This is a genomic window from Microcoleus sp. Pol10D4 (genome assembly GCF_036701555.1).
Lineage (GTDB): Bacteria > Cyanobacteriota > Cyanobacteriia > Cyanobacteriales > Microcoleaceae > Microcoleus.
Map to the genome: position 1 here is coordinate 1 of NZ_JAUBRA010000039.1, position 57,671 is coordinate 57,671.

The window sequence follows — 57,671 nt, forward strand, 5'->3', positions numbered from 1 at the left end:
TCCTGGCACATCTCTTGATGAAATTATTCGTGCTTATTGTGCAGTCTAGTGTCTCATACTTATTTGAAATGACTATAGTAGCTAGCGCCCCACTTTTTTCCGAACCGAGAACCGCTGCACTAACAGTCAAAGTTAGCAAAAACTTGAAATGATTCACCGTATTTATGCTCCTTTGTTTGTGAGATTATGCACTCATTCTAAATTAGCAATTAGCAATTACCAATGACCAAATGATGTCCGATATTTTTGTGATGATCCGCAATCAGAGTAACGTCGCCATGACTTCAGTTGACGGCATTGCGTTTGTCACTTTACTAACTCAAGAAGGACGAGTGCTGGCCGAGGAGAGAGTTGACCTGTTTGAGGCAGATGTGAATTTTGATAACCTGAACCAGGGAAAATATACTGTAGTTGTCAGGCACGAAGGTGTTGAACCTCGATCGGCAACCTGTAGTGTTACAATCACCGATGAAGATAAAGTAATCATGCTGACATTTGTTTACTTGGAGCTAGAACGGGTGCTGCTCCGCATTCAAACTTCTACCGAAGAAAGACTATGACCGTGAAAGTTACTCCGCCAAATTCAATTAAAATGTTTCGCTATCGAGTACATTTCTTGGCCAAAGACCTCTGGAGGGAAAAAAACCCGATTTGTCGGATGAATCTGGCTTTACAGTTAGCCGATGTGGCGACAACTCTGGCTAGGTTGGAAGTAGAAGAGGCGCGAAAATTTCAACAAGAGTCTGCTATTGTTGAGGCAAAAGACTCGACGGAACCTGAAAAGTTTTGAGTGTATGAGGTTGCTTTCTGTGATCCGCGCAACCCTTGCGTGATAGCAGTTTAAAAAACTAACGTAACTGTATAAAAGCTCCAAACCCTGATAGTCATCACTCATTTTTAATCTAAAATCTCAAATCTCAAATCTAAAATGGTATGACTCGCAACTCAAAACTATTGTCATTTGTTGAGCTAGTAAAAAAACTGTCTGTATAAAATTGAATCTCCGTGCTAAACAATAACTTTCTGCCTTGCGAGGTAATTGGTTGTCGAAAAAACTGCGTTACACTTATATAGGTATCTTTACAAAACAACATAAAAGCATGACTGTTGCCTATCCCCGCAAGCTTCGCAACGCAATGGGAGCGCGCGAAATTTTAGCTAATGTAGTGCGCGATCGCGAAATTCACCTGATCACCCTCAACCGCTACCGCTACAGCGAACAGCGCAGTTGCAAAGACCTCACCGAGGTGATCGAACAGCTAAACGGGGAACCAGCCGAACTCGTGCGCGACCTGTCTCGGCACATTTCCGACGAAGCGCGGCACGCCATGTGGCTCACCGACTTGCTGGTAGACCTCGGCCAAAATGTGGGAACGCCACCAGGAGTCTCCTACATTGACGAATTTGAAAGGTTGTATGACAGGGAACAACAAGACCCCACCACAAACCGCGAAGACTTCGTAATTTCTTCCCTCGCGGCGATTAACGTCACCGAGAAGCGGGGCTGCGAATACTTCTCAGCGCACATCCACGCCCTCAAACAGGCCCCCCAAACCGCAGAAAATGTTAAAATTCGCGAAACCATCGAAAAGATTTTTCCCGAAGAAGCTGGTCACGTCCGCTGGGGCAACCGCTGGCTCGGCTCCATAGCTGCCAAAAGCCCGGAACACCGCCAGAAGGTGGAACAGGCAAAGCGCAAGTATGTGGCGATCGAACAAGCAGCTTTTGAATCGGGAATGGATATCATGTTGGGGGCAGAACTCCGCCGCGTCACCCGCCTAGTGGATATTGCCAACACCATGCCGATGTGGGAACGCCCGCAATACCTGATGGAACGCTTGCCCGCAAGCCTGCTGGCCCCCGACCTGCAAATGACCAGAGTCGATGTAGCTCAGCGCGCCTGGAACCGCGACCCGCAGGCATTTATGGAGAAATTGGTGCCCATGTTCCTCAACGGCTTGAATAACATTGAGAAGAAGTCGGCGACTAAGCCCAAGGCTTAAATACGATCGCGAACCTGGTTGAAACCGCTCTGCAAGTCAAACTTGCGTCTGCCTCCGCCAACAAGCGAGATATACTGGTTCCCTGGCATAGCCTCGGAACCAGTTATTTAACCCTCTTTTGTCACTTTCGGCAGAAAATAATCTGGGATGGTTATAGCATAAGACTTTTACCAAAAACCTTGATTTGGGCCATTCTGTTAGAAAATAAATGCTCACATCCTTGATATATCTACAGTTGAAAATTTTGGTCTTATTTTTAATTTCCCAGAGTGACAAAAGAGGGATAAGGGCATGTCCTGAGCCAGAGATTAGAACCGCTAAGGTCATTAAATAGTGTCAAGCGTGTGACACACGGCTTTAGGTTTCCTAGACCGGATAGGCAGGTGGCTATTTTTCCGACGGTCTTCTAAATCTTTTTCACTTCGACAAAGACTTAAGAACCCGTCGGAAAAATCCCGCTAGAGGTTTAGCCGGGGATAAGCTCATTTCAATTGGTAGGCTTCATGAGTTAAGGCGTGTCCTTAGCAGGCGCCTCTTCAGCGGGCGCCTCTTCAGCGGGCGCCTCTTCAGCGGGAGCCTCTTCAGCATCTCCCGCAGGGACTTTAGCGAAACTGACATCAATCCCAAGTAACTTCCAAGCATCCGCTTCGGGTATGTATTTTAAGATGAAGCTTGTTCGGGCAGGTGTGGAGGGATAATAGCCTTGGAGGACAAGCACACCATCACTATTTATTGCTGGCGCTGGCGTAAAGATTGGTTCCCTCTCGTTGACAATGGATTCAATATTAAAATTTTCGTTTTCATCGGTAATCGACTTAAAACTGGCCGCCAATCGCTCCACCGTTATGTTCTTTTGGAAGAACTTAGAAGTGGTCGTGTGGAACTTTGTGAAGTCCTTGGCTTGAATGGCCTCGTTCCACGCTAACAGAGTCTCTTTCGTCAACTTTGTTAGTTCTGCCGTTGAAGGCACCTTGTCCGGTGCGAAGCCAGTCGAAGCAACGCCGGGCGAAGCGATAGTGTCGGTATTGCCGGTGGTCGCCGTAATTGTGCAGCCATGTAAAATCGGAACCAGGCAAAGCGCCAGTGGCGCCCATATCAACATCAATTTGTGGCGAATTATCATTTTCTGTCCCTTTGGGTACGTTGAAAAGTCTGATTTCTGATTCAATTAGTTTCCCCCGCGAGTGGGGAGTCTGATGCCGTTAGGCGTTGAGTAATTCCGAGAATTGATTGAGAAATATTAATTTAAAAAGCAATTTACAGTAGTTTTACTGTAGAGGGCTTTTTTATTATTATTTTTTAATTTTAGAAGGTTTTTTCGCTTATAACGATCTCACTATCCTCGGTTTTTACTTGAAAAGAACTTCCCACCGAGTACAGGAATGTTGTTCCCTTATCAGTGACCTCTTTTGCCCTATAAGTTCCGTCACCCATAACGACGCCTAAAAGAACATTGGAATCATCGGGACTTCCCTTATTTACATATACTAGATAGTTGACCTCGTATTCATCCTGACAAATGGATATTTCATAGCTGGCTGTTGAGAAGTGTTCATATATTTTGTCATTATCCACGCAAAGGCTGGTAGCTTGTGCGATCAACAAATTTCCCGAAGAGGTGGAACTCAAGTTCTCACCAATAGCAGAAGGCGCAGCTAACAAAGGTAATCCGGGTAACAATAACCCAAAAATGGTACCAACTATAGCAGAATACTTGCAGCCTTCAACCCAAATTTTTGAAGTCATTTTGTTTGTTTTTTTAAGTGGTAACTTTTTAATTGTATGTTTGTTTTTTTACTGTGTCAACCGTGGTTTTTCGTAAGTATTTATACCCCCTCTATACTGTTTTTGTGAACTTTTAAATATTTGGGAACTTAGCTATAACCAGCTTGAGGGTGAATAGTGCCTACGCAAAATGCAGGAGTGAAATATACAGTGATGCCAGTTGGTCGGAAACAACCTAAAACCCTATTAAGGATTGAAACAATTTCTTCACATTCCGATAGCCTAACCCGACATCAAATCCTAAAAAGCAATCTTTGAATTGGGATTTTAGGACAAAAAAGTCACTGTGTTCAGGGTGCAAGGTAGGGGAGCGCAGGTTGCAGGGTGAGGGTGAGTGAATATCACCCTTCTCACATCGACAGCACTCAAATGTATCAGAAGCTAGAGAGTAGAGATAAGGGTAAGACTAGACGTAAGACAAAAAGTAAGACATTAAAAAATAGGTGGTGGCTATTTTCCGACGGTCTTCTAAATCTTTTTCACTTCGACAAAGACTTAAGAACCCGTCGAAAAAATCCTGCTAGAGGTTAGGCGGGGATAAGCTCATTTAAACTGGTGAGGTTCATGAGTTAAGGTGTGTCCTTAGCAGGCGCCTCTTCAGCGGGCGCCTCTTCAGCGGGCGTCTCTTCAGCGGGCGCCTCTTCAGCGGGTACATCTTCAGCGGGCGCGTCCTTAGCATCTCCCGCAAGGGGTTCATCGTTTAACATGACATTAATTCCGAGCAACTTCCAGGCATCCGCTTCGCGTAAGTATTTTAAGGTGAAGCTTGTTCGGGTAGGTGGGGTGGGGTAATAGCCTTGGAGGACAAGCACACCATTACTATCTATTGCTGGTGCTGCCGTGAAGACTGGTTCCCTCGCGTTGACAAAGGGTTCGATATTCGTACCATTTTCGTTTTCATCGGTAATCGGCTTAGAGGCTGCCGTCAATTTCTCCGCCGTGGTTTGCTGTTGCCACACCTTAGAAATGGTCGAGTAAAATTGTGTGAAGTCCTTGGCTTGGATGGCTTCGTTCCACGATAACAGGCTCTCTTTTGTCAACTTTGTTAGCTCTGCGGTTGAAGGCACCTTGTTCGGTGCGAAGCCAGTCGAAGCAACGCCGGGCGAAGCGATAGTGGCGGTCTCGCCGGTGGTTCCCGTAATTGTGCAGCCATGTAAAATCGGAACCAGGCAAAGCGCCAGTGGCGCCCATATCAACATCAATTTGTGGCGAATTACCATTTTCTGTCCCTTTGGGTACGTTGAAAAGTCTGGTTTCTGATTCAATTAGTTTCCCCCGCGAGTGGGGAGGCGGTTCTACTGCCTGTAGAAACTTGGCTGCTGGAAGCTATTGTGTTTCCATCCAATTACTTTCCCCAGCGAGTGAGGAGTCTGATGCCGTTAGGCGTTGAGTAATTCCTTAACCTATGAGTTTCCCTTCAATTAGTTTCCCCAGCGATTAGGAAGCTAAAGAAGTAATGGGCAAAGGGTTAGCACTAGAATTCAAGTTTCCCTTCAATTGTTTCCCCACTCGCGGGGGAAACTTCTATGATACACCCCAGACAGTGCAAGATGTTTAGAGGCTCTTTGTGAGGCTCAGAGGTTTTCCCTCAAATTTAAACTTGTGGCTACTCATACAACATTCTCAAACCCTTACGCAGTAACCTTGCGAGGCTGACAACACAAAAACATTATTTGACAATACTCCGGACAGTTTTTGAGGCCGAGGCTGAAACCCTCATTCTACCGTTAGCATTTGACCTCACTGAGTAGGCTAAAACCCGCATTCTGCCGTTAGTGATTGAAAACTGTCCGGACTATTGATTTGAGGTATTTTGTCACTAGCCTCGCAAGGTTAGGGGAGTTACCTAAATCAATAGGGAACTTAACCGAGCTTAGGAATTATTCTCTGAGGAGATTAATGGTTTGCGGGCAGATAGCCTATTTGTCAGCATAACCCTCCTTTGTCACTTTCGGCATAAAATAATCTGGGATGGTTATAGCATAAGACTTTTACCAAAAACCTTGATTTGGGCCATTCTGTTAGAAAATAAATGCTCAAATCCTTGATCTATCTACAGTTGAAAATTTTGGTCTCATTTTTAATTTCCCAGAGTGACAAAAGAGGGTTAAAGTCATAATTTTAAGCTTTAGCAAGTAAACTGATTATTAGAATAGTTTTCCATCTAAATATAATCATGACTACCAGCGAGCCGAACATACAAACAGCTTCCGCAGAAAGCGAATCGAGGGAAAGCGCGATCGCCTCCGAGCAGGTCGAAAAAGCCACAGCCGTCACCTATGCAGAAGAAATTGAAACTGTCATCGCCAGCATGGCTGTAGACCAAAAAGTGATGGTCGGTCAAAATGAAGCTGGCGGACATCTTTGGAAGTTTAAGTACGGCAGTGTTGAAGTGTTCGTGCAACTCACTGGCGACACCGAAGATGATACTTTGACTGTTTGGGCTTTTGTTCTGCAGTTGCCGGCGAAGAATGAAGCTCAATTAATGCGGAAACTTCTAGAAATGAATTGGCTGTCTACTTTGGAATCTCATTTTGCGATTGTTGACAATCAAGTTGCGGTAATATCGACTCGGACGATCGCCGAAATCTCGGCCGGGGAAATTTCTCGGGTTATTACTATTGTCGCCACGATCGCCGATGATAATGATGACCTGCTGCAAGCAGAATTCGGTCAGTAGTGATTAGTTAACAGTTAACAGTCAACAGTCAACAGTCAACAGTTAACAGTTAACTAATATGCAGGCCCTGCGATCCAAGCAATAGTAATTCCCAGCCCCAAACCGACAAGCACTTGAAAAGGAGTGTGTCCCAGCAACTCTTTCAGGCGAGCCTCATTAAGGTTGTGATCTTCCTCAAAAAACTCATCAATAATTTGGTTGAGGATGCGAGCTTGCTTGCCTGCAGCTTGGCGGACGCCTGCTGCGTCGTACATCACAATAATTGCAAAGATCGCAGCGATCGCAAAGTCCGGACTTTCCCATCCCATCGTTTGTCCGACTTCAGCAGCCAAAGCGCCCACAAAAGACGAGTGAGCGCTGGGCATTCCCCCCGTTGTTACCAAATACTGAAGATTAAACTTGCGATTTTTAACCAACTCGACCGGCAGCTTCATGATCTGAGCCGCCAGACAAGCGAGCAAAGCAACCACCAGTACATGATTGTTTAAGACGCTGCTGCAAATTTCCTGCATAGTGTTTGATATTTCTAGTTACTGCGGCTGGTAATAAAATCGGCGATTGCCAGCAGCGGTAGAGCTTTGCTCCCAAACACTGCCAATTGATCCTTAGCATCAGCAACAAGCTGCGAAGCTTGGCGCCGAGACTCCTCAATTCCCCACAAACTGGGATAAGTGACTTTTCCTGCTTGAACATCTTTGCCAGCAGTTTTGCCCAGTTCTTCTTGGGTAGCAGTAATATCCAAAATGTCGTCAATGATCTGGAAAGCCAACCCAATATTTTGAGCGAAACGAGACAGCCGCTGCAAATCGGCAGCCGAGGCCCCAGCCAGAATAGCCCCACAAACTACGCAAGCCTCTAACAGCGCGCCTGTTTTGTGAGCGTGAATGTAATTCAAAGTTTCCAAAGAAACATCTGTCTTTCCTTCCGATTCCAAATCAACCACCTGACCTCCTACAAGTCCAGCAGCGCCCGATGCCCGCGCCAAATGGGCGATCGTCTGCAACACCTGTTGGGGGGGTACGTTCTCAGTTTTAGTGGCGATAAATTCAAAAGCATAGGTCAGCAAACCATCGCCAGCCAAAATGGCGATATCCTCGCCGTAGACTTTGTGGTTCGTCAGTTTGCCACGCCGGTAGTCGTCATTGTCCATTGCCGGCAAATCGTCGTGAATCAGCGACATCGTGTGGATCATTTCCAAAGCGCAAGCTGTCGGAATTGCCATAGATGTAGTGCCGCCTGCCAGTTCGCAGCTAGCGAGACACAGGATCGGACGCAGGCGCTTGCCCCCCGCTAGCAGCGAGTAGCGCATTGCTTCGTAAATTTTCTCTGGGTAGATGACCGGGAGTGCACTGTCTAGAGCTACCTCGATCGCCTCTTTTCGCTTGACTAGATAAGCAGATAAATCGAAAGAGGATTCCGGTTGGGACGAACCCATTTCTGTTGCCAATACCATCCCTTGCTCTCTTGTACTGAATAGTTATGTGGGATATTCTGAGCCGTTGGGGTCGCATCGTGCCGACTTTTACGGCGGTAGTTGCTCGAACTCCGAGCATCAATTAATCATTCTACGGGTGTTGTTGCACAGAAAATCTTTGAGTTTTGATAACTTTGTCAAATTACCAGTCAATCTAAAATTTACAATCTCTTTTCTCAAATCTCAAATCCGCTGCTGCTGTCTGGCGACTTCCAAAAACCGCTGCACCGCCGCCGTTGGATCGCTGCGCCAAATTAGGGCGATCGCCACAATGCAGGTTGATTCTGGCAAAGATTTGTAAACAACCCCGTGGCGCTGGAAATTTTGCATCGACTCAGGGACGATCGCCACTCCCATCTCGGCGGCTACCAGACTCACAATGGTTTGCATTTGAATTGCTTCTTGAGCTGCGATCGGGCTAAAACCTGCTTGCTGACAAAGACTGACGATCGCATCGTACAATCCCGGAGCCTGGGAACGGGGAAATAAAATGAACGGTTCCGTGGAAAGTTCGCGTAATTCAAGATGCGTGCGATCGGCCGCCGGATGCGTTTCTGGAAGTGCCACGATCAGCGGTTCTCGAAAAACGATTTCAGAATTTATCCCCTCTTCCTCAACCGGAGGACGCACGAAGCCGATATCAATTTGCCCGAACCGCAGGCGCTGCAACTGTTCATTTGTCGTCAGTTCGTGCAGTTCGAGTTTGACGGCGGGACACCGAGTGCGAAAAGCCTGCAAAATGGCTGGAACCACGTTGTGTGCTGCCGAACTCACAAAGCCGATCGTCAGTTGGCCGAGTTCGCCCCGACTGGTTTGTCGGCCGAGTTGAATTGCTCGATCGACTTGCTGCAGAATTTTCCCGGCCTCCTCGAAAAAAACCTGTCCCGCAGCCGTTAAATGCACCGTCCGCTTGGTGCGGCGAAACAGTTGAAACCCCAACTCTGCCTCTAAATGCTGGATTTGTTGACTCAGCGGAGGTTGGGCAATATGCAGTTTTTCGGCTGCGCGAGTGAAATTCAGTTCCTCTGCAACTGCAATGAAATAACGCAAATGCCGAAGTTCCATAAGTCCCAATGATTGATATTTTAAAAGTATAAGTGGTTAGTCAAACATATATTGGACATTGGTGATGATATTTCATACAGTGATTAATAGGCGAAGTTGAGAATTAAACAATGGCTAATTTGGATATCAAAATTAGAGAAGCAGAGCTGGCAGATTTGGAATTAATCGTGGATTTTATTTCCCAAAAAAGCGAGTTTGATGGCTCTAATAATTTGTTAGCAGCAACAGCAGAGAAATTGCAGCAAACGTTGTTTTGCCAGCCTCCGCTAGTGCGGGTTTTGTTGGCGGAAGTTGCCGAAAAAGCCGTAGGATTTGCTCTTTTTTATTCCTCCTATTCAAGTTTGTTGACGCAGCCGTGCCTTTGGCTTGATGATTTATTTGTGCAAGCTCCTATGCGCGGTATGGGAGTCGGTACAGCGCTGTTAAAGTATTTGGCACAAATTGCTGAGTCCACAAATTGCGGGCGGATTGAATGGACTGTTAATACTGGCAATGCGCCGGGAATTGCTTTTTACCAAAAGCAGGGAGCGCGGATTTTGGAAAAGATTAGAGTTTGCCGTATTGATGGGGATGGAATTAATCTGCTTGCTAGCAAATAATTTAATAACGAACCGCGAAGGCGCGTTAGCGAAGCGGCGCGTTAGCGCTAGAACGCGAAGAGAATAATAGAGAAAAGAGAAGAGGAAAGAAGAGAAGAGATGTCAGAAAATTCTTGGAATACAGCTCTTTATGAGCAAAATCATGCTTTTGTTTGGCAGTACGGCGAATCGCTTTTGGAGTTACTCGCTCCGAAGGCTGGTGAACAAATTCTGGATTTGGGCTGCGGTACGGGACAGTTAACTGAAAAGATTGCTCAAAGTGGTGCTTTTGTGCAAGGTATTGATTCATCTTTGTCGATGATTTCTACGGCAAAAGTTAACTATCCTCACATTAACTTCGCTGTCGCAGATGCGAGGAGTTTTCAAGTAGAAGAGCCGTTAGATGCTGTGTTTTCTAATGCGGTTTTGCACTGGATTAAACAGCCAGATGCTGTGATTAATTGTGTGGAAAAAGCGCTGAAGCCGGGAGGGCGTTTTGTGGCTGAGTTTGGCGGTAAGGGGAACGTGGGGGCGATCGTCCGGGCAGTTTTGAGTGTTTTGTCAGAAATTGGGTGCGAGGATCCTCAAGCGCTTAATCCTTGGTATTTTCCGAGTATTGGCGAGTATGCTGGGCTTTTGGAAAAGCAGGGATTTGATGTGGGTTATGCGGTTTTGTTCGATCGACCGACTCCCCTAGAAGGTGGCAGCGCGGGTATGGTAAATTGGATTGAAATGTTTGCTGGCGAGTTTTTCTCAGGGTTGTCTGATGATGTGCGATCGCAGGTAATTAACTCCGTTGAAGAGCGTTTGTGGCCGACGCTGTACCGCGATGGTAATTGGAGTGCAGATTATCGCCGAATTCGCGTTGTTGCTGTCAAAAATTCCTATTGACAAATATAAGGCTTCAAATCGGGGAGATTTGTAGCCTTCGTTCACTCAGTATCCCCATCGCGCCGCACGTTAGTCCCAGCAGTTATTTTCTTTTCCTATTGTAACTGCGCTTTTGTGTAGAGCCCCATCAATTCTCCCCTGCCAAAAACTTACGACTCAGGCTTTTCGGATGTTGAATTTTACAGTCATATTTGTAGGGGTAAGCCGGCCCTATAAAAAATATTGTTGGCATGATACTTAGCCTCAACCAAAATAGACTCCTCCTTAACAAATAATAATCTAAGTTGGCGCTTCCATAGGGAGCCGGAAGCAAAAACGAACTAACACTTAAGGAAATAGCAAATGCTACAAAAGTTACGCTCAAAGCGTTTAGCCCTTCTCGCCAGTGCGACCAATTTCCCGCAGAAAGGCGCGCCGCTAGCCATTTGTAAGTTGGCTGATAGCGAAAAACTCGATCGGGAAAATGTGCGATCGTAAATTCGTATCCGCAAACACCGCAACAACTCGGTTTCATGGATAAACCGGGTTGCTAAACACAGACCTTAGTTTAAATCTGTTCTTCCCCTTGATTAAAACGCTGACTTCCTTGATTTTTATCTAAGCGCTAAATAGCATTTTTGGAAATAGTGAGGATGCCTGTAAACGAATTTTGGCTTACTCTCAAAGCTTGTTACTTATTTTTAACTTCTGCCAGTTCGCGCTGTAAATTGTCAATTGTCTGTTGAAACCGAGCGGCTTGTCTGAGCATTTCTTGTTCGGAAAAATCCAGCAATTGAATTAAATTGGCAACTTGATTTTCCAGTAATTGGGTTTCGGCAAAATAGTTATTTGTAACAAAACTTGTAGGATTTTCTGAATAGTCAAAAACACTTTGTTCGTCGGGCATGGATAATGCGGTTTTTACACTAAGTGCCAAATCTTTAAACATTTCAGCCCTGCTTTGGGGAATTTTAACTTTCAGGAACATCACTACCGCAAACACACTTCCTGACGGCAGAAGTCCCCCAAATCCCAAGACAGACTTGACTTGGTAGGGGATAATTAAGGAATTTTGCTCAGGAATAAAGGGGCTGCCTTTTGCTTCTGATACGTGAAAAATATTTAATACTGCGGGTTCTAATTGCAAGAACCTCTCTCGCTCAATTCCGAGGAATGTAGGAATGTCTAAACCGAACTGCCTGATTATTTCCGAAATCGCCGGCATTTGAGCCACTAATTTTGTGCTAACTAATGGAATAGCTGTATTTTCTACTGCTGTGTGCCGAGAATTCCACTGCGGTTGTGTGCCTGCGGCTGCTAGCAGAGTCCAACATTTCATGTCGGCGGCGGGAGAATTGCCCTTCATCAAGCGGCGGGCGGATTGTTGCAATGAGTCTTCTAATTCCCCGTAGGGATGAGTTTTGAACAAACGCACTAAGGCACAGGTATTTTCTCCTGTTTGCGAGTCGCAAAAATGTTGGTAAATATAGTTAACAATTTTCTGGCTGCTGGCTTCCATACTAGCAGTATTTCTGCCTAAGTGGCGCAGGACTAAGCTGCATTTAGCCATGTCTTGCGGGGTAAATAAGGTAATATCGTACATTCAAAAACGCTCTCCCAGAACTCAAACAGTCTTTTCCATTTATCGTTAAGGTCGCTAACGCATCCGGAATCCTACTGAGAGTTTTGAACAAAGTGTTAGTGAAAATATGGAGAACATTTGCCCGCCAAATGCAGTGGTTGTATGGCAGGATACAGAAATTAAGATTAAAGAAAAAAAAGTCTATTCCCTAGGGTAGGTCACAGGGACAGAAAAGCCGATGTACAATTTATAAAATAATTTTTTACGAGAATTCCCCCAGAGGAATTAAAGAAACGGGGTTTTTCACCGGATATGCCTAGCGTTTTACAGGGCATTTTCGTAGATAAAAGTCGGTTTCTCGGTAAGCCATATTCACCGAAATCCTAGAAACTCAAGCTGCAATTTTTGTGTCGGGCGATCGCACGCCGATGAATCAAAAATTGGTACAATTTCTTCAGTGTTGGACGCAAAAACCGGGTTTGCTTACAGAGAAAAGACCCGGTTTTTGAGGTATTGGTAAGTAGATGCTGTGTTCAAAACTTTTAACCACCCCAAACAACTCTACTCAGCAGGTGGAGACTTTGCTTCCAGGGCATCTTTAGCAGACAATCCCTGATCTTGAACGCCAAAATACCACAAACTAGCAGCAGCTTCGGCGCGAGTCACTGGTTTCTTCGGCTGAAACAGAGTAGTAAAACCAAAAACGCGACGAATATTCGCCAAATCTCCATTGTTAAAATCAGCTAAAACTGCCCGCGATGCCTGGGAATCAATCTTAGAAGCATCTTGAAAGCCCCACTTTTCTTTCACTCCCTCAATGTTAGCTGTCGGCAAAACTTGACGACTATCTAAAGGCACTTTCCAGAGAATCATTGTTTCGCGAGTTAAAGGTGCATCCGGGCGGAATTTCACATCTTTAGTTTCTCCTGAAAGCGAACTCGGAATTATACCGGCTTCTGCTAAACCTTGAATTGCTGAAAAATCCGGGTCTGTTTTGGGTACGTCAGAAAAGGCTGGTTCGCTAGAGTCTACTGCTAATCTAATTTGTTTGGCTTGACGGCTAGCATAAATCTGGTTGTTAGCTGCGACTAACCAGCGGGCGTATTCGCGGCGAGTGATAACTTTGTTGGGTTTGGGCAAAGTGTTGCCAGTTTCTAAATTAGCACTTTCTGTCGTTAGCGAAGCCCTCGGAGAGGATCGCACTTTTAGCACTTCCAACTGACTTAAATCAGCCACATACTGCCGCAACTGTTGAGGAATTTGGGTGTCTAGTTGGCTAACTTTTGCTGATTTTGGAGAGGCGGATGGTGTGGAAGTAGTTTCCTCTGAATTAGATGGAGTTGGTGAAGCGGTTGGAGATGCGCTAGACTCGGAATTATTAGGTTGGGGACTGGCGGCAATTTCGGGGCTTTCTTTGCTGTAGTCGATCGCAAATTCTGTAGAACCCCCTACCTTTTGAGTAGGAGAAAGCGACACTGTTACCCGTAAATTATCTCGCGTTGCTACCAAAGAACCTTGTCCCTCGGCGGTGGGACGGCTGACTATTTCCCAGTTGCGACGCCCAAACTCTGTGGAGTAAAAGTTCTGAACCGAATTAACAGGATCTGTGCTTTCCCAGCGCAGCCGCACATTTTTTTGCGACGGATCGGTTTGCCCACCAACTTCGATTAACTCAGCATTAGGATAGAGTGGAATCTCTGTTGGGAAATCGGGAGGAAGTTTGGCGGTAGAGTTTGTCTCAATTGCTGTCGCTGGTGGCGGGGAAGAGAAAACCACTGGATTTTGTTTTAATTGCGGATCAGCGGCTAAAGATTCTTCGAGTGCCTTGCTGTTGGGGCTGTTTGCACAAGCTGTGACAGCAGCCAGCAGACACACCGCTAGCCAAGTATTTACAGCAGCGAGTATATTGGTTTTACTGGTTTTACTGGTTTTAGCTGGCGATCGCCCCTGAGAGTTGCCTCGCCGTTGAGTAAATATAATATTCAGCATAAATCCCCCCTTTGCGGATATATTTCTAGGCTAGCGCAGATCGATCAGGCAAATATATTTCTTACCCAAATGAAATTTTTGTATTTACTTCTAGTTACTGCTACATTACTTGTCTCGCCTGTCAAGTTTGCCCGTCCCGCTGCATCTCAACCAGCCCCGCTGCGGACAGCCATTCAGACGCCAGAGTGGCAGCCATTTTGCTCAGCGATGGGCCAGTTTGCGATCGATATGCCGGGAAATCCCAAAATTAATTCCGAAATTTTTTCAAATCAAATTATTGCTCATACATATCGATCGAACTTAAAAACTAAAGAAACTTATTTGCTTCAATATTTTGACCTAGATTTTCGGCTGAGTAACAATAATATCAATAATATCAGAATAACTTTAAATAGTGCAGTTGATTTATTCGTCGTGGGAGCGAATGCTAAATTGTTGCAAGTGCGGGATATTTCCCTCGGAGGCTATCCGGGAAAAGAGTTTGAGTTTCAGCCGCTTTCCCCCACTGAACCGATAGGTGTAGGTCAAGTTTTTTTGGTGGAAACCCGCGTTTATGGGCTGGTTGCCACTACCCCAGAACCAGAAAATGCTAAAAAATTTCTCGACTCTTTTCGTTTGTTTTGAAGCAGGAAGTTTGGCAATGAGTAGTGTACGAGATTTAACAGATTTAACGGAGAGATGTTGAGCGAATAAATCACAGATTCCCGGGAAGAGAGAAAAATAAGTTGGGAATGGCGCTCGAATTTATTAATAAAACTTAATGCTTGGCAACTGGGTGTTTAGGAAAATATTGGCTTGGGCAACAAAAAAGATGCCCATCAACCGCGTTTTTGAGGAAGAATCTAGTCAGAACTAAATTACGCTAAATTTGACTTAGTACCTTATTGTATTTCTTGTACTCTATCTAACGGCATAGATAAATTTTACACCCGTGGAGCGATGTAGATACTTCCTCAAGTTTATATATTTGAGATAAGGATTTTTAAATCGCAGAAAGCACAAGTAAAGATGCTGTCTTGCTCCATCTGGCTCCCATCTGGCTCAACCAAGTCAGCCTCATTGAAAGCTTACCCGGAGGGTATTAACCTATTATGAACAAATTAACACCAATTCTCCTCAGCAGCATCCTATTATTTGGAGCTGCTGCTTGCAGCGACGTGGCTAAAACTAGCGCTGATTCTCCTAGTTCTCCCACAGGAAATACCACTACCCCGCCCCCAGCCGATACTGTTCAAAAAACTCAGGGTGACGCCACTAGCCAGATTCGCCAAAACCAAGCAAATTCTGATATCAGGGCCAGAGAACAGCGCAACAATGTGACGGGAGGCGATGCAATTAGAGCTGATAGCGACCTGCAAAGTGAAGTGCGGTCCAAGTTAGAAGTAAACATCACTAAAGGTCAGCTAACTGTTGAGGCAAAAGACGGGCTTGTCACCGTAGGTGGCACAGTTCCCAATCAAACTGATTTAGCTAAAATTGAGCCACTAGCTAAAGAGATTAAGGGTGTTAAAAATGTCAATGTTACGGCTGTTGTCGCCCCCGCTGCACCCGCATCGCCTAGCAGTAATCAATAAATTAGCCGGAAGAATTCCGAGGGAAAGAAGGGAGAAAGATGTAGTTATCTAAGAGAGAAGTCTGAGGGAAGAGGGTAAAGTTTGGCATTGTAAAATTGCTTGCGGAGCAGATTGCAAGGCTTAGGTGACTATCAAGGAAGAGCGGGATTTTAAGTGAAAGAGTTTAAATTGAATTTTAAATTCAGCCATTCAAAACTCGCGCAATACCTGCAACTTCCCCTTCCCAATTTCCGATTTCCATCCCGGAGAATTAGTGGGAAACCAACCTGAAGATAGAGCGGGAATTTATTCCCAGCGACCGATGAAAATTGTTGGGAAAAAATGACTAAATGTGATTGATGGCAGAGCATAAATTCTGTGGTTGTGTAAAAGTAGTATATTTTCCAGGAGAAAAAAAATGGCTTTAGGTCAACACAAGCGAGCTGTAGGAGCATTTTCTAGTTATCGAGATACGGAACTAGCCCTGATGGAACTGCAAAGTACCGGGTTTCCGATGAATAAAGTTTCGGTAGTTGGCGAAAATCTCGATCGCAGCAAAATTGCGGGCGCTAGCACTGGTACTGGTACTGGTACTGGTAAGGATACCGACGACCAAGTGGCCGGCGGCGCCAAAGCAGGCGCGACAGCGGGAGTCGTGACGGGCGGTTTGATTGGGTTACTCGGAAGCATTGGGGCCCTGGCGATTCCGGGAGTTGGCCCGGTGATGGCGGGGGGCGCGATCGCAACTCTGCTGGCAGATACTGTAATCGGAGGCGCGATTGGGGCAGCAGCAGGCGGTTTGGTAGGCGGTTTGGTCGGCTTGGGAGTTCCCGAAGAAAAAGCTAAGGTTTATAACGATCGCGTCTCGCGCGGAGAATATTTGGTATTCGTAGAAGGAACAGATGCCGAACTTGCCACAGCCGAAGGAATTATGACTGTGCGGGGCATTCAGGATTGGGGCATTTACGATGTGCCGGCAGACACCGGCCGCAGAGCTTCGGGTCGCCAGAAGCGCGCCGTGGGAGTATTTTCAACCCGCCGCGAGACGGAACACGCGCTGGGAGAACTGAGAACTGCCGGTTTCGACATGAATCGGGTTTCGGTCATCGCTAAGGATGCTGACTCGAAAGGGGACATCGCAGGCATTGACGTGCACGACAGCACGGACAACAAGGCCGATGAAGGGGCCACAAAAGGCGCCCTCACGGGTGGCACTTTGGGCGGTTTGACAGGCTTGTTGGTAGGTCTGGGTCTAGTGGCAATTCCGGGCATCGGGCCGATTATGCTGGCAGGAGCCTCAGCTACGGCGATCGCCACTACACTCGCCGGTACAGCTTTGGGTGCGGCAGCAGGTGGCTTGATCGGAGCTTTAGTCGGTATGGGAATTCCCGAAGAGGAAGCTAGAGTATACAACGATCGCGTGGCGAGAGGAGATTACTTGGTACTGGTTGACGGCAGCGAAACAGAAGTCGCTCAAGCCGAAAGCATCCTGAGTCGCGGAGGTATTCAACATTGGAACACCTACGACTATCCCAGCGTCGATAGTGCTCGGGCTGATTACGGCGCTCCTGGCACTCCAGGGGTTGATACTACGCCTGGTATTTACGATCCCAATCAGGGCGTTACCGGCAACCGTCGGGTTTAATAATTCAGACTTTGTTTGGGCATTGTTTCTACTTTCACCAGGCTAGTCACACTGGCGCACTCGGATTGTGGAAAGTAATGCAACCAACAGCGGCGACCTAGCGGTTTTATGCTTCGTCGGTAAAATTATCTCAAAAGTCGGCTTTTTCCCTGAAAGCCGGCTTTTGTTTTGTTCTGGAAACCTAAAAACGCCACCTCTCAAAAGTTTAATTTTGATTAGGGGTTCAATCCGTGAGCTGGACTTTGCGCCGGAGGATCGATCGGCTCCCTGAAATTTTACAGCAGAAATCCGCAGCGTTTTTTTAGTCTGTAACACTCACTACTGCTCGATTTTAAACCCCGCAGTATTATCAAATTTAATGACCTAAATTACGACAGATATTGCCCAGTTAGTCAAAGAGCGACTATCTTTAATTATGGGTAGCTAATTTCAGCAACTTATACAGGTGAAGTAGCCAGTCCCGCGCGCCGAGTACGGCATGCAGTGGTCGGCAACTATTAGAATAATATTGTCGTCGCTTTCCCGCCAGACTTAGGCTGGTCATTGCTTGGCTGTAGCAGCCCAATTGCTGTTGGCAAGACCTGCGGCATGAATACAGTTTTTCTGGGAATGCCTCAGAGAAGCATTTGAGAAGCCCAGGAACAGCTTTTATGTCCGGGAGCGCGTCTGGTGTCGAGTGTTCTGTAAATTAGAACCGCAAGCGCTCATGGATCAAGAAAACATTAACAGCAAGCACAGCAGCGCGGGAATAGGGGAACGACTCGCGAGCCATTTTTTCGCGCAATCTCAGGCTCAGCACAGCGTATTGCTTGCTTCGCCGGCGACTCGCTCAGCACGCCGAGGGAAACAGCCTTCCTGTTGGTTTTCACTGGCACGGAGCACAGTGGGGGGAGGTGACACTAGCTGAGCTGGCCTGGCGCTGCCGTCCGGGTTCATCGAAGGTAGAAAGCACTTATTTAGAAGGCATTAGGGGTTGAAGCTCCGATATCTTCTTTCTTGATTGCACTCATAAATTCGATCGCCTGTACTGGCAAATTTTCGGGTCAGAATGCGGTGCGGATGCCACCCCCAATACCCCAAATATTCGATCGACCTTGACAAGATCGATCGACAACTTCTCGGTATTTTGGTAAAGAGTTAGCAGGTAATATTTAGTGGTTACAGTTAGTACAAATACAACTAATTATTAACAACTCATATCAACCGCCAACTAATTACTAGCAAAATAATACTTACAGGACTTACAGGCGGCTAGAAATGCGTTTTTTTTAATAACTTCCGCGCTAGCAAACCTCATCAGATTATACCAGAACCAGGTTTATTTTCGTACATTATAACTAGGTGAGCAGGGTGATGGTAGAAATCAAGCAGTTTTGACAATTGTCAAGGTGGCAGTTTAAGTTTTAAAAACTGACTGGCAAACACGATAGTAGAAACTTTCACACAACATAGAACATCGAGAAATTAAGGAAACTCACTCAATTTTTTTTATGAATTTCACTGAACTTTTAAGTGCCGATGAACTTTTAATTAGACATAGAAACGGGGAACGAGATTTTCGAGGAGCTAACCTCATTGCAGCTCATTTAAGTGAAGCTAATCTTAGTCGAACAAATTTGAGCAACGCTAATTTGAAAGGTGCCAAGTTAATTAGAAGCAAACTGATTGGAGCTAATTTAAACGCCGCCGACTTGAGCGGGGCCAATTTGTCTAAGGCGAAATTAATTGAAGCTAACCTGGGGAGTTCTAGTTTAACTGGAACTGTGGCGATCTCTGCAGATTTTAGCGGGGCAAATCTCAGCGGAGCAATATTGTCTCAGGCTGACTTGAGCAAAGCTGTGATGACGGGAGCGAGTTTAGTAGGAGCTTGTTTGCTAAGCGGCTCAAAACTAACGGAGGCTAATTTGAGCGGGGCGACGCTGAGCCGAGCAATTATGAGCGGGGTTGACTTAAGTAGAGCAAATCTGACGAGAGCGATTCTCAGCGAGGTAGATTTGACCGGGGCAAATCTGAGCGGAGCAACTTTAACCCGGGCTTATCTCAATCGCGGAAATCTCAGCGGCGTCAATTTGGTTGGGGCTTGTTTGAGCGAAGCAAGTCTGCGGGAGGCTTCTATTAGCGCTGCTAATTTGAGCGGTGCTGACTTGAGCGGCGCTGACTTGCAATCGGCCAATCTCAATGGTTCTAATTTGAGCGGTGCCGACTTGCAGGGAGCTAATTTGAGTAAAGCTAATTTAAATGGTTTGATTCTGCACAATGCTGATTTGAGGGCTGCGAATTTGAACAAAGCTTCTTTGCGGGGAGCTAACTTGAGCGGTGCAAATTTGGCAGGTGCTAGCTTGCTGGAAGCGGATTTGCGGGGGGCGAATTTGAGTCACGCCAATTTGTCGGGAGCGGGTTTACTGCTGAGCTCTCTGACAGGGGCGAATTTGACAGGAACTAATTTGTCGGAGGCTAATTTGATTGGGGCCAGCTTGAATGTTGATAATTTGAATGAAGCAGCTTTGGGCGGGGCGATTTTGCCGAATGGAGCTACTCACAGCCGGGATTGATAAGTTGATTAAGGGAAAAAAGTTTTGAGTTTTAAGTTAAAGAATCTTTAATTCAAAACTCAAAACTTTTAAGAATAAAAAATTCAGGATTCAAGAGTCATAATTCAGTTGTGGGGACGGGTTTTAATAGATTGTGGGCGATCGACAATCTATTAAAATTCGGACTCAGCGGTGCAGTCTCAGAGGCAATTTCAGCATTGCTTTGACTAACTCATTCGCTTCGACAGGTTTTGCAACATGATGTTGAAACCCCGCAGCAAGAGCTTGTTTCTGATTAAAGTCTCCAGCATAGGCAGTCAGGGCGATCGCCGGAATTTGCCCGCCCAGCTCTGGTGGTAGAGATCTCATTTGCCGCACTAGCATATAGCCATCCATATCTGGCATTCCGATATCGCACAGGAGGATATCGAAGGGTGTGGTTGAGAGCAGTTGCAGTGCCTCGATCGCAGACCCAACGGCAGTCACTTTGGCTCCGGCTTGTTCCGCTACAAATGCCACAAACTCGCGTGAATCCTGTTCATCATCCACAACCAACACGCGCACAGAGGCCAGGTGAAGATCGTCCCATCGAGCTTCTGTTGTATCGGCAACTTCTTCAAGCATATTCGCGGTATGCAAAAGGGGAAGTTCAACGGTGAAGCTGGCTCCCCGTCCTTCACCCCTACTCTCAACCCAAATTTTGCCGCCGTGCAATTCCACAATTTGACGTGCAATCGCCAGCCCCAGTCCCAAACCCCCAAATTTACGAGTTATGGCTCCATCCTCTTGCCGAAAATGCTCAAACACATAAGGCAGAAACTCAGGATTGATGCCTTTTCCTGTATCGGTGACAAGAATCTGGGCATAACTTGCAGTTTGGGTTAACCTAACGCTAATTTGCCCGCCTTGAGGGGTGAATTTCACGGCATTGGATAAAAGATTCCAGATTACTTGCTGCAAGCGCCCGGAATCGCCCATTACCATTCCGATGCCGGGTGAAAAGCTTGTTTGAATTTCCAGCGACTTGGCTTCGGCTGCTAGCCGAACGGTTTCCAACGCGGCCGAGATCACCCTATTCAAATCAACGGACATCCGATTCAAACTCAGTTTGCCGCTCAGAATGCGGGAGATGTCGAGCAGGTCATCAATCAGTTGTAACTGGAGTTGGGCGTTGCGTTCGATCGAGGCAAGGGCGCTAGCCGTTTTTGCAGCGCCCAGTTTGTTTTGCTGCAACAGCTTCGACCAGCCGAGAATCGGGTTGAGGGGCGATCGCAATTCATGGGATAGCACCGCCAAAAACTCATCTTTGATACGGTTGGCGGTTTCCGCGGCTTCCCGTGCGGTTTGTTCTCGTTGTAGGAGTTGTTCTCGTTCGGCTTCGATGCGCTTGCGATCGCTAATATCTTTGAACACGACGGCAACTTTTCGCGCTTCTAGCTGCCCGGTGCGGCAGGCATAAACGTCGAACCAACGGTTCATTGCTTCAGAGCCATTCTCCCACCGAACAGCTTCACCTGTCAGGGCGACTTGAGCGTAAATCTTAATCCAGTGGTCTTCAAGATCGGGGACTAACTGACGCGCCGTTTTACCAGCGGCTTGTCGAAGTCCCGTTTGTTGCTCGAACGCCGGATTGGTTTCTAAGAAGCGGTAATCGATCGGCGTGTCATTGGCATCAAACAGCATTTCAATGATGCAAAAGCCTTCATCGATCGACTCAAACAGCGTTCTATAGCGTTCCTCCGATTGGCGCAGGGCTGCTTCCGCTTGAATTTGATCGGTGACATTCCTGAAATAAACGGTGATTCCCTTTGCCGCAGGGTAGGTGCGGAGTTCGTACCAACGATCGTGGTCGGGATAAAACGCCGTAATTGATGCAGGCACGCGATCGCGCATTGCGCTCATATAGATCGGCTCCAACTCGTTGCCAATCAGTCCTGGGTATTCTTCCCATAAATTCTTGCCAATCAAATCACCCGGAATGCGATCGAGCAAGGTTTGGGCGAATTGATTGACGTAGGTGAACCGCCAGTTTTCATCCACGGCAAAGAATGCTTCACCAATACTCTCCAGAATATTCCGACTCTGCTCCTCGCTTTCACGCAAGGCTGCTTCCGCCCGTTGGCGCTCGTTTTCAACGCGCACGCGATCGGTGATATCAACGGCAGCGCCGTAAATCACTTGTTCTTCTGGGTACGGCTGGGCATTCCAGAGAAACCAGCGATAGGAACCGTCTTTGTGGCGGTAACGGTTTTCAAACGTAAAGGTTTCGTTACCCGAGAACAGACTATCGGTTTCTGCAATAGATGGGCCCAGGTCGTCCGGGTGGACAAACTCAGTCCAGGGGCGGGATGTCATTTCGTCCGGTGTCCAGCCGAGGGTTCGTTCAAAGGTTGGGCTGACCCAGTGGAAATACCCGTTTATTCCCGTAATCACTTGCAAATCCGAACCGACGGCAAGAAACCGTTCCCGTTCCTGCTCAATTTTTTTGCGCTCGTTGATATCCCGGAAGAAAAGAGACAGCCCCGTCGGTGAAGGATAAACGTGAACTTCAACCCACAAATCAAACGGAGCATAATATTCCTCAAAGTCCACCGCAACCTGCTCGCTCAATGCTCTGCGATACTGGAATTCAAACTGATTGCCGATCGTGCCTGGGAATGCTTCCCACATCGTTTTGCCCAGCATTGCTTCTAGGGGAGTTCGCGACACTCGTTGTGCGGCTTCATTAGCGTAGGTAAAGCGAAAGTCGAGATCCATTGCCATAAACGCATCGGTGACGCGCCCCAGAATGGTTCGCTCTCGCACAGTTGCTTCCTGCCGCAGCCGTGCCAGTTTCAAACTGGCTTCTACCCTTGCCAGTAGTTCACGCGCCGAGAACGGTTTAATTAGATAGTCATCGGCTCCAGCTTCAAGTCCTTCTATGCGAGCTTCTTCGCCTGCGCGGGCTGATAATAGAATGATCGGAATGTCTTGGGTTGCGGGATTAGAACGCAGCGATCGCAACAACTCAAACCCATTTATCCCCGGCATCATCACATCGGTTAATACCAAATCGGGTAGATTCTGCTCAATGGCAGTCAAAGCAGCAACGCCATCGGCGACGGTTTGAACAATATAAGAACCGCTCAGGAGTCGTCGAATATAATCGCGCATATCAGCGTTGTCATCTGCCAGGAGAATTTTAGATTTTAGATTTTGGATTTTAGATTGAGCGGGTTGATTGACGAGTTCATGAGTGGATGGAGCCATGCTCCATTTTTCTAATCTAAAATCGCCTTCTGGCAACCAGCGTTGAGCTTCTTCGACATAGGGCATCGCGCCTAACGCCGTTGATGCTAACGTGCGGCTGGCGCCAATGCGCTCCGGCGGCAGATGAGCTGTTCCGGTAGGAATCGTCACTGTAAAGCAACTGCCCTGCCCAAAAGTGCTGCTGACATCGATCGCTCCCCCATGTAGTTTGACGAGTTCTTGCACCAGCGACAGCCCAATGCCGGAGCCTTCAAAACTCCGTCCTTCCGAGTTTTTGATTCGATGAAATCGCTCAAATAAATGCGGTAGTTCTTCGGACGGAATCCCGACCCCTGTATCTGAAACCGTTAATTCAACACATTTTTCTACACACCGTAATCGAACCGTAATTGTTCCCGCTAGCGTAAACTTAAAGGCATTTGATAATAGATTGAGAACGATTTTTTCCCACATTTCGCGATCGATATAAATCGCTTCTGGCAAGGGTGGACAGTCAACAATTAGCGACATTCCCACCCGTTCAATCAGCGATCGAAACGTGCTAGCAAGTTCCGCCGTATAGGTTGCCAAATCTACAGGTTCATAAGATGCTTGGACTCGACCTGCTTCGATGCGTGAGAAATCGAGCAAGCTATTGACGAGTTTGAGCAGCCGCATTCCGTTACGCTGCACCAACTGTAATTGTTCCCGTTCTTGAGGTGGAATTGTTCCATCCAGGTTGGCGATCGTTTCTTCTAACGGCGACAGCATTAAGGTCAGCGGCGTGCGGAATTCGTGAGACACATTGTTAAAAAACGTGGTTTTAGCACGGTCTAACTCAGCTAATGCTTCGGCACGTTTACGCTCTTGTTGGTAAGCTTGGGCGTTGGCGATCGCTGTTGTCACCTGCCCTGCCATCAAGTCAAAAAAACCTTTGTAATCATCATCAAACGTTCTCAGCGGACTCACTCCAGCAATCAGGAACCCGAAGGTTTCTCCCGATCGAGCTAGTGGTAGAACTACCGCTTGATGGGGAGATTGGGACCACGCGCCGCCCGGTAAAAGTCCAAATTGCGCCTCCAAATTTTCAATGATTCTGCTTTCGCCCGTCTCCATGACAAGCTTCAATTGCCACTGGCACTTTTGGGCGGATGTAAGCTCGATCGCCTCACAAGAGGCAAGGGTTCCGGCTGCTAACCTTGTTGTACCCGCGAGTCGTGCGATCTCGCTTTCGCCATCGAGTAGATAAAACAGTGCAAACGGGATGTCATAGGCGTTATTGGTCAATACGGTGGCGGCAATCTCGCAAGCTGCTTCTTGCGTCTTGGCGGTGACTGTTTCTGCTGCTAATTCGCGCAGCGTTGCCAAGCGGCGATCGCTCAAAACGCGCTGAGTGTCCTCGCTACAGGCGCAGAAAATACCCCCCACAGGGCCATCATCATTCGCCACCGGACTGTAGGAAAAGGTAAAGTAGGTTTCCTCTGTATACCCGTTGCGCTCCATTAGCAGAAGCAATTCTTGATTCCACGTCGATTGTCCCTGGTTCAAAACCGCTTCTGCTTGCGGGCCTAGCGTGTCCCAGATTTCAGCCCATACCCGTGATGCAGGCTGACCTAGTGCTTGCGGATGTCGCTTGCCGAGCATAGGAATGTAAGCATCGTTATAAAACTTGGTCATCTGCTGTCCCCACCAGACGAACATGGGGTAGCGAGAGCCTAAGATGATCCGAATCGCGGTTTTTAAGCTTTGCGACCAGGTTTCGACAGCCCCCAGCGGCGTTTGCGACCAATCGTGCGATCGCATCAGCATCGCCATCTCGCTATTTCCTGCAAAAATCTGTTCAACGAGTTGATACTGCTGGATCATGCGCTTGTCTTTCCATTGATCCCACACAAACGGGCAACGATACTATCTCGGCTGACCGGGCGGGTTTAGCTAGGTGACGCCAGACACCCAGCGGAGATCGCCTGTTGCTGGTCAACTTTTACAGCATAGGCTGCCAGAGCGAGCGCTGGAATCTGCCCGCCGGGCGATCGTCTAGGATCTGCCAAATTTTACGCATGAGAGCATAGCCGTCCATCTTTGGCCTTTCGATCTGATATCAATTCCGCCACAGCCGGAACGATCGAGCTTTGGTTTTTAGCCACTGGAAACAAGAGATTGCTTTAATCAAACAAGGTTGTTTGAGAAGAACTTGGCAGCGCTGAAACAACACGAATTCCATTAGTGGCATCTACCTGTGAGACAGTTTGATCCCACCATACAGGCAGCGCTTGGTGGTAGGTATTTCTCCTAATCTTCATTTTTCTTTGTGAAACATACTTGCCAAATTTTTGACATCGTGCTAACGTTAAAAGGTTTGAGACTTAAAATCAATAGAGGTAAAACCCCGCAGAATGAAACAATTGGGAACCCATCTGGTCGCTGATGCTTGGCAGTCTCCTGGAGACCTGCTCAACGATCCTGAACGTATCCGCCGCGCTATTCTCGATGCGATCGAAGCCGGAGGAGCTACTCTCATCGATTTGTGCGTACACCAGTTTAGTCCTCACGGAGTGACAGCTACTGCTACTTTGGCTGAGTCTCATATAGCAATCCATACTTGGCCTGAACACGGTTATTTTGCCGCAGACTTATTTTTCTGCGGAGCCGGCGACCCTCACCGAGCCATGAAGGTGCTACAGACAGCTTTGGAAGCTAAACAGGTAAAACTCACTGAGTTCACGCGCGGTTTCGAGCCAGGGGTGGGAATCGTAGGTTCTGCTTGTGAAGAGCAGTATGCCCCTCGTTCAGTAGAAACCAGTGCCGCGAGAGGATGATGGCCAATTAGCGTAACTTTGAACAATTTATGCTAGGTTTTGTTTAAAATCCCACGGATCGAACCGTGGGATTCTTGTTGGAATTTACTTTTTCATTAATAAAGGGCGGACTACTAAATAACCTGCACCAAAAGCTGCAATCACAATCAGAAAAATCGCGATAGCCAACCACAATCCACTTAAATCTGAGGTTTTTTTGATTTGAGATCTCACACGGTAAGGAGTTTCCGGCACCTCTGTAAATAATTTTTCGGGAAGTGGCTGCGGCATCGAGGCGGCTGTTGGCTCCGGTTCCGGTAGTGGGAAGGGGAAAGCCACTGTCTGAGGTGGTTGAGGTATGGCAGAGTTGGTCTGCGAGATTGCAGGTGGTGGGGGGGGAGGTTGAACGCTGAAATTGAATTTGACTGACGGCATTTGAGGCATCCCTGTCTGGGTGATGCTCTGAGCTGAGTTGACTACTTGCTGTAACTGTTGGGATACTTGAACTACTGTTTCTACTTCTCGCCGCAGTTGTTCATTTTGTTGGACTAATTGCTGATTGTGGGTTTTGAGGGAGTCCACCATCGCTTGGGCAGCTTGGAGCTCTGCCGTGACTTCTCGATAGAGGGAAATTGGTACCGATGGAGAGTAACTATTTGAGTTTTCAGGGGAAGTATTGTCAGATAAGGTAGTATTTTGCATAATTGTAGATGGCGAGGGTGAGCTTGTTTTAGTTTAGCCTGAGAGTATTTGCAATTAGATCGATCGCAACACAATTCGTCAAGATATTTGTTACAGATATTGAACGTAAAATTAATTTAATGTTACAAGTTTTTAGTCGATCGCTATGAACAACCACGCACCGGAACAAACTATGTCGCAAAAGTCAAGCACCGAGGAAATGAAATACGGCGAACGCCAGATTTTGGAAGGGGAGTTAATTACTTTCCCGAATCCGCGAGTCGGGCGGCGCTACTCGATTAACATTACGTTGCCAGAGTTTACTTGCAAGTGTCCGTTTTCTGGCTATCCCGATTTTGCGACAATTCACGTTACTTACGTGCCAGACGAGCGGGTGGTAGAGTTAAAGGCGCTGAAACTGTACGTCAACAGTTATCGCGATCGCTACATTTCTCACGAAGAATCGATCAATCAAATTTTAGACGATTTTGTGGCAGCTTGCGCGCCGCTGGAAGCGACGATCAAGGGCGATTTTTCGCCACGGGGGAACGTCCACACAGTGATTGAGGTGTCGCACCAGAAGTAGAAGGCTCAGCCTTTAAATGTCTGTTATCAGGGCTTTTAGATACCCGACTTCTTAAAGAAGTCGGGTATCTGAGTATTCTGTTTTTTTAGCCCTTGCTCACTTAACGAGATAAATTGTTATCAAAGACTAAAGATTATCTGCTGCTGGTTGGAGGCGGTATTGTTCGCGGACGCTCAATAACTTAGTCTTGGAACCCTTTGGTTCTAAGGCTTCCGTCAGCCAAAGCTCTTGCTCATGCTTGATGTTTATCGCCCGCCGGATTTCTTTCACCTCCTCACGAGAAATACCTAGCTTATCTGCCATGCAGTTATGAAGATGTAATTCTGACAAATCAATTTTGCCATCAGCAACGGCAATCTCCCAAGCTGTACATAATATTAGGCGATGCTTTAGTCGCTCTTTATTGCTTTGACTACAACTTTTTTCCCGATGTTCTTCATCAAAAGGAATACTCGTTTTCATGATTTCATCAAATTTTTGCCGTTGTTCTATGGCTTTGCGAACTAAATCTCGCTCTTCCTTTCTCATACCGGAGGTAGTCATCAATCTATGTATAGTATCTTTCTCCTTGTCATCTAATTCACCATCAATCCAAGCCATTGGTAAAGCAGCCATAATTATCTCTGATAAAAACTTGCTCATCTTGGCAGCTTCTTCTTGATTTTTCCAGCCCGTCAGACCGCTGTAAATCCCGACAGTTGCTAATACTCCCAGTCCAACAGGAGCAGCAAATGTTAGTAATGAGTAGTACCCTGCACTGACAACAATACCCGTTGAACTGCCCACCAAGCCCCCAATCAAAGGAATGCTGTGGATAGTTGTCCAAATACTAGCCGGCGCAAATACTGAGGTCGCAACTGCTGAAGCGCCAACACCAGCCAAAGCCCCTACAGTTGCACCTGTCCCTAGTGCAAAAGCATCTTTTGTCCAATCTTGCCCCTTATTTTGCTTTAATAAGTCGGCACTTATACCTTCATACTCTGCAACTGAATTTTTACCAACATATACATTCAATCCTTCTAATTCACGATCGATATAGCTTTGATAAGATTTATCACTAAAGTTGATGCCACGCTTACAGCCCTCTTCATAAATTTTCTGGCTGGCCTCGTTAATAGTAGATTTAACTTTCTTCCAGGATTGGCCAAAAATATCTTTTAAATCTTTAATATCGGTTTCTATGTCATTTAATCCAGCAAAACCTTTTCCTCTTAGTCGCTCTAAGTAATAGCCTTTATTCATGTCAAAAATCATATCTAAAAGTGCCAGTGCCACCACAAGAGCAATAGCGCCAGCAATGGGACTGGTAATAGCACCGATCAGGGGTACACCCGTCCAAGGTATAACGGAATAAGCCATGAAAGTCACAATGCTACTAATTACCAGTAGTCCAACAGTAATAAATTTTCGCTCTTTGGCAGATGAGTCAATATCTGAATACAAAATTTTGAGGAGCCGAATATATGAGGGAATTTTGGGAAGGCGAGTCAGAGCGAACTTGATAACAGGAGCCAGTACAGGAATCAAAAGAGCGAAAAGCGCACTGAGTATAGGTAAAACTGTTTGAAGGACAAAAGGAACGATAATTGGCATAAAAAAATACCAGGATAAGTTGAGCCATAGTTATTGAGGTTTTAAATTTTAAATAACTATTGGTAGATGATATCTCTTGTTGTGAAGATTTACAATTGTATAGTCACTGACTTTTATTAAAAGTTCCCTGATTAGCAGTACCATAATTTACGTAAATTCACTTATTTTCCGATATAAAATCTATTGCATTCGTGTCACCAACCAGGCTCAAACCCATAATGAAGGTCGCTTGTAGTCGAGTCTCTATCTCCCTAAATCTCCTTAAAAAGGGAGTAGGGCGTGACTTTGAATGCTCTTCCCCCTTTTTAAGGGGGGCTAGGAGAGATCGAGGGGATTGTGACTCAGACAGAAGACTGATACTACCTTTTACCTGGTTGTTGACATCAATGGTGGGAATTGCCCACCATAAAATTAATTTTGATTCGCTAGAGAAGTCGGCGCTATTTCGCTCTTTTCTTCCTCTTGTTTCGATTCTGCCAACTTGTCCAAAATCTCCACAACTTCTCTTTCAAAAGTCACCTGAGCGCGATTAGTACGCCCGCCGACATATAGTTTGCCGTTTTTTTCCAAAGCCCAAATCTGTGAGTGAGACAGATAGCTCATCAGCACACTAAGCATCAGCAACCCGAAGCCAGTATAAACGATCGGAATACCCGGATCTGCTTTAATTTGCAATCCCGTACTGCCTACCACTTCGTCAATTGTCAGCATCACTCCGTTAACTTCAACCGCCGTGCCGGCGCGAACAGTAGTTAACAATTTGCCATCCGTACCGTACACTAACATCGTTCCTTGCAAGTCTTTTGCTAGCAGAGAAACCCCCGCACTCAAATCTGGTTTTGTCGGAATCCAAGCTCCCCAAATTCGGCCTTTACCTTGGGTGTCTAACTGAGCCATTGGCAATTGTAAAACCGGGCTTTTGTTGAGGCGAACTCGCACGGCGGCTATTGCCCAATCTGCTTGATAAAAAGTGACTCCCCGGTATCTGAGGGGCTCGTTAACGTGGATGGTTTTGCGATCGACCTCTTGGCCTGTTTTGTCCAAAACTGACAGGTCAGAGTAAAATTGGTCTATTCCGCCTTCGGGAGTATAATCAATCCAGAACCGATTAACTCGCATCGACCAATCCTTCGGTATTTGCGGCCCGGCCCAAGGCCCCGCATCCAGGATATTCTGCACTTGAAATGTTTCGCCGCTGGGAACAATTTCTTGACCGAGAAATCCCGTCATTGCGCCCCATATCGACCCAGCTAAAATAATTAGCATACTGGCGTGAACAATAATCGGGCCGATTTTGCCAATTATTCCCTTGCGGGCATAAACTTTTTCGCCTTCTCGAAATATGCGGTAGTTTTTTTGCAGCAAAAGTGGTTCTAAGGAACTTAAAGCAACTGTTTCTAATTCCGCACTGAGAGCTAATTTTTCAAACTGCTTTGGTTCTTCATAAAATTTCCAGCGGCGGGCGGCTTTTAATGCTGGAAATTGTCGGGTAAATGTACAAGCTGTTAAGCTGCTCCCGAACAGAATTAGGATTGACAAAAACCACCAAGTGCGGTATACGTGGTCAAGTCCTGCAATTAGCACAACTTTCCAAGTTAGGAAGCCGAACAAAGCGGGGTGTTCTGGATAGTTAGATTGGTAAAAAGGTACTGATTGACCTTGTTCGATGACGGTGCCGGAAATGCTGAAAAATGCGATCGTCAGCAGCAAGATAATTGCCAGCCGTAAATCTGCGAGTATCGGCAAGATTTCTCGTTTGAAAAACCTTTGAGGGGCAGTCGCCCAGTTTGAGAGTTTTGATAGAAATACTTCTTTTGATGTCATTGGTAATTATGAAGGGAGAGGGAAGAAGGAAGAAGGAAGAAGGAAGAAGGAAGAGGGAAGAAGGAAGAAGGAAGAAGGAAGAAAGAGCAGGGAAAAACAAAAAATGAATAAATATTATTATTCTTATTATCGAGTAAGTCTCAATTATTTTTTTAAGTCTTTGTCTTTTCTTTCTTCCTTCGTCTTCGCGGTTTGTTTAAAAAAAATTAATTCACGCATTCCGTAGTGATTGCTATATCTCTAAATAAGGGCTGAAGCCCTGACTACGAAACTTACGCGGGAAGGATGCGGGAAAGCAGAGAGAAAACACCAAATCCTACTAGCAAAACGCCGCTAACAGGCGTAATCCAACTCGACCACCGACGTAATTCTAACAACTTTTTAATGCTTGCAGTGAAAGTACCTGCTATAATCAGCGGAGCGACGTAGCCAGCAGCGTAAAACAGCAGCAACACACCACCTAAAACTGTATCTCCTGTTTTGGAAACCCAAGCTAAGAGTGTAGCTAAAACCGGAGTGCTGCAGGGAGACGCTACTAAACCAAAAGTTAAGCCCAATAAGTACGATCGCACGCCCGCCGGCAAATCTTTCGGCACCCACCCCACAGCGTCGAAAGACGGCATTTGTAAGGGTAAAGCTTCGAGTAAATTCAGCCCCATTAGAATAGCAATAATGCTGACAAGAATCGGTAAACCCAGGCCAATTTTCCCGTAAACTTGTCCGGCAAATGATGCTACAATACCCAAACCTGCAAGGGTGGTGGCTAATCCCAGGGAAAACCACGCAGACTGGGCGGCAGCTTGCAGGCGGCTTTTTGCTTCGTATCCACCGATGTAGCCGATCGTGATCGGCAACATTGAAAGCATACAGGGCGTTAAGCTCGTTAGCAACCCTGCCAGAAAGATGACTCCGACGCTGACTAAACTGAGGTTTGTCAGTTGAGTATTTACTAAATTATTAGCAAATTGTGCGAGTTCGTAAAGTTGGGTTTGCAGGGTTTCCATCTGTCGATTTTAGATTTTAGATTTTAGATTTTAAATTTTAGATTGACTCCACAGCCCATCGATTTTAGATTTTAGATTTTAGATTTTAGATGGACTCCACAATCGATTTTAGATTTTAGAGAGACTCTACAGATGAATCTGGGAGTTTAAACTAAATATCTAATATTTTTGCTCTCCACGACTCCTGTCGCGGGGTGGTATCCCTAGGCAGGTGACTTCAGGTTCGGGGCTGTTCTGGCTTTGTTGAAAATTGTAACAGATGCGCGCAGGTTCGGTTTGAGATTTAAGATTTTAGCGATATTTACTGGTTTGGAGTTAAAAGGTCGATCGCACCCTGGTTTAAATTGATATCTTGACAGCATCCTCAACAAGCTGTTGGCAAGGGGTGCAGCTTGGGAGTTAAAAGGTCGATCGCACCCTGGTTTAAATTGATATCTTGACAGCATCCTCAACAAGCTGTTGACAACGGGCGTCGCCTCTTGCACCAGATAATTCATTGACTGCGAAATCGGGGCAAAAGCCTGTTATTGACATTATTCAGACAGACTCTAATTTAACTTTACTTTAAATTAAAGCCAATTTCTTCATTAATAGAGCCGTCTGGCATTATTGCCCCTGCCAGCACCGCACCTCTGAGATTTGCGCCAGTTAAAATAGCGCCTTCTAAATTAGCATTGCTCAAATTGGTTATTTGTTTGGAACCTCGGAAAAAGAAGCTGTGCAAGTCAGCACCTGTCAAATTACTGTCTGCCAAATTAGCATATTGCAAGTCAGCACCGTGCAGCGTCGCATCAGCTAAATTAGCTTCGGTGAGATTGCTTCCCCAAAGTCGAGAATCTAAGACATTAGCATCTTGTAAATTGGCGCGGCTCAGATTTGCCAAAGTCAGATTAGCATCCCACAACTTCGTGCCGTTGAAATTAGCTTCGGTCAAATTGGCTCGACTGAGATCCGTACCTAAAATATCAGCATTTGCTAAATTAGCGCCACTGAGATCTGCGTCAGAAAGATCCGCATTTTTTAAGTTAGCACCGGACAAATTAGCATTGGACAAATTAGCGCCGGACAAATTGGCTTCTTGGAGATTAGCGCCCCGCAAATCGACAGCGCTCAAATCGCATTGCTTCCACAGAAAGCTGACGCACCAATTATCTTTTAATAGGTGACTCAAATCCTCCGCATTAGCGGCCATCACAGGAGGAGTTAAGTAGAGAGTGAACAGGACGATCGCCAACACAGCAGCGAATAAAGTTTTCAACCTCATAACTCTTTTCATTGACACTTATTTGCGCCATAAATTATTGATGTCTAATCAAAGCATAGCAAATAATCGCCAACTTTCCTCAGCAAGACTACTCAAAAATATTAGTGTAGTGAAAGGTTAATCAGGGTGGGTGCAGGCACAAACTTAACTCTGGTTATGTTAGACGCGCTTTGAGCTATCAAACCGATTGATTCACAAATACCTCGCCGCCAAACTAATTTTTTTCCTAAAAACCTGGTATAAGATAACCGCAAGTTCGATCGGGATTTGCCCGTGCAATATCGCTACAAAGTAATACTTGTGGTGGGCAGTTGCGATCGCTCTCCCAGGGGCATACCTGCAAACAATCCTGGTATAAACTGCTCAATATGGGAAGAAAGAAACCGCCCAGCTCGCCTGAAAACCATATCTTTAAAGGGTTGTAGACGCATTTTTTCTGAATTGCGATCGGCATCACTAACTAAGCCCAACTTTCATCACACAAGTCAATGCCCCAGCATCACCACATCTCATCAAACTTATCACGTTCCTGAGACTACGGATATCACTGTCAGTAGCTGAAGTATGGAGGAAAATAAGAGCATACAGTTGAACACCACTCCTCCCATGCCTACTATCCCCCTTCTCCCAAGCCAATTAGTTGTCACAACTATTTTCAATTCGATCGAATCTTTGGGATTCACTAATATTGCCGGCGTATTTTCGGGGGAGCAAGCTGAATCCCGACAAGAGGCAAATTTAAAAGTTAGTACCAAAAAGTTTTACACTCAGGGTTTAAAAAATCTCGAACAACAAGACTTGCACGGCGCTATTAAAAATTTTACTGCTACAATTAACATTAATCCACAATTTGCGTCAGCTTACAACGATCGCGGTGTGGCACGCTACAAATTAGGCTACAAGCAATCGGCGATCGAAGATTTAACTACAGCCATCGAACTCAATCCTTACCGAGCCAAGTATTACAGCAATCGGGGGTTTATGCTGACTCGTTTAAAAGATTATACTGCGGCGATCGCAGATTACAACTCGGCACTGCTGCTCAACCCCAATTTAGCTCAATCTTATTTTAACCGAGGTGCTATCCGCCTGCAAATGGAGAATTCCCTAGCAGCGCTAGCTGATTTTGAGTCAGCAATTCGCCTCGATCGCGATTTTGCTAAAGCTTACTTCAACCGAGGAGTAACTAGATATAAATTGAGAGAGGTTCAGGGAGCATTTGAGGATTTTCAGAAGGCAGCCGAGCTTTTTAAGAAGCAGGGGAGAATGGATTCTTATCAAGAGGCAGTTTCTCAAATTACAAAGCTATGGTGTTAGTTGAATTTGGTAATTATCAATTGGCAATTGCCAATTGATAATCAGGTAATGTGTACCGAAGATCACCCTACATCTATAATTATTGCCTCAGTCTTGTTAGAGTTAGCCAATTCTCAAGGCGGCGTCTCTGGAAGGCAAGTTATCAGCAACGACAGCAGTAGAAAAGTTAATTGTAAAAGCAGCATTTTGAACTGCTGCGGGGGTGGCATTTTGAACCACAGCCAAAGTAACTCCTCCAAATTGAATGAGTGTGTTGCTGCCTGATTGCGTGAATGAGGTGTTGGATAAACCGCTGGTTAAGCCAATACGATCGCCCTCTCCCGGCCTAAAATCAAGAATTATATCGCTAGACCCATTCAACTCCAGATTTTCACCCGTAACCAGAACAAAAGTATCTACACCTGCGCCACCAGTGAGAGTATCGCTGTCAACATCGCCGATTAAAACATCGTTACCATCGCCGCCGATTAAAACATCGTTTCCTCTGCCACCTCGCAAAAAGTCGTCACCAGCATCGCCATTGAGATTATCGTCGCCGAGATTTCCGTTGATAATATCGTCGTCAACACCGCCGCTAATTAAGTCGTTACCTTTGCCACCTCGCAAAAAGTCGTCGCCTTCTTCGCCAGTGATGGTATCGTTGCCTTGGCTGCCGTTAATTCCATCACCATACGTGGCTTCACCGAGGATGCGATCGTTTGCGCTACCTCCCACTACACCGCCAGGATTTTGGTCATAGTCTTGGGGAGTGACTTGATAGTTGTTCGGGGTGTTGGCCAATCTGAGGGCTCGCAAAGGTAGATTTGCCAAATTGGTAAGGTTAATGGAATCGTTGAGGAAATCAACATCGGTAATGATGCTAGAAACCCGACTGGGGACGATGCCGTCAACGACTTTTGCACTCGAAATGCGATCGCCCTGCTGCACCGCATTCACCGTTTCAAAACCTGCAATAACGTTGCCAAAAACAGCATAACTACCGTCCAAAAATGGCAACTCATCCAAAGCAAAATAAAACTGCGAAGAAGCCGAATCCAAAGCATTAGAACGAGCCATTGCCACAGCCCCGCGAGTGTGCTGCAACTGCGGCGTCTGGGTTACAATTTGGTTGTAAACAGGTTGCGCGGCCCCTTGCGGCGTAATTTCTAAAGGGATAAAACGCGGCTGATTGGTATCCGGGTCAATAAAACTACCCGTTCCCAATTGACTGGCTGGAATTGTAGTATCTCTGCTGCGCGGATCGCCTCCTTGCACTACAAAAGGCTCTGGCTGACGTACAACTCGGTGAAACATCACCCCGTCGTAAATGCCGCGTTCAACTAAGTCAACAAAATTTCCTGCAGTAATCGGGGCATTAGTGCCGTCTACTTCGATTATAACGGGTTGACCGTTAATTACCTGGACTACTATAGCTTTGCCTGTTAACGGGAGTGCAGCGCTCATGGGTAAATTGCTATTTGAGTGAGTGATCTTGGGGTTTTAGAAGCAATCCGGGAATTGCCTCTACCTATTTAATCAGAAAACTGTAAACTTGTCTTAAGTACAGTTCTAATTCTAAATTTATGATGTCGCGTCGCAAGTTTTTTAGCACTTTATTGGCAATTTGTCTAGTTTTTCTAAGTTTCAATTTTGCCACACCTGCATTTGCCCTCGGCGGTAAGCTTCCTCCGGTAAATCAACCAGCGCCGGAGTTTTCTTTGCCGACAAACAGCGGGGACGGACAAGTGTCCCTGTCGGATTATCGCGGTAAGTGGCTGGTAGTCTATTTTTATCCGAAAGACTTTACTTCAGGATGTACCATCGAAGCGCGGAGATTTCAGCAAGACTTGCCGAAATACTTGGCAAAGAATACTCAAATTATCGGTATTAGCGCTGATGATGTCGATTCCCATGCGGAATTTTGCGATTCGGAAGGTTTGAAGTTTCCGCTGTTAGCTGATACGGATGGTAAAGTGAGTAAAGCTTACGGTTCTTGGATGAGTTTTATCTCAGCGCGACACAGTTTTATTATTGATCCTGAAGGTATTTTGCGTGAAACCTTTGTGAAGATTAATCCGGCGATTCATTCTAAAGAAGTGTTGGCTCGCTTGGTGGAATTACAGGCTAACGGGTAATACTATTTTAGATTTTAGATTTTAGATTTGAATAATTGGGAATGATTGATGAAGCTTGTCTTTGTAGTTAAGACTACATTCCTCTGAATTTTCAGAGGATTTTAGGCTTCACTGCAACCGTTATCAGGTTGATTTGACCTCACATCTTGCACCATTCTCAATAATCCTTTTTTGGGTGGAATCTCCCAGGGCGGTTTCATTCTCTTGTAGGGGCAATCTCTCATGAAGATCCCCGATATTTGAAACATCGATTTCATCGTCCGTGGGGGGGCGGGCACTCTTGGCACCGCCCCTACAAAAGCCTGATTTTCGTGAGAATGAAACAGCCCTGTGGGATTTCCTGCCCAGCCTACAAGAAAATCTACTCTCTGTGGAACGGGCAAGATGCCCGTTCTTGACAATGGTTCAACATCTCAGTTTTACGGGAAATGATGGCTGGTAACGCGACAAGCAATATTAGAGTAAATTTAAAATCTTAAATCGCCTGTCATGCCATATTCAATGAGAATTAAACTTGCTATTGGCTACAACAGATGCGGAAGAAGATTCATTGTCTGATAGATTTCTATTTCTGCTAGCCATGCGACGTTCCGGGTCAATTCCCTCGAAGGTTGGGGGCAACCAAACTCGGACTACCAACAACACTCCCAAAACCAGCAAAAATGCGCCTGTTGATAATATTTGAACCCAGGGAGTTTCCAGCACTCCCCGCACGATGACTTCTCGCAAAACAGATACTATACAGACTTCCACAGCCACACCTATCGAAACTCTTTGTTCTTGCAAGTAAATAATTAGCAGCCGAAATAATTCCACTAAAACTAATAAAAATAGAATGTCTGCCGTCACTTGCTGAAAATTCAAAGGAGGCAGCAGCGAGAAAAACATTTCTCGCAGTTCTAGCACCATGAAACAAAACAAACCAATACATAGGGAAATGACAATTAAGTCTTGGACTGTTTCCAGAGCGGTGACGATTAATTGCAGATTCAACCATTGAGGGGGGTGACTAGACGAGTTGTTTAAACGCTTTTCCATTGACACATCCTGCAACTTGTTTGACTTTCTTACAGCTTAATTGAACTTAGGTTAATCTTTGACAATTTACAGGTTTAATCTATTTATCAGTCTCATAAAATTTCGAGCGGTTGACAATTTCACACACACTTTTATTTGTCTCCCAGGTAGCTTGACATTTAGTAATACTTTATGCTATTTGAAACCGACAATAGGTAGCTTTGATATCTAAAAAATAGAAGTCTGAATCCTAAAATGCTGCAACTGCTATAAAATATGAAAATTGTAAAGAATTATTTACCACAGCTTGATACACTCAAGCTAGTGACGGTCGGCTTTAATCATAAAAAAGCCACCAAGTCAACCGAAAAACCCAAAGTAATCCAGAGAGGATTGAACACCATGGCATTTGAACTAGCACCATTACCCTTCGCCGCTGACGCCCTAGAACCCGCTCATATGTCGGCCAACACGTTTTCATTCCACCACGACAAGCACCACGCTGCTTACGTCACCAATCTGAATAAACTGATTGAAGGAACGGAAATGGCGAGCAAATCCCTTGAAGAAATTGTCAAGGAATCTGCTAAAGACCCATCCAAAGCAGGCATTTTTAACAATGCAGGTCAAGTTTGGAACCACAACTTTTTCTGGAATTCCCTCAAACCGGGCGGCGGCGGCACTCCGACAGGAGCTTTAGCTGACAAAATTAACGCCGACTTCGGCAGCTTCGACAAATTCAAAGAAGAATTCAAGACTGCTGCGACAACTCAGTTCGGTAGTGGCTGGGCTTGGCTGGTTGTGGACAACGGCACTTTGAAAGTCACTAAAACTGCTAACGCTGACACCCCGCTTGCACACGGCCAAACTCCGTTGCTGACTTTGGATGTGTGGGAACACGCTTATTATTTGGATTTCCAAAACCGCCGTCCCGACTACATTACTAATTTCTTAGATAATTTGGCTAACTGGGAGTTTGCAGCAGCAAATTTGGCTGCGGCGGCTTAGTAGCATCTTAGTTTGAGGACTAAAGTCCTCACTACAAAACGATAAAGTTTGTAGTGAGGACTTTAGTTGTGATGAATGAGAATTATTTAACCCAACTTGCTATTAGCAAACAAAAACAGCTTTCAACATTCCTTCGCCTCGGTCTGGTTGGAGTTCAAATCCTAGTTTTTTACAGAGGCTCTGCATCTTGTAGTTGCTATTGAGAATGTAGCCAACGATCGCCTCTAATTTCTCTTCCTGACCAATTTGCAGCATCCGCCTCAATAATTCTGTTCCCAAACCGCGCTGCTGATAGCTATCGCTAACGATGAGGGCAAATTCGGCTTGGTTTGTGCCGTGGAGTTTGCTCAGACGCGCTACTCCCAAAATCCGGTGTTCTGAGGTTTCCGGGTCTTGACGATCGGCTACTAACAGCATTTCCCGATCGTAGTCAATAAAACAAATCCGGGTCAAACGTTCGTGAGCAATGCGGTGCTTTAACTTTACCATGTGAGCGTAGCGCAAATACACGCTCTCTTCGGAAAGTTCTTCGTGGAACAGCACCATCAGCGGCTCATCTTCTGGACGAATCGGACGGATCGTGATGGGACGATCGCCGTCCGTTGACCATGTTTGAACGTATTGCGTAGGATAGGGGCGAATCGCGGGTGAAATGGGGTTTTCTGTTGTTTGCAGAACAACACGGGCATCAAGAGCGATCGCACCTTCAGGAGAAACCAACAGCGGATTAATATCAATCTCGGCAATTTGAGGTTGCTCTACAATCAGTTGACTGAAACGAACTAATAACTGTTCGAGTTGTACCAGGTCAATTGCCGATCGACCGCGCACTCCTTGTAAAGCTTTATAGATGCGAGTTTGCTCCATCATCCGCCGCGCTAGGGTGGTATTTAAAGGCGGAAGTGCTAGCGATCGATCTTGAAATACTTCCACTAATTGTCCGCCGGAACCAAACAGCATCACCGGCCCAAATTGTGGGTCAATACTGCTACCCAAAATTAGTTCATAGCCTTCCAAATGCACCATCTGCTGCACGGTTACGCCAAGAAACGCTGCAGGATCTATCGCCCGTACCCGCTGGGAGATCGCCTCAAAGGCACTAATTACAGCGTTAGCATCGCCTAAATTTAGTTTTACGCCCCCCACATCGGTTTTGTGAGTAATCGTCTCAGAATGGAGTTTTAGCACCACTGGATAACCGAGGCGATCGGCAATTTCCACAGCTTCGGCAGCACTCGCTGCAATTTCTGTCGCTACGGTGGGAATGCCGTAAGCTGCCAGCAACTGTTTTGATTCGTACTCGGTTAATAAAGTGCGATTGTTTTGGCGGGCAGCAGTCAAAATCTTCGCCGCAGTCGCACACCCGGAAGTCTCGATTTCGCGATCAGCGGGGAGAGAAGGCGTTTCGTAGATAGCGCGCAGGTTGTATGTGTACCGCCACATATAGTTGAATAACCTGACGGCGGTATCGGGATAGGGGAAAGTCGGAATATTTGCCTGATTAAGAATTTGCGTTCCCGCTGACACTTCCACACCGCCCATCCAGCTTGCCAATAAGGGCTTTCCGAGTTTGCTGTAAGACTTGAGTTTTTCTGCGGTTTGCGTCGGATTCGTCATCGCTTGTGGCGTCAGGATGACCAGCAATCCGTCACTATTGGGATCGGGAGCGACAACTTCTAGAGTTTTGGCGTAAAGATCGCTACTAGCATCGCCCAAAATATCGATCGGGTTGTGATGACTCCACTGAGGTGGCAAAAACTCATCAAGCTGCTGCAGCGTCTCCGGTGCCAAATCTGCCAGCGCACCGCCGTCGCTAATTAAGGCATCAGTGGCGATCGCCCCCGGGCCTCCTGCATTGGTGACGATCGATAGGCGGTTGCCTTGCGGTCGCGGTTGCTTGGCCAGAATTTCTGCCATGTCGAACAAATCGGAAATCGTATGTACCCGCAACGCGCCACAGCGGCGGAAAGCAGCGTTAAGCACGTCATCGCTGCCGGTCAAAGCTCCCGTATGGGAAGCGGCGGCTTGGGCGGCGGCGGCGGTACGTCCTACCTTGAGAATGATGATCGGTTTGTCGATCGCCACTGGGCGGGCGGCGGACAGAAACGAACGAGCATCACCCATAGATTCCATGTACAAAACGATACTGTGAGTATGGGGATCGTCTCCGAAATACTCGATCAGATCGCCCCAACCGACATCGAGCATAGAGCCGATCGATACAAAGGCGCTAAAACCGACATTTTCCCCCAAACTCCAGTCGAGAATCGAAGTACAGAGGGCGCCGCTTTGACTGATGAAGGCGACATTACCCGGACGGGCGATCGTACCTGCAAAAGTAGCATTCAGCCCAACCACAGGATTCATCACACCGAGGCAATTTGGGCCGATAATCCGCATTCCGCCCCGACGCGCCTCGGCCATAACTTGCTGTTCTAAAGCCTCCCCAGCCGCGCCAATTTCTTTAAAGCCAGCAGAAACAATAATTGCCCCTTTCACCCCAGCAGCGATACATTCGCGGATCACTTGTGGCACCCCAGCAGCAGGCGTAGCAATCACCGCCAGATCCACTACTTCCGGGACGCTAGCAATGTCAGGATAAGACTTGAGCCCCAACACGCTGTGGCGCTGGGGATTCACCGGAAAAACTGTTCCGCCAAACGGATTCCGAATCAAGTTCCACAGGAGAGTACGTCCGACGCTTCCTTCTCTCTCTGTTGCGCCGATTACAGCCACGGAGCGAGGCCGAAAAATCCGATCGAGCGGATGACGCTGTTCTTTCCAAATATCGTGAGCCGGATCGCTCGCAGTGCTTTGATTTCTTGAATTTATCTGCATAATACCCTTGTTCAATTAATCAGCAATTAATATTGCTCTGCTTTCGATAACAATTCTCTAATCCAATCTGAACTATTTTTCTGCTATTCTTCTGCTATTTTTCTGCTTTTTCTTCCTCTTCTTCTGGTCTTCGCAGTTCGCGACCCAAACTCTCATTGCGCGTTCCCGACCGACCCGCACTTAAACAACATTTCCGTTGTCTAACTATTAGTTCGGAATCCAATTTTGTCAGAGCTTGCTCACAAATCCCAGAGGTTGTTCTGCCTACTATCTATCTTAATTCTTCCCACGGAATTAGCAAGTCAATTTTTGTAACAAATAGCGAACTGGGTATTTAAAATATTGAAATTAAATATATACTAGATGTAGTGGTCGAAGAAGAAAAGATCGATCGCTAACAAAAATTTGAGGTGAATGCAAGCTATGTTTGCAGAATGGCACGGCTTTACTGAAGGCAACTGGAAAAAGGAAGTCAACGTCAGAGACTTCATTCAAAAAAACTACACCCCCTATGAAGGGAATGCAGAATTTCTCACAGTAGCAACCGAAAAAACCCAGCAGCTTTGGCAAAAAGTTCTGGAATTAATGAAGCAAGAGCGCGAAAAAGGTGTATTGGATGTTGATACAAAAGTTCCCACATCTATCACGGCTCATGCAGCAGGATACATCGATCGCGACTTAGAACAAATAGTAGGTTTGCAAACAGATCGACCTTTGAAACGCGCGATTATGCCCTTTGGCGGAATTCGCGTGGTCAAGGCAGGTTTAGAAGCTTACGGCTATCAGCTCGATGGGCAAACGGAAGAAATATTTACGAAATATCGCAAAACTCATAACGATGGTGTATTCGATGTCTACACGCGCTCGATGCGTCTGGCGAGACGTTCTGGTATCATCACAGGTTTGCCAGATGCCTACGGACGAGGGCGGATTATCGGTGACTATCGGCGCGTTGCTTTGTACGGTGTCGATCGCCTAATTGATGATAAAAAAACACAGCAAGAATCACTCGAACTAGACGCGATGGACGAGGCGACAATTCGTTTGCGCGAAGAGTTATCCGAGCAAATTCGGGCATTGTTTGAGTTAAAAGAAATGGCGGCTAGCTACGGCTTTGATATTGGCCGTCCGGCAGCAAATGCACGAGAAGCTGTCCAGTGGGTGTATTTTGGCTACTTGGGAGCAGTGAAAGAACAAAACGGGGCAGCGATGTCTCTCGGTCGCGTATCGACGTTTTTAGACATTTATTTCGAGCGCGATTTGCAAAGTGGCGCGAGTTCCGAAGTGGAATTGCAAGAACTGATCGACCATTTTGTAATGAAACTCCGCATGGTGCGGTTTTTGCGAACTCCCGACTATAACGCTCTGTTTTCTGGCGATCCAACTTGGGTAACAGAGGCGATCGGCGGTATCAGCGATGACGGTAGAACATTGGTAACTCGTAACAGTTTCCGATTCTTACACACCCTGTCAAACCTCGGTACTGCACCCGAACCAAATCTCACAGTTTTGTGGTCGGAAAACTTGCCGGACAACTTCAAACAATTCTGTGCGAAGGTATCCAGCGAGACGAGTTCGATTCAGTACGAAAACGACGACTTGATGCGTCCTCAATACGGCGATGATTACGCGATCGCCTGTTGTGTTTCCGCGATGCGAATTGGCAAGCAAATGCAGTTTTTCGGCGCGCGAGTTAACTTAGCTAAGACTTTGCTCTATGCGATTAACGGCGGTAAAGATGAGAAGTCCGGCGACCAAATCGCGCCGCAGTTCCCACCGATTACTACCGAATATCTCGATTATGACGAGGTAAGAGCCAGGTTCCGCGACATGATGGCGTGGTTGGCAAAAACGTATATCAATACGTTGAATGTCATTCACTATATGCACGACAAATACTGCTACGAACGCCTGGAAATGGCACTGCACGATCGCGATGTTTACCGGACAATGGCCTGCGGAATTGCCGGATTGTCGGTGGTGGCGGACTCCCTGTCGGCGATTAAAAACGCTAAAGTTAAGGTGCTTCGCAACGAGCAAGGTTTGGCAGTGGATTACTCGATCGAAGGAGAATATCCCAAATATGGCAATAATGACGATCGCGTAGACAGTATAGCCATCGAACTTGTGCAAAGCTTCATGAACGAAATTCGCCAGCACAAAACCTACCGCGGCGCTGTAGCGACTCAATCGGTACTCACAATTACCTCTAACGTAGTTTACGGCAAAAAAACTGGTAGCACTCCCGACGGACGTAAAGCTGGCGAACCCTTTGCTCCCGGTGCTAACCCGATGCACGGCCGAGATTCCTGTGGGGCGATCGCATCCTTATCTTCTGTAGCCAAACTGCCTTACAGTGATTGTCAAGATGGCATATCGAATACTTTTTCGATTCTACCGCAAGCCTTGGGCAGAATGGAGAGCGATCGGACTAACAACCTAGTTAGTCTTATAGACGGTTACTTCCACGATGGCGGCCATCACATCAATGTTAACGCCCTCGATCGGCAAACATTACTAGATGCGATGGAACATCCAGAAAACTATCCCCAGCTAACAATTCGCGTCTCCGGTTATGCGGTTAATTTCATCAAACTTACCCGCGAACAGCAATTAGATGTGATTAAACGGACTTTCCACGAACGCGTCTAAATCCCAGCAGAAAAAACTCGGCGATTGAAACCGCTCAAGAGTCAAACGAAGTCCGAGCTGAGGGGGACTCAAGAAGCGCCTACATAATTGGTTCTCCATAAGTCTTTTTTCGTCTAGTTTCGCTGTTAAACCATGAGGCCAGATCCCCCCTAACCCCCCTTAAGAAGGGGGGAACAAGAGTATTCTTGAATTCCCCAGACTATCTGGGGATTCAAGGGGAACCGTCCACTTCTCAAAGTCAACCCCTACTCCCCTTTTTAAGGGGGATTTAGGGGGATCGAGCCTCAGCAACCAAACGAACAATCCGCAAGTTTCCCGGCTTAAGTTAACACCGAGATTCCCTCATCTCAAATCCGTTAGCATCGTCCTGTATTCATCTCTCTCTTCTCTTCCTCTGCGTTCTCTGCGTACTCTGCGGTTTAATCATTCCAATGCAACCGGAATTGATATCATCCCTACTCTCAAAATCCTTACCAACAAACAGCAAATTAAATGTCTGGAATTGGTCGCATTCACTCAATCGAAACATTTGGTACAGTAGACGGCCCCGGAATCCGGTTTATCGTCTTCACCCAAGGCTGTCCGTTACGCTGTCTGTACTGTCACAATCCCGACTGTCGCAATTCCCACGATGGTAAAGAAGTAACCGTCGATTATTTAATCGAGCAAATTATAAAATGTAAATCCTACCTACGGAAAGGAGGCGTTACCGTCAGCGGCGGCGAACCATTGATGCAGCCGGATTTTGTCAAAGAAATCTTTACCCGCTGTCATCAAATGGGTTTGCATACAGCGCTGGACACATCAGGCTTCTGTGTTTTAGACGTTGCTAAACCGGTTCTGGAAATGACCGATCTGGTTTTGTTGGACATCAAATCCTACATTCCCGAACTGTATTACAAAGTCACCAATGTTTCCATCGAGCCTACTTTAGCAATGGCCAAATATCTCAGCGAAATTGGCAAACCGACGTGGATTCGCTTCGTTCTAGTTCCTCACCTCACCGATCACATCGAAAACGTAGAAAAATTAGCGGAGTTTATTGCCAATCTGAACAATGTGGAAAAAGTCGAAGTATTACCATTTCATAAAATGGGAGAATACAAATGGGAGCAATTAAAATTGGATTACGAACTCAAGGATACACCTCCAGCTTCACCGGAACTCGTGCAACAAACAGTTGATATTTTTCGCAGTCGCGGGGTCAATGCGATCGGAGCTAGCGGTATATAATAATTAAAAGGCCACGTTCACAAGTCACCCACAATCTTGAAATTATCTGCGTCGATCTGCAGGTTCCCTACCAATCAAAGATTGAGGCAATAATTTTTCCGAAATCCACATCACGAAAAATCACATGAAAGTTACCAATTTAGAAGAATTAGAAGTCCTAATTCAAAAAGTAAAAGCAGCCCAAGCTGAATTTGCCACCTACACTCAAGAACAGGTCGATCGCATATTCAAGCAAGTAGCTTTAGCCGCTAATGCCGCCCGCATTCCCTTAGCCAAAGCAGCAGTCAAAGAATCGGGAATGGGAGTCATCGAAGATAAGGCAATCAAAAATCATTTTGCCTCGGAAATGATTTACAACAAATATAAAAACGACAAGACTTGTGGTATCATCGAGTCCGATCGGCATTTTGGCTACGAACGCATTGCCGAACCAGTGGGATTGCTAGCGGGAATCGTTCCTGTAACTAACCCGACTTCCACCACCATCTTTAAGTCATTAATCGTGCTCAAGACGAGAAATGGCATTATATTTTCGCCCCATCCCCGCGCCAAATCCTGCACGGCTGCGGCGGCAAAAATCCTCCTCGATGCTGCTGTAGCAGCCGGCGCACCACCGGATATTATTGGGTGGATTGATGAGCCAACTGTGCCACTTTCCCAAGCTTTGATGCAGCACCCCGATATCAAACTAATTTTGGCAACTGGCGGGCCGGGAATGGTAAAAGCTGCCTACTCTTCAGGACATCCCTCCCTCGGTGTCGGCGCTGGAAATACTCCCGCCATCATCGATGAAACCGCCCACATCCAAATGGCTGTCAGCTCAATTTTGCTCAGCAAAACTTTCGACAACGGCACGATTTGTGCTTCGGAACAATCGGTAGTTGTTGTGGATGAGGTGTACGATGCCGTGCAACTGGAATTTATCAAGCGCGGTGCTTATTTCCTGAATGCTGAAGAACGAGAAAAAGTGCGGCGGGTAATCTTAATTGATGGTCGATTGAATGCCGAAATAGTCGGACAATCGGTGCAAAAGGTGGCGCAGATTGCGGGTTTTGTAGTGCCGTCAAACATCAGGGTTTTGATTGGAGAAGTGGATACGATAGGTAAAGAAGAACCCTTTGCTTGTGAAAAACTTTCGCCGATTCTCGCCATGTACCGCGCCAAGGACTTTACTGAAGCAGTAGACAAAGCTGAAGCGCTGATAATTTTTGGCGGACACGGACATACTTCTGTACTCTACACCGCCCCCCACAATCAGGAACACATTCGTTATTTTGAAAGCAAATTAGAGACTTCGCGGGTGCTGATTAATACGCCTTCTTCTCAAGGTGCGATCGGCGATTTGTACAATTTCCGCCTCGATCCCTCCCTTACCCTCGGTTGCGGTAGCTGGGGCGATAATTCGATTTCTGTCAACGTGACACCCCATCACCTGCTCAATATCAAAACCGTAGCAGAGCGACGCGAGAATATGCTCTGGTTCCGCATTCCTCCCAAGATTTATTTTAAGTCGGGTTGTCTTCCTGTAGCTTTGAGGGATCTTGCAGGTAAGAAACGTGCTTTGATTGTGACGGATAAACCATTGTTTGAATTGGGATTGACTAAGGAAGTCACAGAGAGTTTGGAAGAAATCGGCATCGATCACTACACATTTTACGATGTGGAACCCGATCCTTCGCTGGCTACTGTTCGCAAAGGTTTAGAAATCTGCAATAGTTTCCATCCAGATGTGATTATTGCTTTTGGTGGTGGCTCGCCGATGGATGCTGCTAAAGTAATGTGGCTGATGTATGAGCATCCAGAAATTGAGTTTGAAGGATTGGCGATGCGGTTTATGGATATCCGCAAGCGGGTATACGAACTGCCGCCTTTGGGTTCAAAGGCAATTATGGTGGCAATTCCAACTACTTCGGGAACGGGTTCGGAAGTCACGCCTTTTGCGGTTGTTACGGATGAACGATCGGGGATTAAGTATCCGCTGGCAGATTATGCTCTGACTCCGAGTATGGCGATCGTCGATCCAGAACTTACGCTGAATATGCCCCGGAAACTGACTGCTTACGGCGGCATTGATGCGCTAACCCACGCTTTAGAAGCTTATGTTTCTGTGTTGGCTTCTGAGTATACAAATGGTTTGGCTTTAGAAGCGATTCGTTTGCTGTTTAAATACCTGCCCAGCGCTTACAAAAATGGTGCCAACGATCCGAAAGCGCGGGAGAAAGTACATTATGCTGCTACGATCGCCGGCATGGCATTTGCCAACTCTTTTCTGGGAGTTTGTCACTCAGTAGCTCACCAATTAGGTGCAACTTGCCACGTCCCTCACGGTTTAGCGAATGCGCTGATGATTTCCCATGTAATTCGCTACAATGCAACGGATGTTCCGTTCAAACAAGCGATTTTTTCTCAAAACAAGTATCCTAACAGCAAGTGGCGTTATGCTCGAATTGCAGACTATCTGAATTTGGGCGGCGATACCGAAGATGAAAAAGTTGAGAAGTTGATCGCAGCGGTGGAAGCTCTGAAGCGTGAGGTAGATATTCCTAGCACGATTCAGGAGGCGATCGCCAGTCAGGGAATGAGTGATGATTTCTTCTTTGCTCGCGTTGAGGAAATGGCCGATCGAGCTTTTGACGATCAGTGTACCGGAGCGAACCCCCGCTATCCGCTGATTGAAGATTTAAAGCAACTTCTGGTGCAAGCGTATTCTGACGGCGACACTTCCGATCTCAATCGAGTGTTAACTTTAGTGTAATCGGCGCGGTGCCATAGATTTCTCCTCAAAAGCCTGTCAATGGGGGGCAGGATACCTAACTCCTACTCCCCACAGTTTCTGGAGAAATCTAACGCAGGGCCCGGTGGTGAAAATAAACCCCGAAGCGGATCAAAATACCAAGTAGGGGTTGAAAAAATATGAAATTGTGTTATAATTTTAGAGGTAACTTTTTTACGAATTTTGTAGTTTTAGTGGCTGTTCGCGCGATGACCTCTTCACCAACCATAGCACCCGTTCGATCGAGTCAAGTTACCCGCAAACCTTATCCCAACTATCGGGTAATAGTCCTCAACGACGATTTCAACACATTTCAGCACGTTGTGGAATGTTTGACGAAATACATTCCAGGGATGACGAGCGATCGAGCTTGGAAACTCGCCAACCAAATCCACCACGAAGGCCAAGCCACCGTGTGGGTTGGCCCGCAAGAGCAAGCAGAACTTTATCATATGCAATTGAGCCGTGCTGGACTGACAATGGCTCCGCTAGAGTCTACTTGAAAAGTGTCTAGAGGGCCGAAAGTTCGATCGTTTTTCGCTAATTAATCTGAAATTGAACGCAGATTGGGATTTAAGAGGCGATCGTGATTTTGCCAATCATCCCCGCCTCTGTATGTCCGGCTACCGTACAGCGCAGGTTGTAGGTTCCCGATTTCATCGGCACAAACACCCATTCTGCCATAGCGCCCGGTTTAAGTTCTAGTTCGTGAATCGCTCCTTTAATTTCCACTTTCCCAGCTTCAACTTTTTGAGTCCAACTCGCATCAGCAAAGTTTTTAGCAGTAAAATAATGTTTCTGCGAACTGGGATTTTTTAGCACTAATTTATAGCGCTTGCCCGATTCAAATTCTAGCAGATTGGGAAAGAATTTGAGTTCCCCAGCTTCGTTACCTAAACTAACAGTAATTTCGGTGACAGGTTGGCGAGACAAATCACCGGCAGCACTAGCAATTGTCGCTGGCATCAAGATTGTGCTCAAACATAAAATTAGTCCCAAAATCACCTTGAAAGTTTTTTGTAACCCCTGGCTGCGGTAGAATTTGCCTAATTGCCAACCGAGTAAATTGATCATGGCTGTTCTGACTACTGTTAACTATTAACTGACTAATGACTAATGACAACTGACAACTGACAACTGACAACTGACAACTGACTACTGACTAATGACTTAATTCGATCGCCAAACTTCATCCCAAGGCCCGCCCCCAACTTCCAAACCCGATAAAGAGCTTTGAGCCTCTAAGATAATTCTAGAACGCTGCTTGCCATTTTTTTCCACATTTCCCCCCAACAACTCTCGCAGTTGCAAGCGCAATTCACCGTGCGTCGTATCCCGGCAGCAAAAAGCCATGCCTTTTTCGGTAGGAGTTCGCACATAACTACCAGGAATGTTTGTAGTGCCAATCAACTCAACTTCAAACTGACTGTTTCTAGCCTGCATTTTCCAGCTTCCCCAAGGTTCAATAGTCCAACTAACTTGCGAATTCCAAGGCACAAATTCGTAAAATTTGCCTCGGTAATGCAGACCAATCATTGCTACCGATTCCATCCACCACAGCACGCCCCGCTTGCCACCACCTGCGGTTAAAGCTAAATCATTTTCGCCTTGAAAACAATTGCAATTAATCCAAAACCACTTTTGCGGAAAAGCACCGCCCCAGTTTTTTTCGCTGTAAGCGGGAGCATCTTTAAATTCGTAGCGATCGCCATTCCAATCGATCCAGCCCGTGGCTAAACCGTGAGCCATTAAAATTTGCCATCCAGGCTCAAAAACGGGCAGTAAAGATAGCATTCCTGCGGTAGATTTCTGGATTTCTTCAGAGTTTCCCCAGCCATAGATAGGTTGAATTTCGTACTGCCAAAAACAGTGGCTGCCGCTTCCCGGATCGTGCAAATAACCTTGATTTAAAGTAGCAGTAGCTTGATAGCCTTCTTCGACGCTGCTGTCGAATACTGCCGGCTCTAAATATTGGGGTTTAATTTGTAAATCTGTTTTGCCCCAATGTCCGAAACCTAAGCTTTCTCTGTGCGCCCAAAACTTATTTACATCTGGAAAGGTGCGACACAAATAGCTATCTTTCGGACCGAGAATCTGAGCTGCACCGCCACTGTAAGGTTGACCGCCTCTGGGGTCTTCGATGGAATACATGAATGCAAAGGATTGTCCGTGAATCGGTAATGTTATTCGGTAGTACCAGCCTTCAAAAAAGCGGCGTGAACTACCGTCCCAGTGGTAGCCACTGTGGGGAGTTTCAAGAGTTTTGAGTTTTGAGAGTGAATTTGACATAGAATTACCAATAGCATGACAGGGAATTCACGGATAACTGTTTCTTCCTTCTTCCTTCTTCCTTCTTCCTTCCTTTATGTCTCTAGCACTTTGGCGATCGCCCTTAGCTCGTGCCCTCCACCGCAACCGCAGTCTTGCTTTTGCCCGTTACTTGCAACTAGCAACTGTTCGGGCTACCGGGCGTCCGGCTAACCGCACTGTGGTGTTTCGAGGCTTTTTAGCAGATACTAATCAGTTAAAGTTTATTACAGATATTCGCAGTGAAAAGGCTGAGGAGATTAATCTCTATCCTTGGGGGGAAATTTGCTGGTATTTCCCGAAAACTCGCGAACAATTTCGGATTGCTGGAAAGCTAGTTTTGGTAGGGGCAGATTATCCAGATGCCCAGTTGTGTTCATCGCGGTGCACAACTTGGCAGGAGCTTTCTGAGGCGGCTAGATCGCAGTTTGCTTGGCCTCATCCGGGGGATGACAAAGCCGAGGCTAGTGCTTTTGATTCTGCTTCCCCAGATGCGATCGAGCCACTGCCTAATTTTTGCTTGCTGTTGTTGGAACCGGAAACGGTGGACTTCTTGGAGTTGCGGGGGGAACCGCAGAACCGATCGCTTTATCGGCGCGACGATGAGGGAAATTGGTCTGTGCGATCGGTTAATCCTTGAAGTCAGTTGACTGTTGACTGTTGACTGTTGACTGTTGTCAGTAGGAAAGTATTAAGTTGAAAAATTCCCAATGAAAAACTCAACACTCAAAACTATTTTTAGATGCCGCTGCCGTCGAAAAATTCTTGAATTGCTTTATCTTTTAACTTGCAGCTAGGGGTTGTAACTAGCTGTGTTTTTTCGGCTAAAGCTACATTGCTGGCTTGGTTTAAAGCTTCTGATACTGAGTGGAAATTGTGGGAATTGGGAACAGAAGTTAAGGAGACAGATTCTTGAGGAAGCAAACTTTTTACTTGCTGTTCGAGGGATTCGATACGATCGAGCAAAGAGCGAATTACCGCAGCTTCCGAATCCGGCAAACTGCCGTGTTCTAGGGGATTGACGCGCACTCCGGATCTATAGACGATGCGGCCGGGAATCCCTACCACTGTACAGTCAGATGGTACATCGCGGAGCACGACGGAACCGGCGCCGATGCGGACGTTGTTGCCAATTTGCAGATTGCCGAGTACCTTGGCGCCGGCACCTACAACTACGTTTTCGCCGACGGTAGGGTGACGCTTGCCGCTTTGTTTGCCAGTACCGCCAAGGGTGACACCTTGATAAATTAGGGCAAAATCGCCGATAATCGCTGTTTCGCCGATCACAACCCCCATACCGTGGTCGATGAATACGCTTTTGCCGATGGTTGCCCCTGGGTGGATTTCTATTCCGGTCAAAAAGCGAGCAATGTGGGAAATCAAGCGGGGGATGAAGGGAAGTCCCAACACATAAAGCCAGTGTGCGAGGCGGTGCAGCACTAGGGCCTGAAGACCGGGGTAGCAAAACAAAACTTCCAGCCAGTTGCGAGCGGCAGGGTCGCGATCGAAAATTATACTGAAGTCAGCTCTAAGAGTCTTTAGCACTTTCGGAGTTACCTATTTTGGTTAAACACGCCACTTTCGATTTTACATTTTACTGGATGGGGGAAGTGAGCGGTCGATCGGGAGATTGGGGGATATTACGGAAGGGAACTGTGGGAGAGTGCGAGATGGGGGAGAATTTGATTATTTTATTTTCTCCATCCAACAACGCCGCTGTTTTCTATTCCTGTACTGAGATTGTATAGTTAGACTTGACTCCGGGTTCGACAGTACCTACCCAAATCCTGTAAGAGCCTGCTTGCCAGTCTGAATCAAGTATGGCAGCATCTTTATTCTGACCTATATCGTCTCCGCAGAGCACCGCATTACCGGGGCCTTGTACGAGTAAGGTCGTGTCCTTTCCTTCGCTGTTGACTTGGAGTGTGAGTTTTGAAAAGTTTTGTTGCAAGACTATGATGTGGTCGGGAGTTGGGGTGGCAAAACCCAAACATTTGTTTTTGTGGCGATCGGCGTTGGCTATGACAGATAGAGAGTACGATCCGCCTGTGGAACCTCTCAAAACTGCTGTTGGGGCTGCAAAACCTCGCGATAAAGTTAAAGTGCCGAAATTGGCTGTTTCTGCTAAAACTGGTAGGGCGGCGATCGCGGCGATCGCAGCCAAGAGCGCACCGTTTTTGAAATTGGCTCGCTGATTAAACAACATGGCAATACTCCTCGGTCACAACTTAAAACCACAACTCAGAATTTACCCATCGCAGCCCCTAGAATCCAAACTGTGGAGGAAGAATAATTTTTTTTAAATTAGTTCAAAACCTCCTGGCTTCTCTTTCTTATGTCTATCAGGACAATCCCTGTAAGATCGCGCTCGCTTGTGCCACTCGGATTTCTGCCACAGGCGATCGACTTATATCCGAAATTGTACGGTGTCAAGATGATAAATTTGATACTCCTAGTCTTGCTGTTGGCGCTCGGTTCCCTATTGACACAGACCTTGGTATTGTTACCTATAGGCCTATCCGGCTGGCTCCATCTCCCTAATTGGCTGAGCCTGACCGTGATTTTTCTGGCTATTTCTTGGTGCTTGGGGGATTAGTCAGCAGTCATGAGTTATTAGTGATTAGTCAAAAGTTAATGATCAATTATTCCACTTCCCCCAAGAGTCAAGGCCCGATTGTCCCCGGTTTGATGATGTATACTTCACAATTGACAATTCAAGAATCTAAAATCTAGGATTTGACATCTACCTATAGAATGATGCAACGACAAGTTTATTCGATCTCAGCATTTCACTCTCCTGACAAAAGCCTGGCGGAAACTCCTAAGAGACAGGAGCGTCCGATACACCGGGCGATCGTGTTAATGCTGGTGGCAACAGGTTTGCTAGGCCTGCACGCTAGTCGGCTGGTGGAATTGCAACTGATACAAGGGAAGCAAAACCGGGAACGAGCCGAAAATAATCGCGTTCGCCTAGTGCCGATGCCGGCGAATCGTGGACACATTGTCGATCGCAAAGGCAACTTACTAGCGGCAAACAATTTAGCTCGATCGGTATATTTGTGGCCGAAAGAACAAACGCCGGAAGAGTGGAAAGTGACAGCAGAAAAGTTGAGTCCGCTGGTTAAGATTCCGGCAAAAGAAATTTTAAAAAAATTAAAAGAGGTCGATCCTCAATCCTACAGACCGGTGCGGCTCAAGCAAGCAATGCCGCCAGAGGTGTTTGTGCCACTAGCAGAAGAGGTGGGACAAATGCGGGGAGTGGAAGTGCGGCCAGAAGCGAACCGCTACTATCCCGAAGGCAGTTTGGCGGCTCACGTTATCGGATATATTGGCGAAGCTACCGCAGCAGACTTGGAAGATCATCCTGAATATCCGATGGGGATGATTGTCGGTCAAATGGGCATAGAAGCGAGCTCTAACAAGAAGATTGCCGGAGTTTGGGGCGATCGGCTGATCGAGGTAAATGCCCAAAATCAAGAATTGCGACTGATGGGAGAGACACCGCCCAAACCCGGTGAGGCGGTGCAGCTAACCATAGACTTAGAAATGCAAAAAGCAGCCGAAAAAGCCTTGGGACACCGCCGGGGAGCCGTAGTGGCGGTGGATGTCAAAACCGGGGCGGTATTAGTTATGGCCAGCCACCCGACTTTTGACCCCAATCTGTTTACGCGAAAAATCACTAAGGATGAGTGGGAAACTCTTCAAGATCCGGAAAATCCTTTTTTGAATCGGGCAATGCAAGGCTATCCCCCCGGTAGCACTTTTAAAATTGTGACTTCCGTCGCGGGCCTGGAGTCGGGCAAATTTTCGCCGGACTCAATTCTCGGTACTTCGTCTTACATTACTGTGGGGGGAATTGATTTTAACGAACACAGCGGCGGTTACGGCGACATCGGCTTTCGGGAGGCTTTGGCTTTCAGCAGCAATACGTTTTTTTATCAAGTGGGGATTAGTACCGGGCCGGAGCAAATTTCTAAGTGGGGACACCGCTTAGGAATTGGCAAGGATACGGATTTGAATCTTTTGGGGCTAGGTGGCGGAGCTCACGGTCAAATCCCGACGCCGGAGGAGAAGGAGAAAATTTATAAAGAACCTTGGTATGCGGGTGATACGGTAACGATGTCGATCGGGCAGGGGTTGGTGTTGGTGACTCCTTTGGAGGCGGCGGTGATGGTGAGTTCGATCGCTAACGGCGGCTATCGGGTCAAGCCCCATCTTTTGACTTCTATGACCGGCACAGCGGAGACTAAACGGGTACATACGGGGATGAAACCTTCAACAATTCAGGTGGTTAAGGAAGGACTGATCGCGGTGGTTGCCGAGGGTACGGGACAGGGATTGAATGACGGTACGATTCCACTGACGGCTGGCAAAACAGGGACTTCGGAGGTCATCGGACAGGAGGATCACTCTTTGTATGTCGCCTTCGGGCCCGCTGACAAGCCGGAAATTGCGATCGCCGTAGTTGTGGAAAATGGCGGTTATGGTTCTGTTGCCGCAGCCCCGATCGCCAAAGAGGTATTTCAAGCTTATTTTGGGCAACCGAAAAAGGTGAAGCAGCCAGTAGTTATTAGTCCTTAGTTATTGGGAATGGGGCATTGGGAATTGGGCATTGGGAATTGGGCATAGTTTCTTGCTTCTTCCTTCTTCCTTCTTCCTTCCTTCTTCCTGACATCCGTTACATCCGTTACAGAATCCGTTGCCGAACTTCCTTCTGACTAATTCAGTCGCATAAATATAGTAGCTTTGCGAATTCCTGTTATTTCTCCCGTACTGGTGACAGTGAGCGATCGCAAGTGATCGAACAATGGTCTTGCCGAAAGTTCAATTAACCTCAACAGCGGGATTTGTTTTTCCCAAATTGGCCTGCTGGAGGGCCAGTCTAAATAAAAATAGCCGTCGTTAGATGGCGGTAGCGGTTCAATGCTGGTTTGAAAATCTTGATTGGCAACTAAAGAGCCTGTTTCTGCTGCTTCTAGTGCTGCGTCCATTGCTTCTACTGAAGTGGTGAAAATTTCGTATTTGCCGACGCTGGCTCGGACTCCTTTTGCCTCGGTTTCGATCGCACTTTTTCTATTATTTTCCATCCCATAATTGGGGCTCGTTGTCAACTGCGTCCAAGCGGTAATTTTCTGATTTCTGAGAGTGAAGCTGCCGATGCTGTATTCTTTGCTGCGGGCAATTTCATCTAGTTTGTCGATCGCCTTTTGCGAATCAGCAGATTTTTCGGTGGCAAAAATCCAGTCCGCACTGTTTGACGAATTCGGAAGCACTGCTAAAGCGTATTCTCCTTGTACCCAATCAAATATATCCTTCGGCAGGTTGACGCCCCAAACTTGCTGAATATCTGCCAGGGTGCGATCGACTAAATTTGAGACTTCAGCGTTAGCTGACACCGCAGATGACAAATCAGCCCAAAAATTCCTTAAATCGGTGCTGGCGATCGCGAAAGGACTGGCTGAGGGAATGTATTGCAAGGCTTGCACTGGTTCGGAGAGTGTTGGAGAAGCTGTGTTTTCTCGCGATGTCACTAAAGCAGTTTGAGCCAGCAATCCCCGTCGGTTGACTCCGACAGCAACTGCGAGGGAATTAAGAGAAACTTCGGGATTTTGCTCAGTTGCTGATTGCGGTAGATTGACAAATGCTAAAGCGATTCTGCCTTGAGTTAGCTGCTGCAAAGCTTTTTGATATTCCGGGGTGTTGTTGAGATTTAGGTTTGCTGATTCAACGTTATTAATTGCATCTCGAATCACAATCGGGCTATTGGCAAACAAAACAAAACTTTGGTTATTCCCAGAAGTTAAATTACCGCCGATGGCTGCTGTTGCGAAGCTGGCTGGCAACTTTGATTTCGGCAGATTAAACGGGTTAAAAGGTGAACTCGAAGCCGATTTTTTCTTGGTTATTTGTGCTTCTTTATAATTAATTTTTACGCCTTTATATAGTTCCGAATGAACTGTTTTATCCGCACGAGATTGTGTGCGCCAGTAGGAGTCTAGAAATTTTTGGCTGCGATCGACTTTTTGGGAGGAAACCGCCAGCAAAAACCCCGTTTGTTTGCCGTTGCTGCTGTCGCCATCGAAATCTGGCGTTGTCACGGCGAGGGTAATTTCGTCACCTATCCAAGGTTGGATATCTCTACTGTAATCGAGGCCTGTACTGGCGAGGAAACTTTTTTTGATTTGCTCAAATTCTACGTGCGATCGACTTCTTTCTTCGGGAGTGGCAAAAACTTGTCGCAATGCTTCGAGGCGATCGGGATTTACCAGCATTGAAGCTAACAAAGGTGCTTGTTTCGAGACAAACACAGCCGCAGCCGGAGTAGTTGTCGGCCCGCCAGCGAGCAAATTCAGAGGAGTTTGAGTTGTCAGCCAGTAAAAACCACCGGCACTCAAGGCTAAGAGTGCCAAGACGCCAGCAATGAGGAAAGAAAAGAACGATCGCAACTTCATCGGCAAATGACAAATTACCACAGTCTCTGATTATACACCCAGAACCCCGACTTGTTTCAAAAGCAGAGGTGATCGCCACATTGTTAGTTTTTAAGTCGATCGATCTGGCAATCTAGCTATCAGATTTTCTAGGGATAATTGAGGCAATTCTGACAACAGTAATGATAAGTTTTCTGGGGATAAACCGAGCAAATCGGGGATAAGACTAATCGGGCGTTCTTCCAATTGTCCTGATTCGCTGAAGCGGTTTTTCAAAACACTTTCGGCTAGCAAATTTTGGACTTGTTGGCGATCTGTCTGGGCGATCGGCAGCATAGATAATTGGACTAACAACATAGTAAACTCGGCAGTAGGTAGAGCTGATACCGGGCGCAAAAAGGTGACAGTTAGCGGGTCTAACTCCCCAAATCTGACCTGCAAGAAACTCTCTAAAATTAACCGCTGTCCTTGTTCTCTTCCTTGCTCAAGACCTTGTTCTCTTCCTTGCTCAAGACCTTTTACAATACCTTGTACAAGACCTTGTTCTCGTGCTTCTTGTAACTTTTGTTGAAAAAGGGGTACGATCGCCATAACTAACTCCTGATCTTCATCATCCATTGTGGGATTAGTTGGTGTATTCGCTTGCAAATTTTCCTGCAAGATGTAAAGTAATTGTAGCGCATTAGCTCGAATTGAAGCATCAATGGGAAATGCAGTTAATTCCGCGATCGCCCCTTGCTGCACCCGGCCCCTACCCAACATCCGCAACCACATAGTCTCTGGAGTCCTCGGTAGCTGGTGAATAGCGATTAAGCCAACTCTCCAAACCTCCGATAAAAAATAAACTCCTCTCCCCCAGCCCTCCGACTCTTCAGGAGTCCGAAAACCAAAACTGCTTAATAAAGCCTCCGAAGCAGTAGGAGTGAGAATCCACAACATCGGTAATTGTCTTTCCTCAAAACGTTGATCTTGTCGATTAGCGCGCCGCCCCAGTTCTGCCCTACTATTTAATAACTTAACGACACAGCTAAAAATTCCCTCAGCAGTCACAGGATTGCGAAACGGTTCAATTATCGCCGCAGTTGCAGCCATTTTACCTAACAAACCCAAACTTTGGACATATTCGCCATCAAAAGAATTTGGTTGAAACCACACATCAATTTCTCTAACTTCAGCAGTGACATTTTTGCTCGTTTCTACTTCTCCAAGAGGCGACAATAACTCTTGCAGGTATTCTTTTGCAAACTG

At 46.5% G+C, this 57,671-nt stretch carries 47 protein-coding genes (1 of these 47 running past the window's edge); 22 read left to right on the top strand and 25 right to left on the bottom strand.

From position 1 onward, the window contains the following. Positions 1-230 precede the first annotated feature (230 nt). The 3 genes from QUA36_RS18935 (at position 231) to QUA36_RS18945 (ending at position 2,003) form a co-directional block, all read left to right on the top strand. The gene (locus QUA36_RS18935) at positions 231-560 is read left to right on the top strand and encodes a hypothetical protein (protein WP_333458720.1); all 330 of its coding nucleotides are present in this window, start codon (positions 231-233) and stop codon (positions 558-560) included. Then, positions 557-790 (top strand): hypothetical protein, encoded by a 234-nt coding sequence (locus tag QUA36_RS18940; protein ID WP_333162062.1) that lies wholly within the window; start codon positions 557-559, stop codon positions 788-790. The genes QUA36_RS18935 and QUA36_RS18940 overlap by 4 nt, the downstream gene beginning before the upstream one ends. Before the next feature lie 310 nt (positions 791-1,100). Beyond that, on the top strand, positions 1,101-2,003 hold the full coding sequence (locus QUA36_RS18945) for a ferritin-like domain-containing protein (RefSeq protein ID WP_333458721.1): 903 nt from the start codon (positions 1,101-1,103) through the stop codon (positions 2,001-2,003). A gap of 508 nt (positions 2,004-2,511) precedes the next feature. Here the strand turns inward: QUA36_RS18945 and QUA36_RS18950 are convergent. From QUA36_RS18950 to QUA36_RS18960, 3 genes are all read right to left on the bottom strand, one after another. Beyond that, a complete protein-coding gene (locus QUA36_RS18950) occupies positions 2,512-3,126 on the bottom strand; it encodes a hypothetical protein (RefSeq protein WP_333458722.1) in 615 nt (204 codons plus the stop codon). 182 nt (positions 3,127-3,308) lie between these two features. Further along, positions 3,309-3,749, bottom strand: a complete 441-nt coding sequence (locus tag QUA36_RS18955; RefSeq protein ID WP_333458723.1) for a hypothetical protein — start codon at positions 3,747-3,749, stop codon at positions 3,309-3,311. Between the two features lie 608 nt (positions 3,750-4,357). After that, the gene (locus QUA36_RS18960; RefSeq protein ID WP_333458724.1) at positions 4,358-5,008 is read right to left on the bottom strand and encodes a hypothetical protein; all 651 of its coding nucleotides are present in this window, start codon (positions 5,006-5,008) and stop codon (positions 4,358-4,360) included. A gap of 956 nt (positions 5,009-5,964) precedes the next feature. Between QUA36_RS18960 and QUA36_RS18965 the strand changes: the two genes are divergently transcribed. After that, positions 5,965-6,468 (top strand): YbjN domain-containing protein, encoded by a 504-nt coding sequence (locus QUA36_RS18965; RefSeq protein ID WP_333458725.1) that lies wholly within the window; start codon positions 5,965-5,967, stop codon positions 6,466-6,468. Between the two features lie 53 nt (positions 6,469-6,521). Here QUA36_RS18965 and QUA36_RS18970 read toward each other — a convergent pair whose 3' ends face one another. The 3 genes from QUA36_RS18970 to QUA36_RS18980 all read right to left on the bottom strand — a co-directional run bounded on the left by QUA36_RS18970 (position 6,522) and on the right by QUA36_RS18980 (position 9,007). Next, entirely contained in the window at positions 6,522-6,980 is a 459-nt protein-coding gene (locus tag QUA36_RS18970; RefSeq protein WP_333162069.1) for a divergent PAP2 family protein, read from the bottom strand. Positions 6,981-6,994: 14 nt separating this feature from the next. Continuing rightward, positions 6,995-7,921, bottom strand: a complete 927-nt coding sequence (gene crtE / locus QUA36_RS18975) for a geranylgeranyl diphosphate synthase CrtE (protein ID WP_333458726.1) — start codon at positions 7,919-7,921, stop codon at positions 6,995-6,997. A gap of 204 nt (positions 7,922-8,125) precedes the next feature. Beyond that, on the bottom strand, positions 8,126-9,007 hold the full coding sequence (locus QUA36_RS18980) for a LysR family transcriptional regulator (RefSeq protein WP_333458727.1): 882 nt from the start codon (positions 9,005-9,007) through the stop codon (positions 8,126-8,128). Positions 9,008-9,117: 110 nt separating this feature from the next. On the opposite strand from QUA36_RS18980, the gene QUA36_RS18985 reads away from it, so the two are divergent. The 3 genes from QUA36_RS18985 (at position 9,118) to QUA36_RS18995 (ending at position 10,953) form a co-directional block, all read left to right on the top strand. Beyond that, positions 9,118-9,606, top strand: coding sequence for a GNAT family N-acetyltransferase (locus tag QUA36_RS18985; protein ID WP_333162074.1), 489 nt, complete (start codon positions 9,118-9,120; stop codon positions 9,604-9,606). 99 nt (positions 9,607-9,705) lie between these two features. Then, positions 9,706-10,476 (top strand): methyltransferase domain-containing protein, encoded by a 771-nt coding sequence (locus tag QUA36_RS18990; RefSeq protein ID WP_333458728.1) that lies wholly within the window; start codon positions 9,706-9,708, stop codon positions 10,474-10,476. A 342-nt stretch (positions 10,477-10,818) separates the two neighbouring features. Then, positions 10,819-10,953 (top strand): hypothetical protein, encoded by a 135-nt coding sequence (locus QUA36_RS18995; RefSeq protein WP_333162078.1) that lies wholly within the window; start codon positions 10,819-10,821, stop codon positions 10,951-10,953. Positions 10,954-11,146: 193 nt separating this feature from the next. On the opposite strand, the gene QUA36_RS19000 is transcribed toward QUA36_RS18995, so the two are convergent. Together QUA36_RS19000 and QUA36_RS19005 are read right to left on the bottom strand one after the other, a co-directional pair. Next, on the bottom strand, positions 11,147-12,058 hold the full coding sequence (locus QUA36_RS19000) for a histidine kinase (RefSeq protein ID WP_333458729.1): 912 nt from the start codon (positions 12,056-12,058) through the stop codon (positions 11,147-11,149). A gap of 540 nt (positions 12,059-12,598) precedes the next feature. After that, a complete protein-coding gene (locus QUA36_RS19005; RefSeq protein WP_333458730.1) occupies positions 12,599-14,026 on the bottom strand; it encodes an S-layer homology domain-containing protein in 1,428 nt (475 codons plus the stop codon). Between the two features lie 69 nt (positions 14,027-14,095). Here QUA36_RS19005 and QUA36_RS19010 point away from each other — a divergent pair, with 69 nt between their 5' ends. From QUA36_RS19010 to QUA36_RS19025, 4 genes are all read left to right on the top strand, one after another. Further along, on the top strand, positions 14,096-14,650 hold the full coding sequence (locus QUA36_RS19010; protein WP_333162083.1) for a hypothetical protein: 555 nt from the start codon (positions 14,096-14,098) through the stop codon (positions 14,648-14,650). A gap of 467 nt (positions 14,651-15,117) precedes the next feature. Beyond that, the gene (locus tag QUA36_RS19015; protein ID WP_333451449.1) at positions 15,118-15,600 is read left to right on the top strand and encodes a BON domain-containing protein; all 483 of its coding nucleotides are present in this window, start codon (positions 15,118-15,120) and stop codon (positions 15,598-15,600) included. 397 nt (positions 15,601-15,997) lie between these two features. Beyond that, positions 15,998-17,224 (top strand): histidine kinase, encoded by a 1,227-nt coding sequence (locus QUA36_RS19020; protein WP_333162087.1) that lies wholly within the window; start codon positions 15,998-16,000, stop codon positions 17,222-17,224. A 1,490-nt stretch (positions 17,225-18,714) separates the two neighbouring features. Next, positions 18,715-19,776: a pentapeptide repeat-containing protein gene (locus QUA36_RS19025; protein ID WP_333458731.1), complete on the top strand. Its 1,062-nt coding sequence runs from the start codon at positions 18,715-18,717 to the stop codon at positions 19,774-19,776. 165 nt (positions 19,777-19,941) lie between these two features. Here the strand turns inward: QUA36_RS19025 and QUA36_RS19030 are convergent, their stop codons facing one another. Then, positions 19,942-24,849 carry an ATP-binding protein gene (locus QUA36_RS19030; protein WP_445301444.1) on the bottom strand — a complete coding sequence of 1,636 codons (4,908 nt, stop codon included), beginning with the start codon at positions 24,847-24,849 and terminating at the stop codon, positions 19,942-19,944. A 530-nt stretch (positions 24,850-25,379) separates the two neighbouring features. On the opposite strand from QUA36_RS19030, the gene speD reads away from it, so the two are divergent. Then, positions 25,380-25,802: an adenosylmethionine decarboxylase gene (gene speD / locus QUA36_RS19035; RefSeq protein ID WP_006633984.1), complete on the top strand. Its 423-nt coding sequence runs from the start codon at positions 25,380-25,382 to the stop codon at positions 25,800-25,802. Between the two features lie 84 nt (positions 25,803-25,886). On the opposite strand, the gene QUA36_RS19040 is transcribed toward speD, so the two are convergent. Continuing rightward, positions 25,887-26,483 carry a hypothetical protein gene (locus tag QUA36_RS19040; protein ID WP_333458733.1) on the bottom strand — a complete coding sequence of 199 codons (597 nt, stop codon included), beginning with the start codon at positions 26,481-26,483 and terminating at the stop codon, positions 25,887-25,889. Positions 26,484-26,628: 145 nt separating this feature from the next. Between QUA36_RS19040 and queF the strand changes: the two genes are divergently transcribed. Further along, on the top strand, positions 26,629-27,048 hold the full coding sequence (gene queF, locus QUA36_RS19045) for a preQ(1) synthase (RefSeq protein WP_333154950.1): 420 nt from the start codon (positions 26,629-26,631) through the stop codon (positions 27,046-27,048). A gap of 126 nt (positions 27,049-27,174) precedes the next feature. On the opposite strand, the gene QUA36_RS19050 is transcribed toward queF, so the two are convergent. The 6 genes from QUA36_RS19050 to QUA36_RS19075 form a co-directional block, all read right to left on the bottom strand. Then, complete coding sequence (locus QUA36_RS19050; protein ID WP_333458734.1) at positions 27,175-28,641, bottom strand: TerB family tellurite resistance protein; 1,467 nt, start codon at positions 28,639-28,641, stop codon at positions 27,175-27,177. A 411-nt stretch (positions 28,642-29,052) separates the two neighbouring features. Then, the gene (locus tag QUA36_RS19055; RefSeq protein WP_333458735.1) at positions 29,053-30,465 is read right to left on the bottom strand and encodes a cytochrome c biogenesis protein; all 1,413 of its coding nucleotides are present in this window, start codon (positions 30,463-30,465) and stop codon (positions 29,053-29,055) included. 272 nt (positions 30,466-30,737) lie between these two features. Then, complete coding sequence (locus tag QUA36_RS19060) at positions 30,738-31,469, bottom strand: cytochrome c biogenesis protein CcdA (protein ID WP_333233091.1); 732 nt, start codon at positions 31,467-31,469, stop codon at positions 30,738-30,740. A gap of 203 nt (positions 31,470-31,672) precedes the next feature. Next, a complete protein-coding gene (locus tag QUA36_RS19065) occupies positions 31,673-31,966 on the bottom strand; it encodes a hypothetical protein (RefSeq protein ID WP_333458736.1) in 294 nt (97 codons plus the stop codon). A gap of 62 nt (positions 31,967-32,028) precedes the next feature. After that, positions 32,029-32,745 carry a pentapeptide repeat-containing protein gene (locus QUA36_RS19070; protein WP_333162103.1) on the bottom strand — a complete coding sequence of 239 codons (717 nt, stop codon included), beginning with the start codon at positions 32,743-32,745 and terminating at the stop codon, positions 32,029-32,031. Between the two features lie 272 nt (positions 32,746-33,017). Next, on the bottom strand, positions 33,018-33,164 hold the full coding sequence (locus QUA36_RS19075) for a hypothetical protein (protein WP_333451437.1): 147 nt from the start codon (positions 33,162-33,164) through the stop codon (positions 33,018-33,020). A gap of 175 nt (positions 33,165-33,339) precedes the next feature. Here QUA36_RS19075 and QUA36_RS19080 point away from each other — a divergent pair, with 175 nt between their 5' ends. Next, positions 33,340-34,050 carry a tetratricopeptide repeat protein gene (locus tag QUA36_RS19080; protein ID WP_333458737.1) on the top strand — a complete coding sequence of 237 codons (711 nt, stop codon included), beginning with the start codon at positions 33,340-33,342 and terminating at the stop codon, positions 34,048-34,050. A gap of 102 nt (positions 34,051-34,152) precedes the next feature. Here the strand turns inward: QUA36_RS19080 and QUA36_RS19085 are convergent, their stop codons facing one another. Next, positions 34,153-35,493, bottom strand: a complete 1,341-nt coding sequence (locus tag QUA36_RS19085; protein WP_333458738.1) for a peptidylprolyl isomerase — start codon at positions 35,491-35,493, stop codon at positions 34,153-34,155. Between the two features lie 119 nt (positions 35,494-35,612). Between QUA36_RS19085 and QUA36_RS19090 the strand changes: the two genes are divergently transcribed. Beyond that, positions 35,613-36,164, top strand: coding sequence for a peroxiredoxin (locus QUA36_RS19090; RefSeq protein ID WP_333215182.1), 552 nt, complete (start codon positions 35,613-35,615; stop codon positions 36,162-36,164). A 498-nt stretch (positions 36,165-36,662) separates the two neighbouring features. Here the strand turns inward: QUA36_RS19090 and QUA36_RS19095 are convergent, their stop codons facing one another. Beyond that, positions 36,663-37,202, bottom strand: coding sequence for a phosphate-starvation-inducible PsiE family protein (locus QUA36_RS19095; protein WP_333080611.1), 540 nt, complete (start codon positions 37,200-37,202; stop codon positions 36,663-36,665). A 381-nt stretch (positions 37,203-37,583) separates the two neighbouring features. Here QUA36_RS19095 and QUA36_RS19100 point away from each other — a divergent pair, with 381 nt between their 5' ends. Further along, positions 37,584-38,189, top strand: a complete 606-nt coding sequence (locus QUA36_RS19100; protein ID WP_333080613.1) for a superoxide dismutase — start codon at positions 37,584-37,586, stop codon at positions 38,187-38,189. Between the two features lie 102 nt (positions 38,190-38,291). On the opposite strand, the gene QUA36_RS19105 is transcribed toward QUA36_RS19100, so the two are convergent. Beyond that, entirely contained in the window at positions 38,292-41,027 is a 2,736-nt protein-coding gene (locus QUA36_RS19105; RefSeq protein ID WP_333215186.1) for a bifunctional acetate--CoA ligase family protein/GNAT family N-acetyltransferase, read from the bottom strand. A gap of 423 nt (positions 41,028-41,450) precedes the next feature. Here QUA36_RS19105 and pflB point away from each other — a divergent pair, with 423 nt between their 5' ends. The 4 genes from pflB to clpS all read left to right on the top strand — a co-directional run bounded on the left by pflB (position 41,451) and on the right by clpS (position 48,188). Beyond that, the gene (pflB, locus tag QUA36_RS19110; protein ID WP_333458743.1) at positions 41,451-43,679 is read left to right on the top strand and encodes a formate C-acetyltransferase; all 2,229 of its coding nucleotides are present in this window, start codon (positions 41,451-41,453) and stop codon (positions 43,677-43,679) included. Positions 43,680-44,171: 492 nt separating this feature from the next. Further along, positions 44,172-44,912, top strand: a complete 741-nt coding sequence (pflA, locus tag QUA36_RS19115) for a pyruvate formate-lyase-activating protein (protein WP_333052442.1) — start codon at positions 44,172-44,174, stop codon at positions 44,910-44,912. A 124-nt stretch (positions 44,913-45,036) separates the two neighbouring features. Further along, positions 45,037-47,667, top strand: a complete 2,631-nt coding sequence (gene adhE / locus QUA36_RS19120) for a bifunctional acetaldehyde-CoA/alcohol dehydrogenase (protein WP_333052445.1) — start codon at positions 45,037-45,039, stop codon at positions 47,665-47,667. 227 nt (positions 47,668-47,894) lie between these two features. Then, the gene (gene clpS / locus QUA36_RS19125; RefSeq protein ID WP_172185659.1) at positions 47,895-48,188 is read left to right on the top strand and encodes an ATP-dependent Clp protease adapter ClpS; all 294 of its coding nucleotides are present in this window, start codon (positions 47,895-47,897) and stop codon (positions 48,186-48,188) included. Positions 48,189-48,258: 70 nt separating this feature from the next. Here the strand turns inward: clpS and QUA36_RS19130 are convergent, their stop codons facing one another. Together QUA36_RS19130 and QUA36_RS19135 are read right to left on the bottom strand one after the other, a co-directional pair. Continuing rightward, complete coding sequence (locus QUA36_RS19130; protein WP_333052448.1) at positions 48,259-48,759, bottom strand: plastocyanin/azurin family copper-binding protein; 501 nt, start codon at positions 48,757-48,759, stop codon at positions 48,259-48,261. Between the two features lie 96 nt (positions 48,760-48,855). Next, positions 48,856-49,974 carry a tocopherol cyclase family protein gene (locus tag QUA36_RS19135; RefSeq protein WP_333052451.1) on the bottom strand — a complete coding sequence of 373 codons (1,119 nt, stop codon included), beginning with the start codon at positions 49,972-49,974 and terminating at the stop codon, positions 48,856-48,858. 76 nt (positions 49,975-50,050) lie between these two features. Here QUA36_RS19135 and QUA36_RS19140 point away from each other — a divergent pair, with 76 nt between their 5' ends. Next, positions 50,051-50,632, top strand: a complete 582-nt coding sequence (locus tag QUA36_RS19140) for an Npun_F5749 family FMN-dependent PPOX-type flavoprotein (protein ID WP_333458739.1) — start codon at positions 50,051-50,053, stop codon at positions 50,630-50,632. 98 nt (positions 50,633-50,730) lie between these two features. On the opposite strand, the gene cysE is transcribed toward QUA36_RS19140, so the two are convergent. Both cysE and QUA36_RS19150 read right to left on the bottom strand, forming a co-directional pair. Next, positions 50,731-51,537 (bottom strand): serine O-acetyltransferase, encoded by an 807-nt coding sequence (gene cysE, locus QUA36_RS19145; protein ID WP_333167670.1) that lies wholly within the window; start codon positions 51,535-51,537, stop codon positions 50,731-50,733. Positions 51,538-51,715: 178 nt separating this feature from the next. Further along, a complete protein-coding gene (locus QUA36_RS19150) occupies positions 51,716-52,198 on the bottom strand; it encodes a hypothetical protein (RefSeq protein ID WP_333167668.1) in 483 nt (160 codons plus the stop codon). A 548-nt stretch (positions 52,199-52,746) separates the two neighbouring features. Between QUA36_RS19150 and mrdA the strand changes: the two genes are divergently transcribed. Beyond that, positions 52,747-54,573 (top strand): penicillin-binding protein 2, encoded by a 1,827-nt coding sequence (mrdA, locus tag QUA36_RS19155; protein WP_333167666.1) that lies wholly within the window; start codon positions 52,747-52,749, stop codon positions 54,571-54,573. A gap of 137 nt (positions 54,574-54,710) precedes the next feature. Here the strand turns inward: mrdA and QUA36_RS19160 are convergent, their stop codons facing one another. Together QUA36_RS19160 and QUA36_RS19165 are read right to left on the bottom strand one after the other, a co-directional pair. Next, complete coding sequence (locus QUA36_RS19160; protein WP_333458740.1) at positions 54,711-56,465, bottom strand: DUF3352 domain-containing protein; 1,755 nt, start codon at positions 56,463-56,465, stop codon at positions 54,711-54,713. A 69-nt stretch (positions 56,466-56,534) separates the two neighbouring features. Then, positions 56,535-57,671, bottom strand: partial view of a flagellar assembly protein H gene (locus QUA36_RS19165; protein ID WP_333455553.1) — the 3' portion only. 21 nt of this gene lie beyond the right edge of the window; only the last 1,137 of its 1,158 coding nucleotides appear in the window; the start codon falls outside the window, past its right edge; it ends in the stop codon at positions 56,535-56,537.

Excerpts from the sequence above, each read along its gene's own strand:
- QUA36_RS19050 (WP_333458734.1), bottom strand. The coding sequence starts at position 28,641 with ATGCCAATTATCGTTCCTTTTGTCCTTCAAACAGTTTTACCTATACTC.
- QUA36_RS19010 (WP_333162083.1), top strand. The coding sequence starts at position 14,096 with ATGAAATTTTTGTATTTACTTCTAGTTACTGCTACATTACTTGTCTCG.
- QUA36_RS19140 (WP_333458739.1), top strand. The coding sequence starts at position 50,051 with ATGTCTCTAGCACTTTGGCGATCGCCCTTAGCTCGTGCCCTCCACCGC.
- QUA36_RS18945 (WP_333458721.1), top strand. The coding sequence starts at position 1,101 with ATGACTGTTGCCTATCCCCGCAAGCTTCGCAACGCAATGGGAGCGCGC.
- QUA36_RS19005 (WP_333458730.1), bottom strand. The coding sequence starts at position 14,026 with ATGCTGAATATTATATTTACTCAACGGCGAGGCAACTCTCAGGGGCGA.
- adhE (WP_333052445.1), top strand. The coding sequence starts at position 45,037 with ATGAAAGTTACCAATTTAGAAGAATTAGAAGTCCTAATTCAAAAAGTA.
- QUA36_RS19030 (WP_445301444.1), bottom strand. The coding sequence starts at position 24,849 with ATGATCCAGCAGTATCAACTCGTTGAACAGATTTTTGCAGGAAATAGC.
- QUA36_RS18935 (WP_333458720.1), top strand. The coding sequence starts at position 231 with ATGATGTCCGATATTTTTGTGATGATCCGCAATCAGAGTAACGTCGCC.
- QUA36_RS18995 (WP_333162078.1), top strand. The coding sequence starts at position 10,819 with ATGCTACAAAAGTTACGCTCAAAGCGTTTAGCCCTTCTCGCCAGTGCG.
- QUA36_RS19075 (WP_333451437.1), bottom strand. The coding sequence starts at position 33,164 with ATGCGTCTACAACCCTTTAAAGATATGGTTTTCAGGCGAGCTGGGCGG.
- QUA36_RS18980 (WP_333458727.1), bottom strand. The coding sequence starts at position 9,007 with ATGGAACTTCGGCATTTGCGTTATTTCATTGCAGTTGCAGAGGAACTG.
- QUA36_RS19055 (WP_333458735.1), bottom strand. The coding sequence starts at position 30,465 with ATGACATCAAAAGAAGTATTTCTATCAAAACTCTCAAACTGGGCGACT.
- QUA36_RS18985 (WP_333162074.1), top strand. The coding sequence starts at position 9,118 with ATGGCTAATTTGGATATCAAAATTAGAGAAGCAGAGCTGGCAGATTTG.
- QUA36_RS19130 (WP_333052448.1), bottom strand. The coding sequence starts at position 48,759 with ATGATCAATTTACTCGGTTGGCAATTAGGCAAATTCTACCGCAGCCAG.
- QUA36_RS19095 (WP_333080611.1), bottom strand. The coding sequence starts at position 37,202 with ATGGAAAAGCGTTTAAACAACTCGTCTAGTCACCCCCCTCAATGGTTG.
- QUA36_RS19135 (WP_333052451.1), bottom strand. The coding sequence starts at position 49,974 with ATGTCAAATTCACTCTCAAAACTCAAAACTCTTGAAACTCCCCACAGT.
- queF (WP_333154950.1), top strand. The coding sequence starts at position 26,629 with ATGAACAACCACGCACCGGAACAAACTATGTCGCAAAAGTCAAGCACC.
- mrdA (WP_333167666.1), top strand. The coding sequence starts at position 52,747 with ATGATGCAACGACAAGTTTATTCGATCTCAGCATTTCACTCTCCTGAC.
- QUA36_RS19000 (WP_333458729.1), bottom strand. The coding sequence starts at position 12,058 with ATGTACGATATTACCTTATTTACCCCGCAAGACATGGCTAAATGCAGC.
- speD (WP_006633984.1), top strand. The coding sequence starts at position 25,380 with ATGAAACAATTGGGAACCCATCTGGTCGCTGATGCTTGGCAGTCTCCT.
- QUA36_RS18960 (WP_333458724.1), bottom strand. The coding sequence starts at position 5,008 with ATGGTAATTCGCCACAAATTGATGTTGATATGGGCGCCACTGGCGCTT.
- crtE (WP_333458726.1), bottom strand. The coding sequence starts at position 7,921 with ATGGTATTGGCAACAGAAATGGGTTCGTCCCAACCGGAATCCTCTTTC.
- QUA36_RS19020 (WP_333162087.1), top strand. The coding sequence starts at position 15,998 with ATGGCTTTAGGTCAACACAAGCGAGCTGTAGGAGCATTTTCTAGTTAT.
- QUA36_RS19060 (WP_333233091.1), bottom strand. The coding sequence starts at position 31,469 with ATGGAAACCCTGCAAACCCAACTTTACGAACTCGCACAATTTGCTAAT.
- QUA36_RS18965 (WP_333458725.1), top strand. The coding sequence starts at position 5,965 with ATGACTACCAGCGAGCCGAACATACAAACAGCTTCCGCAGAAAGCGAA.
- QUA36_RS19040 (WP_333458733.1), bottom strand. The coding sequence starts at position 26,483 with ATGCAAAATACTACCTTATCTGACAATACTTCCCCTGAAAACTCAAAT.
- QUA36_RS19025 (WP_333458731.1), top strand. The coding sequence starts at position 18,715 with ATGAATTTCACTGAACTTTTAAGTGCCGATGAACTTTTAATTAGACAT.
- QUA36_RS19105 (WP_333215186.1), bottom strand. The coding sequence starts at position 41,027 with ATGCAGATAAATTCAAGAAATCAAAGCACTGCGAGCGATCCGGCTCAC.
- pflA (WP_333052442.1), top strand. The coding sequence starts at position 44,172 with ATGTCTGGAATTGGTCGCATTCACTCAATCGAAACATTTGGTACAGTA.
- QUA36_RS19065 (WP_333458736.1), bottom strand. The coding sequence starts at position 31,966 with ATGAATTATCTGGTGCAAGAGGCGACGCCCGTTGTCAACAGCTTGTTG.
- QUA36_RS19150 (WP_333167668.1), bottom strand. The coding sequence starts at position 52,198 with ATGTTGTTTAATCAGCGAGCCAATTTCAAAAACGGTGCGCTCTTGGCT.
- QUA36_RS19100 (WP_333080613.1), top strand. The coding sequence starts at position 37,584 with ATGGCATTTGAACTAGCACCATTACCCTTCGCCGCTGACGCCCTAGAA.
- QUA36_RS18970 (WP_333162069.1), bottom strand. The coding sequence starts at position 6,980 with ATGCAGGAAATTTGCAGCAGCGTCTTAAACAATCATGTACTGGTGGTT.
- QUA36_RS19015 (WP_333451449.1), top strand. The coding sequence starts at position 15,118 with ATGAACAAATTAACACCAATTCTCCTCAGCAGCATCCTATTATTTGGA.
- QUA36_RS19090 (WP_333215182.1), top strand. The coding sequence starts at position 35,613 with ATGATGTCGCGTCGCAAGTTTTTTAGCACTTTATTGGCAATTTGTCTA.
- QUA36_RS18955 (WP_333458723.1), bottom strand. The coding sequence starts at position 3,749 with ATGACTTCAAAAATTTGGGTTGAAGGCTGCAAGTATTCTGCTATAGTT.
- QUA36_RS19080 (WP_333458737.1), top strand. The coding sequence starts at position 33,340 with ATGCCTACTATCCCCCTTCTCCCAAGCCAATTAGTTGTCACAACTATT.
- QUA36_RS18950 (WP_333458722.1), bottom strand. The coding sequence starts at position 3,126 with ATGATAATTCGCCACAAATTGATGTTGATATGGGCGCCACTGGCGCTT.
- clpS (WP_172185659.1), top strand. The coding sequence starts at position 47,895 with ATGACCTCTTCACCAACCATAGCACCCGTTCGATCGAGTCAAGTTACC.
- QUA36_RS18940 (WP_333162062.1), top strand. The coding sequence starts at position 557 with ATGACCGTGAAAGTTACTCCGCCAAATTCAATTAAAATGTTTCGCTAT.
- QUA36_RS18990 (WP_333458728.1), top strand. The coding sequence starts at position 9,706 with ATGTCAGAAAATTCTTGGAATACAGCTCTTTATGAGCAAAATCATGCT.
- pflB (WP_333458743.1), top strand. The coding sequence starts at position 41,451 with ATGTTTGCAGAATGGCACGGCTTTACTGAAGGCAACTGGAAAAAGGAA.
- QUA36_RS19085 (WP_333458738.1), bottom strand. The coding sequence starts at position 35,493 with ATGAGCGCTGCACTCCCGTTAACAGGCAAAGCTATAGTAGTCCAGGTA.
- QUA36_RS19070 (WP_333162103.1), bottom strand. The coding sequence starts at position 32,745 with ATGAAAAGAGTTATGAGGTTGAAAACTTTATTCGCTGCTGTGTTGGCG.